Annotated in this window: 57 protein-coding genes (2 of these 57 only partly in view); 31 read left to right on the forward strand and 26 right to left on the reverse strand. The window is 38.1% G+C overall.

Features of this window, described 5'->3' with window-relative positions:
* Positions 1-2,136, reverse strand: the 5' portion of a protein-coding gene (gene uvrA / locus CORI_RS08425) for an excinuclease ABC subunit UvrA (protein ID WP_173031605.1). It extends 705 nt beyond the left edge of the window; only the first 2,136 of its 2,841 coding nucleotides appear in the window; it begins with the start codon at positions 2,134-2,136; its stop codon lies off the left edge, out of view.
* 109 nt (positions 2,137-2,245) lie between these two features.
* On the opposite strand from uvrA, the gene CORI_RS08430 reads away from it, so the two are divergent.
* From CORI_RS08430 to CORI_RS08440, 3 genes are all read left to right on the forward strand, one after another.
* Positions 2,246-3,841 (forward strand): class I SAM-dependent methyltransferase, encoded by a 1,596-nt coding sequence (locus tag CORI_RS08430; RefSeq protein ID WP_173031606.1) that lies wholly within the window; start codon positions 2,246-2,248, stop codon positions 3,839-3,841.
* A gap of 165 nt (positions 3,842-4,006) precedes the next feature.
* Entirely contained in the window at positions 4,007-4,174 is a 168-nt protein-coding gene (locus CORI_RS08435) for a dihydroneopterin aldolase (RefSeq protein ID WP_173031607.1), read from the forward strand.
* Positions 4,175-4,183: 9 nt separating this feature from the next.
* Positions 4,184-5,698 carry a disulfide bond formation protein B gene (locus CORI_RS08440; RefSeq protein ID WP_173031608.1) on the forward strand — a complete coding sequence of 505 codons (1,515 nt, stop codon included), beginning with the start codon at positions 4,184-4,186 and terminating at the stop codon, positions 5,696-5,698.
* A 6-nt stretch (positions 5,699-5,704) separates the two neighbouring features.
* Here the strand turns inward: CORI_RS08440 and CORI_RS08445 are convergent, their stop codons facing one another.
* A complete protein-coding gene (locus CORI_RS08445) occupies positions 5,705-6,469 on the reverse strand; it encodes a sulfite exporter TauE/SafE family protein (RefSeq protein ID WP_254064914.1) in 765 nt (254 codons plus the stop codon).
* 60 nt (positions 6,470-6,529) lie between these two features.
* Here CORI_RS08445 and CORI_RS08450 point away from each other — a divergent pair, with 60 nt between their 5' ends.
* The 9 genes from CORI_RS08450 (at position 6,530) to CORI_RS08490 (ending at position 14,181) form a co-directional block, all read left to right on the forward strand.
* Positions 6,530-6,967: a DUF302 domain-containing protein gene (locus tag CORI_RS08450; RefSeq protein ID WP_173031609.1), complete on the forward strand. Its 438-nt coding sequence runs from the start codon at positions 6,530-6,532 to the stop codon at positions 6,965-6,967.
* Positions 6,968-7,112: 145 nt separating this feature from the next.
* Positions 7,113-8,381 (forward strand): anthranilate synthase component I family protein, encoded by a 1,269-nt coding sequence (locus CORI_RS08455; RefSeq protein ID WP_173031610.1) that lies wholly within the window; start codon positions 7,113-7,115, stop codon positions 8,379-8,381.
* Entirely contained in the window at positions 8,378-9,982 is a 1,605-nt protein-coding gene (gene trpD / locus CORI_RS08460) for an anthranilate phosphoribosyltransferase (protein ID WP_173031611.1), read from the forward strand. Before CORI_RS08455 ends, trpD begins: the two co-directional genes overlap by 4 nt.
* Positions 9,979-10,632, forward strand: coding sequence for a phosphoribosylanthranilate isomerase (locus CORI_RS08465; RefSeq protein ID WP_173031612.1), 654 nt, complete (start codon positions 9,979-9,981; stop codon positions 10,630-10,632). Before trpD ends, CORI_RS08465 begins: the two co-directional genes overlap by 4 nt.
* Positions 10,622-11,803, forward strand: coding sequence for a tryptophan synthase subunit beta (gene trpB, locus CORI_RS08470; RefSeq protein WP_172129296.1), 1,182 nt, complete (start codon positions 10,622-10,624; stop codon positions 11,801-11,803). Before CORI_RS08465 ends, trpB begins: the two co-directional genes overlap by 11 nt.
* The gene (trpA, locus tag CORI_RS08475) at positions 11,796-12,545 is read left to right on the forward strand and encodes a tryptophan synthase subunit alpha (RefSeq protein WP_173031613.1); all 750 of its coding nucleotides are present in this window, start codon (positions 11,796-11,798) and stop codon (positions 12,543-12,545) included. Before trpB ends, trpA begins: the two co-directional genes overlap by 8 nt.
* 63 nt (positions 12,546-12,608) lie before the next feature.
* Positions 12,609-13,028 (forward strand): chemotaxis protein CheX, encoded by a 420-nt coding sequence (locus tag CORI_RS08480; RefSeq protein WP_173031614.1) that lies wholly within the window; start codon positions 12,609-12,611, stop codon positions 13,026-13,028.
* Positions 13,025-13,339 (forward strand): flagellar motor switch protein FliN, encoded by a 315-nt coding sequence (gene fliN, locus CORI_RS08485; RefSeq protein ID WP_173031615.1) that lies wholly within the window; start codon positions 13,025-13,027, stop codon positions 13,337-13,339. The genes CORI_RS08480 and fliN overlap by 4 nt, the downstream gene beginning before the upstream one ends.
* A complete protein-coding gene (locus CORI_RS08490; protein ID WP_173031616.1) occupies positions 13,336-14,181 on the forward strand; it encodes an excinuclease ABC subunit A in 846 nt (281 codons plus the stop codon). Before fliN ends, CORI_RS08490 begins: the two co-directional genes overlap by 4 nt.
* Positions 14,182-14,332: 151 nt before the next feature.
* On the opposite strand, the gene CORI_RS08495 is transcribed toward CORI_RS08490, so the two are convergent.
* The 9 genes from CORI_RS08495 to CORI_RS08535 form a co-directional block, all read right to left on the reverse strand.
* Complete coding sequence (locus CORI_RS08495) at positions 14,333-15,781, reverse strand: Ppx/GppA phosphatase family protein (protein ID WP_173031617.1); 1,449 nt, start codon at positions 15,779-15,781, stop codon at positions 14,333-14,335.
* A gap of 29 nt (positions 15,782-15,810) precedes the next feature.
* Positions 15,811-17,088: a sensor histidine kinase KdpD gene (locus tag CORI_RS08500; protein WP_173031618.1), complete on the reverse strand. Its 1,278-nt coding sequence runs from the start codon at positions 17,086-17,088 to the stop codon at positions 15,811-15,813.
* A gap of 38 nt (positions 17,089-17,126) precedes the next feature.
* Positions 17,127-17,798, reverse strand: coding sequence for a homeostatic response regulator transcription factor HsrA (gene hsrA / locus CORI_RS08505; RefSeq protein WP_169942216.1), 672 nt, complete (start codon positions 17,796-17,798; stop codon positions 17,127-17,129).
* A gap of 78 nt (positions 17,799-17,876) precedes the next feature.
* Complete coding sequence (locus CORI_RS08510; RefSeq protein WP_254064915.1) at positions 17,877-18,194, reverse strand: dihydroneopterin aldolase; 318 nt, start codon at positions 18,192-18,194, stop codon at positions 17,877-17,879.
* The gene (gene plsY / locus CORI_RS08515) at positions 18,191-18,805 is read right to left on the reverse strand and encodes a glycerol-3-phosphate 1-O-acyltransferase PlsY (RefSeq protein WP_172201001.1); all 615 of its coding nucleotides are present in this window, start codon (positions 18,803-18,805) and stop codon (positions 18,191-18,193) included. Before plsY ends, CORI_RS08510 begins: the two co-directional genes overlap by 4 nt.
* A 94-nt stretch (positions 18,806-18,899) precedes the next feature.
* Positions 18,900-19,595, reverse strand: coding sequence for a hypothetical protein (locus tag CORI_RS08520; RefSeq protein WP_173031619.1), 696 nt, complete (start codon positions 19,593-19,595; stop codon positions 18,900-18,902).
* Positions 19,596-19,675: 80 nt separating this feature from the next.
* Positions 19,676-21,964, reverse strand: coding sequence for an ATP-binding protein (locus CORI_RS08525; protein WP_173031620.1), 2,289 nt, complete (start codon positions 21,962-21,964; stop codon positions 19,676-19,678).
* A 9-nt stretch (positions 21,965-21,973) separates the two neighbouring features.
* Positions 21,974-22,687, reverse strand: coding sequence for a PilZ domain-containing protein (locus CORI_RS08530; RefSeq protein WP_173031621.1), 714 nt, complete (start codon positions 22,685-22,687; stop codon positions 21,974-21,976).
* Positions 22,688-22,913: 226 nt separating this feature from the next.
* Entirely contained in the window at positions 22,914-23,513 is a 600-nt protein-coding gene (locus CORI_RS08535) for a peroxiredoxin (protein WP_169942208.1), read from the reverse strand.
* A gap of 203 nt (positions 23,514-23,716) precedes the next feature.
* Between CORI_RS08535 and CORI_RS08540 the strand changes: the two genes are divergently transcribed.
* The 6 genes from CORI_RS08540 (at position 23,717) to CORI_RS08565 (ending at position 27,024) form a co-directional block, all read left to right on the forward strand.
* On the forward strand, positions 23,717-24,001 hold the full coding sequence (locus CORI_RS08540; RefSeq protein ID WP_172201024.1) for a DUF362 domain-containing protein: 285 nt from the start codon (positions 23,717-23,719) through the stop codon (positions 23,999-24,001).
* A 100-nt stretch (positions 24,002-24,101) separates the two neighbouring features.
* Positions 24,102-24,515: a nucleoside-diphosphate kinase gene (gene ndk / locus CORI_RS08545; protein WP_173031622.1), complete on the forward strand. Its 414-nt coding sequence runs from the start codon at positions 24,102-24,104 to the stop codon at positions 24,513-24,515.
* An 8-nt stretch (positions 24,516-24,523) separates the two neighbouring features.
* Positions 24,524-24,880 carry a hypothetical protein gene (locus CORI_RS08550; protein ID WP_173031623.1) on the forward strand — a complete coding sequence of 119 codons (357 nt, stop codon included), beginning with the start codon at positions 24,524-24,526 and terminating at the stop codon, positions 24,878-24,880.
* A gap of 11 nt (positions 24,881-24,891) precedes the next feature.
* The gene (rpmF, locus tag CORI_RS08555; protein ID WP_169942201.1) at positions 24,892-25,038 is read left to right on the forward strand and encodes a 50S ribosomal protein L32; all 147 of its coding nucleotides are present in this window, start codon (positions 24,892-24,894) and stop codon (positions 25,036-25,038) included.
* A gap of 5 nt (positions 25,039-25,043) precedes the next feature.
* Positions 25,044-26,033 carry a phosphate acyltransferase PlsX gene (gene plsX, locus CORI_RS08560; RefSeq protein WP_173031624.1) on the forward strand — a complete coding sequence of 330 codons (990 nt, stop codon included), beginning with the start codon at positions 25,044-25,046 and terminating at the stop codon, positions 26,031-26,033.
* Positions 26,034-26,037: 4 nt separating this feature from the next.
* Positions 26,038-27,024: a beta-ketoacyl-ACP synthase III gene (locus CORI_RS08565; RefSeq protein ID WP_173031625.1), complete on the forward strand. Its 987-nt coding sequence runs from the start codon at positions 26,038-26,040 to the stop codon at positions 27,022-27,024.
* Positions 27,025-27,547: 523 nt separating this feature from the next.
* On the opposite strand, the gene CORI_RS08570 is transcribed toward CORI_RS08565, so the two are convergent.
* Positions 27,548-28,186 (reverse strand): Crp/Fnr family transcriptional regulator, encoded by a 639-nt coding sequence (locus CORI_RS08570; protein ID WP_173031626.1) that lies wholly within the window; start codon positions 28,184-28,186, stop codon positions 27,548-27,550.
* A 202-nt stretch (positions 28,187-28,388) separates the two neighbouring features.
* Positions 28,389-29,468: a phosphoserine transaminase gene (serC, locus tag CORI_RS08575; protein ID WP_173031627.1), complete on the reverse strand. Its 1,080-nt coding sequence runs from the start codon at positions 29,466-29,468 to the stop codon at positions 28,389-28,391.
* A gap of 143 nt (positions 29,469-29,611) precedes the next feature.
* Between serC and CORI_RS08580 the strand changes: the two genes are divergently transcribed.
* The 9 genes from CORI_RS08580 to CORI_RS08620 all read left to right on the forward strand — a co-directional run bounded on the left by CORI_RS08580 (position 29,612) and on the right by CORI_RS08620 (position 38,265).
* The gene (locus CORI_RS08580) at positions 29,612-31,039 is read left to right on the forward strand and encodes a CHAD domain-containing protein (RefSeq protein WP_173031628.1); all 1,428 of its coding nucleotides are present in this window, start codon (positions 29,612-29,614) and stop codon (positions 31,037-31,039) included.
* 10 nt (positions 31,040-31,049) lie between these two features.
* Positions 31,050-31,766 carry a bifunctional demethylmenaquinone methyltransferase/2-methoxy-6-polyprenyl-1,4-benzoquinol methylase UbiE gene (gene ubiE / locus CORI_RS08585; protein WP_173031629.1) on the forward strand — a complete coding sequence of 239 codons (717 nt, stop codon included), beginning with the start codon at positions 31,050-31,052 and terminating at the stop codon, positions 31,764-31,766.
* Entirely contained in the window at positions 31,760-32,923 is a 1,164-nt protein-coding gene (gene xseA, locus CORI_RS08590; protein WP_173031630.1) for an exodeoxyribonuclease VII large subunit, read from the forward strand. The genes ubiE and xseA overlap by 7 nt, the downstream gene beginning before the upstream one ends.
* Positions 32,924-32,932: 9 nt before the next feature.
* The gene (locus CORI_RS08595; protein WP_173031631.1) at positions 32,933-34,435 is read left to right on the forward strand and encodes a DUF1266 domain-containing protein; all 1,503 of its coding nucleotides are present in this window, start codon (positions 32,933-32,935) and stop codon (positions 34,433-34,435) included.
* Positions 34,432-35,919: a DUF1266 domain-containing protein gene (locus tag CORI_RS08600; protein WP_173031632.1), complete on the forward strand. Its 1,488-nt coding sequence runs from the start codon at positions 34,432-34,434 to the stop codon at positions 35,917-35,919. Before CORI_RS08595 ends, CORI_RS08600 begins: the two co-directional genes overlap by 4 nt.
* 81 nt (positions 35,920-36,000) lie before the next feature.
* Positions 36,001-36,672, forward strand: coding sequence for a CsgG/HfaB family protein (locus CORI_RS08605; RefSeq protein WP_169942181.1), 672 nt, complete (start codon positions 36,001-36,003; stop codon positions 36,670-36,672).
* Positions 36,673-36,681: 9 nt separating this feature from the next.
* On the forward strand, positions 36,682-37,053 hold the full coding sequence (locus CORI_RS08610; protein WP_169942179.1) for a DUF4810 domain-containing protein: 372 nt from the start codon (positions 36,682-36,684) through the stop codon (positions 37,051-37,053).
* Positions 37,043-37,714 (forward strand): GNA1162 family protein, encoded by a 672-nt coding sequence (locus CORI_RS08615; RefSeq protein WP_173031633.1) that lies wholly within the window; start codon positions 37,043-37,045, stop codon positions 37,712-37,714. The genes CORI_RS08610 and CORI_RS08615 overlap by 11 nt, the downstream gene beginning before the upstream one ends.
* Before the next feature lie 2 nt (positions 37,715-37,716).
* On the forward strand, positions 37,717-38,265 hold the full coding sequence (locus tag CORI_RS08620) for a hypothetical protein (RefSeq protein ID WP_173031634.1): 549 nt from the start codon (positions 37,717-37,719) through the stop codon (positions 38,263-38,265).
* A 60-nt stretch (positions 38,266-38,325) separates the two neighbouring features.
* On the opposite strand, the gene CORI_RS08625 is transcribed toward CORI_RS08620, so the two are convergent.
* The gene (locus tag CORI_RS08625; RefSeq protein WP_173031635.1) at positions 38,326-39,048 is read right to left on the reverse strand and encodes an ankyrin repeat domain-containing protein; all 723 of its coding nucleotides are present in this window, start codon (positions 39,046-39,048) and stop codon (positions 38,326-38,328) included.
* 93 nt (positions 39,049-39,141) lie between these two features.
* Here CORI_RS08625 and CORI_RS08630 point away from each other — a divergent pair, with 93 nt between their 5' ends.
* From CORI_RS08630 to CORI_RS08645, 4 genes are all read left to right on the forward strand, one after another.
* Positions 39,142-40,173 carry a hypothetical protein gene (locus CORI_RS08630; protein ID WP_173031636.1) on the forward strand — a complete coding sequence of 344 codons (1,032 nt, stop codon included), beginning with the start codon at positions 39,142-39,144 and terminating at the stop codon, positions 40,171-40,173.
* A gap of 2 nt (positions 40,174-40,175) precedes the next feature.
* Entirely contained in the window at positions 40,176-41,243 is a 1,068-nt protein-coding gene (locus CORI_RS08635) for a hypothetical protein (protein WP_173031637.1), read from the forward strand.
* A gap of 83 nt (positions 41,244-41,326) precedes the next feature.
* Entirely contained in the window at positions 41,327-41,779 is a 453-nt protein-coding gene (locus tag CORI_RS08640; protein ID WP_173031638.1) for a DIP1984 family protein, read from the forward strand.
* Positions 41,780-42,027: 248 nt separating this feature from the next.
* The gene (locus CORI_RS08645; protein ID WP_173031639.1) at positions 42,028-42,594 is read left to right on the forward strand and encodes a hypothetical protein; all 567 of its coding nucleotides are present in this window, start codon (positions 42,028-42,030) and stop codon (positions 42,592-42,594) included.
* 156 nt (positions 42,595-42,750) lie between these two features.
* Here CORI_RS08645 and CORI_RS08650 read toward each other — a convergent pair whose 3' ends face one another.
* From CORI_RS08650 to CORI_RS08705, 12 genes are all read right to left on the reverse strand, one after another.
* Positions 42,751-43,161, reverse strand: coding sequence for a Fur family transcriptional regulator (locus tag CORI_RS08650; RefSeq protein WP_169942163.1), 411 nt, complete (start codon positions 43,159-43,161; stop codon positions 42,751-42,753).
* A gap of 63 nt (positions 43,162-43,224) precedes the next feature.
* Positions 43,225-45,054 carry a 1-deoxy-D-xylulose-5-phosphate synthase gene (gene dxs, locus CORI_RS08655; RefSeq protein WP_173031982.1) on the reverse strand — a complete coding sequence of 610 codons (1,830 nt, stop codon included), beginning with the start codon at positions 45,052-45,054 and terminating at the stop codon, positions 43,225-43,227.
* An 11-nt stretch (positions 45,055-45,065) separates the two neighbouring features.
* Positions 45,066-45,917, reverse strand: a complete 852-nt coding sequence (fliH, locus tag CORI_RS08660) for a flagellar assembly protein FliH (RefSeq protein ID WP_173031640.1) — start codon at positions 45,915-45,917, stop codon at positions 45,066-45,068.
* Positions 45,914-46,945, reverse strand: a complete 1,032-nt coding sequence (gene fliG, locus CORI_RS08665) for a flagellar motor switch protein FliG (protein WP_169942160.1) — start codon at positions 46,943-46,945, stop codon at positions 45,914-45,916. The genes fliH and fliG overlap by 4 nt, the downstream gene beginning before the upstream one ends.
* Positions 46,945-48,642: a flagellar basal-body MS-ring/collar protein FliF gene (fliF, locus tag CORI_RS08670; protein WP_173031641.1), complete on the reverse strand. Its 1,698-nt coding sequence runs from the start codon at positions 48,640-48,642 to the stop codon at positions 46,945-46,947. Before fliF ends, fliG begins: the two co-directional genes overlap by 1 nt.
* Positions 48,643-48,645: 3 nt before the next feature.
* Positions 48,646-49,746 carry a histidinol-phosphate transaminase gene (gene hisC / locus CORI_RS08675; RefSeq protein ID WP_173031642.1) on the reverse strand — a complete coding sequence of 367 codons (1,101 nt, stop codon included), beginning with the start codon at positions 49,744-49,746 and terminating at the stop codon, positions 48,646-48,648.
* Positions 49,743-50,822: a prephenate dehydratase gene (gene pheA, locus CORI_RS08680; RefSeq protein WP_169942154.1), complete on the reverse strand. Its 1,080-nt coding sequence runs from the start codon at positions 50,820-50,822 to the stop codon at positions 49,743-49,745. Before pheA ends, hisC begins: the two co-directional genes overlap by 4 nt.
* Positions 50,806-51,588: an HAD-IIA family hydrolase gene (locus tag CORI_RS08685; RefSeq protein WP_173031643.1), complete on the reverse strand. Its 783-nt coding sequence runs from the start codon at positions 51,586-51,588 to the stop codon at positions 50,806-50,808. Before CORI_RS08685 ends, pheA begins: the two co-directional genes overlap by 17 nt.
* Complete coding sequence (gene lysA, locus CORI_RS08690) at positions 51,585-52,838, reverse strand: diaminopimelate decarboxylase (RefSeq protein ID WP_301952216.1); 1,254 nt, start codon at positions 52,836-52,838, stop codon at positions 51,585-51,587. Before lysA ends, CORI_RS08685 begins: the two co-directional genes overlap by 4 nt.
* A 41-nt stretch (positions 52,839-52,879) precedes the next feature.
* Positions 52,880-53,941 (reverse strand): LptF/LptG family permease, encoded by a 1,062-nt coding sequence (locus CORI_RS08695; RefSeq protein WP_173031645.1) that lies wholly within the window; start codon positions 53,939-53,941, stop codon positions 52,880-52,882.
* A gap of 453 nt (positions 53,942-54,394) precedes the next feature.
* The gene (locus CORI_RS08700) at positions 54,395-55,672 is read right to left on the reverse strand and encodes a thioredoxin reductase (protein WP_254064916.1); all 1,278 of its coding nucleotides are present in this window, start codon (positions 55,670-55,672) and stop codon (positions 54,395-54,397) included.
* An 80-nt stretch (positions 55,673-55,752) separates the two neighbouring features.
* On the reverse strand, positions 55,753-57,671 hold the 3' portion of the coding sequence (locus CORI_RS08705; protein WP_173031646.1) for a hypothetical protein. 1,768 nt of this gene lie beyond the right edge of the window; 1,919 of the gene's 3,687 nt are visible here — the last part of the coding sequence; its start codon lies beyond the right edge, outside the window; it ends in the stop codon at positions 55,753-55,755.

Consider the following 57,671-nt stretch of genomic DNA (forward strand, 5'->3'; position numbering starts at 1 on the left):
CTTAGTCTGTGCAAAGAGATTTCTTATCTCGTCCATCACGCCCGTATATGTCGCAGGATTTGAGCGTGGCGTGCGGCCTATCGGGCTTTGGTCAAGGTAGATAACTTTATCTAAATTTTCAAGTCCGCTTAAATTCACGCCCGCTATCTTTTTAACTTTTCTAGCTCTATTTAGCTGCTCTTGTGCTTCAGGAAGCAGGGTTTGAAGTATGAGCGAGCTTTTGCCCGACCCCGAAACGCCCGTAATACCGACTAAATTTCTAAGCGGAAATTTGGCGCTTAAATTTGAGATATTGTTGATATTTACGTTTGAAATTTCTATCCACTTCTCTTGCTTTCTATTTTTTTGATAATTGATATTTTTCTCGCCGCTTAGATATAAAGCTGTTGAGGTGTTGGTTTGCATAAGGCTTTTTACATCACCACTAAATATAATCTCGCCTCCGAATTTACCCGCTGCAGGACCGATATCAACTACAAAATCAGCCTCCTCTATCGTCTTTTTATCATGCTCTACCACGATTACGGAGTTGCCTTTTGACTGCAAATTTCTAAGAGTTTTGATAAGCTTTAATGTATCTCTTTCATGAAGTCCGATACTTGGCTCATCAAGCACGTACATAACGCCGCTTAGTCCGCTTCCTATCTGGCTTGCGATACGAATTCTTTGCGCTTCTCCGCCACTAATAGTGCGCGCGTCCCGCCCAAGCGAGAGATAGCCAAGCCCCACGTCGTAAAGAAAATAAAGTCGCTCGTTTATCTCTTTTAAGATAGGCGAAGCTATCATGCCATCTTGCTCGCTTAGGTAGTCAAATTTGCTAGAGTCTGAGAAAAACGCAACGCAATTTTCTATACTCATATCCAAAATTTCACCGATCCCAAGTCCCGCTACACGCACGGCTAAAGATTGCGGTCTAAGCCTGTGTCCGCCGCACTCGGAGCAGCCTCTTTCGCTCATATACTCGCCAAAATCCTTGGAGTCTTTTAATAAATCGTAGCTAATCTTTACTGCACCTTCAAATTTACGCGCTATCTTGTGTCTTTTCCAGAAAAACTCAACCTCTTTTGCGTTGCCGTAAAGCACAAGTCGCTTTTCATCTTCGTTTAGCTCAAAATATGGCTTTTTCACGTCAATGCCGTTTTGTTCGCAAAATGCAAGCAGAAATTTATAATAATAGCTCATATTGTAACCGTAAAGTAGCTTGATAGCGCCGGTTTCTACGCTTTTTTCCTCGTCTATTATCTTATTCATATCAAGGCTGTAGCGAATTCCAAGCCCGTCGCAATGCTCGCAAGCTCCTTTTGGAGAGTTGAAACTAAAACTAAGCGGCTCTAGCGGAGTAAATGAAATTTTGCAATCAAAACAAGCCATATGCTCGCTGTAATGTATAAATTTCTCTTTTAAATTTAACTCGTCGGCATTAGTTATCTCGATCTCGACTTCGCCGTAACTCTCGCTCAAAGCCTTCTCTACGTCTTGAGCCAGACGCTGAAGGTTTTCATCATCGATAACCAAGCGATCAACTATGACTTTTATGGTGTGCTTTTTAGTTTTAGCTAGCTCGATTTCCTCATCAAGCCTTACCATCACACCGTCTATTTGAGCTCTTACGAAGCCTTTTGCGCGCAAATTTTCGATTAAGTCCGCCCAAGTTCCCTTTTTTTCTCGCACAAGCGGAGCGTAAATCACTACTTTAGCGCCCTTAGGAAGCTTTGAAATTTCGTTTATGATATCGCTTGCACTCATCTTTGAGATCGGCTTGCCGCACTGATGACAATGCTGAATGCCAACGCGTGCATAAAGCAACCTTAGATAGTCGTAAATTTCGGTTATCGTGCCGACCGTAGAGCGAGGGTTTTTGCTTGTGGTCTTTTGATCGATTGCGATTGCAGGCGTTAGCCCTTCGATCTTATCCACATCAGGCTTTCCGACCTTATCCAAAAACTGCCTTGCATAAGCAGAAAGACTCTCGATATAACGCCTTTGTCCCTCGGCATAAAGCGTATCAAAGGCCAGAGTGCTCTTGCCCGAGCCCGAAAGCCCCGTAAAAACTACTAATTTGTTCTTTGGAATTTCTAAATTTATATTTTTTAAGTTGTGCTCGCGGGCACCTGTGATTTTTATTGTATCGTTCATGATTATCGCCTAAATTTTAAGTTATTTATTTTAATCAAAGCGGTATAAATATCTAATTAATTTTGAAAATTTAAGATATAATCAATAAAAATATTTTAAGGTGGTTTTAATGAAAGAAATTCAAAATTCATATGACAATCTCCCCTATTTTTCAAGCGCATTTGCGGAATGCTCTCCACTAAGGATGGAAGCTGTAGCTTCGTTTTTATCATTTGCTCCGCCAAGCAGCAAAAGCGCAAAAGTCCTAGAGATAGGGTGTAGCTATGGCGGGAATTTGTTTCCTTTTGCTATAGCAAATCCGGACGCTAAAGTTGTCGGCATAGATCTAAGCGAAGTTCAGATAAATAAAGCAAAAGAGCTTGCAAAACAGATGCGTGTGGATAATATAAAATTTATCCAAAAGGATATCTGCGAGTTAAGCGATGAGGATGTAAAAGAATTTGGCGAATTTGACTATATCATCTGCCATGGAGTTTACAGCTGGGTTCCTGATGCGGTAAAAGACGCGATACTAAAAAGCATCAAGAGGCTTCTTAGTAAAAACGGTATCGCCTATGTAAGCTATAACGTCTATCCGGGCTGGAAGATAAAAGATATCATCAGGGATTTTTTGATATTTGGCACAAAGGACTTAAAAGATGAAAGCGAGATAGTAAAGGCAAACAAGGCAAAGGAGCTTTTAACGGTTTTTAAAGAGTATATGAAATTTTGCTCTCAAGACGGTGTGAAAGCGGATTTTATGAATGCAAAGCTGCTGCTTGAGCACATTGAAGGAATAGAGAAAGTAAAATCAGACTCCTACATAGTGCATGAATACTTAGAAATTTTTAACAACCCTATATATTTTAAAGATTTTGCAAAAAATCTTGACGATAATAAGCTTGCTTACCTAACGGATATAAATCTTGATGACGTGTTTAAGGCTGATCTTGGACTGGAAGGCTTTGATGAGTATATCAATGCAAATTTCAGAAACAGGATAGATAAAGAGCAGGCTATTGATTTTTTCACGAATAAGGTATTTAGAAAAAGTCTCATCGTGCACAAAGAGCTAATAGGAGAGGATTTTCACGTAGATATAGGTCCTAGCGAACTTAGTAAACTGCATCTGGTTGCAAGATTTACCAAAGACAAAGACGGCAATTACGTAAGTATCACAAATCAACAGATGAAATCAAACTACAACTGGTTATATCAAGTATTTAGCGAAGTATTTCCGGCAAGTATAAATTTCGCTCAAGTTGCCGAGCTTTTAAAAGACAATGAAAACTCTCTTAAGTCCGCATATATGGGCTTTATGGAAATTTTATCCGCCGATTGCGCGTTATTTAGCCTTCATGAAAAGCCAAAGATAGTCTATGAGCACGGTAAAACCAGGCTAAAAGAGCGCATTAGAGGATATTTTGAATATTTTAGCGCAGAAGATAATCCTGTAATAATGAATGCCAATGAGTTTAACAATATGCTGGATTTATCAAATTTCGATGCATTTATAGCGCTTAAATTTAACGGCAAAAATACAATCGAAGATATTATAAACCAAACCGCAAAATTTGCCAAAGAAAAAAGATTGTCCTTTGCAGGAGTAAAAAACTCATCTGCTATTAAAGTAAACGATAAAAAAGAATTTGAAAAACTAGTCAATACTTACATAAGCGATCTGGAGCAAAAATTAATTAATTCTTATATGTTTGAAGAGTTTTAAATTTAACTTGACTGAGACTAAATTTCAGCCAAGTTAATCAAAATTATATAAATAAATTTGATTAAATTAAATATTTTTAAAATATAAAAATTATATTTTATTTTAAAGTTTACTTTGATAAAATTTTATCGTTTAAAAACCAAAATAATATAGCAAGGAGAAAAGATGGAATTTTTACAACTTTTGTTGGTTTTAATCGCGATGATAATCATCATTAAAAAACCAGAAAAAGAAAATCTAGCTTTCGGTCTTGTCGTCGCCTCATGGCTATTTATGATCATTATGTATATAGGTGCAAAATCAAGCAACCTACTTACACATATGAACTTATAAGGAGCAATCATGTATGAGTTAAAAAAGACGAAATTTTTCTATGCGTTGATGTGCCTTGCGGGTTTTTTAATTATTTTGCTTCCTGTAGGAATTGCAAATTTGTACTTTGGCTATGTACTTAAAGATAGCCCTTGCGTACTTTGCTGGGGCCAAAGAGAGGCAATGATATTTATAGGCGTTATAGCGCTATTTATTGTTCGCTACGGAATAAAAGCAAGATATATGGCTATGCTTTTAATTATGACTGCATTTGGTCTGTGGCAATCTCTTGCACACTTTGGCAATCATGCCCACAGAGATCTTGATCAAGGATTTGGACTAGCAGTATTTGGCATACATACATATTTTTGGGCCGAAATAGTGTTTTGGGCAGTTGTGCTTTTGCTTGGTGTAATTTTCTTTTTTGCGCCTAAATTTAGTTCATTTGAACATGAATTAAGCAGTCAAAAAGTAAGAAAATTTACTAAACTTACCCAATGGGCATTTTTAATAGCAACTTTCATTATCGCCTCAAATGTATTTCAAGCCTTTGTAGGAACGGGTATACCTCCATACTACGGACAAGGCGATCCTGTCAGATTTACCTTAAATCCAAAATATATTATTTGGGACAGTAGTGGACTTAATAGCAATTGGGAAAAAATTTCGTTTTTAGGAAAAAGAGACGTCAAAGCACCTGATTACGCATTTGCTACTGCTAGCCAAAAGCTTGGCATAAAATTTGACAACGACTCAAACAATGCGCCTCTTAATATCGACGAAAATGTCCAAATAGCTTCCAAAAAAGAGCTTGAGTTTAGTAAGCCTATAAATTCGCTTGATTTCATTCGCGGTGAATTTGTGGCAAGTTCAAAATGGGAAGTATTCTTTATGGACGAAAATTTCAAAGTTACGAGCGATTTTGAGATAGATCCTTACTTCTCGGCAACAGTAGATCCTATCATAGGCGTGATACCTTTTATGGATGATAAGTTTATGCTAATGGGCTCAAACAAAACTCTTTTAAGATTTGCTAAAAATCCAAACGCAGACGAAGCGCTTCAGTATGCGGATTTCGTAAGAGGAAACGATAAATTTGAAGGTCAAGGCAAAGGCTTAGGACGCGGAAGAATTGATACTGTAAGAGCCAAATTTCATCACATCGCAAGTATGACAACGGACGGCAAATACGCATATCTTGCGACAGTTCCGAACAACAAAGATCAGAAGAAATTCGTTATATCAAAAGTTATGCTAAGCGATCGCACGCTTTCAGGGGAATTTACACCGAGTGCAAATTTAAAGGATGGCAAAACCCTTGGCGATCTTTACGTAACATCAATGACTTATAAAGACGGGCTAATCTACGCGATTAGCAAAAATCACAACGTTATCGCGGTAATCGATCCAAAAGCCGAAGAGGTGATAAAAACCATAGCCTTTCCAAGCGAGATCAAAAATGCAAGAAGCATATTCTTTAAAGACGGCGTGATGAATATCTTAAGCTATCAAGATGGTAAAAACACGCTGTTTACGCTAAATTAATAAAATTTAAGCGACTAGAAATTTTCTAATCGTAATTACAAGGATGGTCGTTATAAGAGCGATCATCCAGTATTTTTGTTTCTTTTTATCTATGGCGTGTGATGTCTTTACGCCAAAATACACCCCAAACAAAGAGCCAATTCCGATAGTAACACCTATATCGTAATGAACCAGCCCATGCGAAGCAAGGCTGATAAAGCCCGCAGTTGAGCTAAACACTACGAAAAATAGCCCGGTGCTGACTGCTTTTTTGATATCATAATTTAAAAAGCCGATAAGTGCTGGCATAACAAAAACCGATCCGCCGATACCAACGCTAATAGCAACCGCTCCCGTGATAAGCCCTATGGCAAACAGTAAAATTTGCGAGCTGTTTTGCTCTCCTTTTGGCTCAAGCGGGCTAGTTAAAAGCTTGGTTAAATTTATCATCTGAGCGGTAATAAGCGCTCCAAGTAGAAATTTAGACGAAAAGTGAGAGACTATAAATCCGCTGCTAAGCGCACCGCAAAATCCCCCGAGCCCAAGCACCAAAGCAGGCTTTAAATCAAGCATCTTGGAGCGTAAATTTACAAACGAACCAAAGATGGAGCTAAAAACCATCTGCATTATGCTAACACCGATTGCGTATTTGATATCGTATCCCAAAAGTATCATCGCAGGCACGACTACCGCACCGCCTCCGATACCGAAAAATCCCGAAACAAAACCGACTAAAACGCCCAAAAAAACATATCCGATAAACATCTTTAACCTTTTGGCAAATTTTAGCATTAAGCTTGTTAAAGTATAATTACGTTTTAATCTAAATCTAAAATTTATAAAGGAGAACAGGTGAAAAAACTGATCGTATCGGTAGTAGCGATAGCGTCGCTGGCATTTGGAGGTGAAAGTATGCTTATAAAAGGCACAAACAGTCTAAGCGTAGATGAAACGGTAGCTAAATTTAGCAATATTCTTAAAGAAAAAGGAGTTATGCTTTTTGACGTATTTAACCACTCAAAACTAGCCAAAGAGGCGGGTCTTGAGATGACTGAAACCAGCGTGGTGGTATTTGGCGCACCGAAAGTCGGAACGCTTTTAATGAAGTGCGAACCGCAAATAGCGCTTGAACTGCCGATGAAATTTTTAATCTACAAAGACGGAGACAAAACAACCGTAGCTTATGAGGATATCAAAAATATCGCTAAAAGATACGGCGCTCAAAACTGCGACATAGTCGAAAAAATAAGCGGAATACAAGCAAATTTCCACAAAGCTTTAACGGAATAATCTTAGACCTCTTTTGAGGTCTATCCCGCTTAAATTTTAATCTTTTTTACTCAGCGCACTCTACTTTAGCGACCTAAATTTAGCCCTTTATGCATATAAAAGCTCTTTTTGCATATAATATTTCACTTATTTTTTAGGATTTAATATGCTTTTACTAGAGCCTTTAATTTATTACGAAGTGATAAGACAAAAATTTAAAAACAGCTTTTTAGCAGAAGATACCGCTCAAGCCATCATCGGGATAGATTGCGAGTATATAAGTAGCGATGATGTTGATTTTGCAGGACTTAAGAGCTATTTTTTAACTCAAAAACATAGCGCGCCGTTTGCGGGGCTTTTTGGAGTTTTAGGCTATGAAAGCGTGAGATATTTTGAAAAAATTCCCGAATTTCAAAGCTCGCAGTATGAATTTCCAAATTTCTTATACGCAAACGCAAGAGCCTATCTGCATTTTGACAAGACAAGCAAAATTTACTCGTTTTACGGAGAAAAGAGCAGATATTACGACTTTTTAAAAGAGATCAAAGAGTCAAATTTAAAAGCCAAAGATAGCTTTTATCAAATTTGTACGGATTTAGATAAAGAGCGCGAGCATTTTTTAAGCATGACTCAAAAAGCAAAAGAGTATCTATACAGCGGCGATATCTTTCAAGTCGTGCTTAGCGAGCAGATGAAACTAATAAGCGACATGGACAGCCTTGAGTTTTATAAGTTATTAAGCGCGGCAAACCCAAGCCCTTATATGTTTCACTTCCCGACTCCGCACGGTGATATCGTAGGCTCAAGCCCGGAGCTGGTATGCGAAGTAAAAAACTCTCAAATTTTCGCAGCCCCGATCGCAGGTACAAGAGGGCGAGGCAAGGACGCCATAGAAGATGAAAGGCTTAAAAACGAGCTCATAAATGACGAAAAAGAGCTCGCCGAGCATAAAATGCTAATCGATCTAGCCAGAAACGACATCGGACGCGTGGCAAAAAGCTCGAGCGTAAGTGTGAAAAACCCGATGCACGTGGTCTTTTATGAAAGCGTTATGCACATGGCTAGCGATGTTTATGGCATGAAACGCGACGATATAAGCTCGTTTGAAGTAGTCTCTAGCGTATTTCCCGCAGGTACGCTCAGCGGAACGCCAAAAATTCGCGCCATGGAGATAATATCTGAGCTTGAAAGCTATAAGCGAAACGCGTACGGAGGCGGGATAGGATTTTTTCACTTTAACGGCGACGCTCAACAAGCTATCCTCATACGAAGTGCGGTTTTTGTGCCTAAAAACGGCGTTAGCGAGGTGTTTATCCAAGCCGGTGCAGGCATCGTCATAGACAGCGTGGGCGAGAACGAATACAAAGAAATTTGCAAAAAACGCGCCTCGGTGCTAAATGTATTTAAAAATAACGCAAGGGAAACTCATAAATGATACTTCTGATAGACAACTACGACAGCTTCGTCTTTAACGTCGAGCAATACATCAAAGAGCTAACCGACGAAGAGGTCATAAGCGTAAGAAACGACAAGATCACGCTTGAAGAAATTCGCAAGCTAAATCCAAGTAAGATCGTGCTGAGCCCCGGACCCAAACATCCAAAAGATAGCGGAATTTGTCTTGAAATTTTAAAAAGCGATCTAAACTTGCCTATTTTGGGAATTTGCCTTGGACATCAGGCGATCGGACTAGTCGGCGGTGCAGTCATAAAGCGTCTTAAAAAGCCGTTTCACGGCAAGACTTCATTTATCGATGTGCTTGAAGAAAGCCCGCTTTTTGAAGGATTGCCGGCCAAATTTGAGGTTATGCGCTACCACTCGCTTTATGTTGATGAATTGCCGTCAAATTTAAAACCGCTTGCGATCAGCGATGATGGGGTAATAATGGCGCTTCGCGAAGTTAATCGCCCGGTTTTTGGCATACAGTTTCACCCTGAAAGCTACTTCACGCAATACGGCAAAAAAATAATCGAAAATTTTCTAAACTTTAAAAGCGAAGCCAAAATACAAGAGAGCGAACCTGCAAATTTCAAGAGGTTTTTAATCAAGCTTCAAGATAACGTCGGGCTTGACGATAGGGATTTTGAGCAAATTTGCGCGCTGATAGCTTCAAAGGATTACGAGATAACGCAGCTTGCAGCGCTTTTAGTGCTAATTAGCGAAAAGAGTCTTTATCCAAAGAGTCTTGCAAGCCTCGTTAAAAACATCTTAAAATACTCCCAAACCTACCGCGACGCTTCGCCTATGATAGATCTGTGCGGAACTGGCGGTGACGGGCTTAAGACGATAAATATCTCAACTGCGGTGTCGTTTATCCTTGCAAGCCTTGGCGTTAAAGTCGCAAAGCACGGCAATAAGGCGATTTCAAGCAGATCTGGCAGCTCGGATGTGCTTGAAGGCATAAATTTAACCATGTCAAATTCACTAAGCACGCTAAGAGAGCTGCTTGATGAGAAAAATTTAGCCTTTTTCCATGCGCCGTTTTTTCATCCGCTAGTTGCCGAGGTCAAAGAAGTGCGAGCACGCCTTGGCATAAGGACGGTGTTTAACGTACTTGGGCCTATGCTAAATCCAAATTTAAGCCTTAAGAACCAACTTGTAGGCGTATATCACAAGCCTGTTTTAAAGCTTTATGCGCAGACTTTAAAGCTACTTGGGCGCGAGCATGCACTGGTGGTGCGCGGCGAGGACGGGCTTGATGAAATAAGTTTATGCGATGAGACAAAGATAATCGAGCTTAAAAACGGCGAAATTTACGAATACTCCGTAACTCCGGAGCAGTTTGGCTTTAAGCGAGCATTTCATAGCGAGATAGAGGGTGGGACTCCCGAAGAAAACGCACAAACTTTGGTTAAAATTTTAAAAGGCGAAGAAAGAGGAGCCAAATTTGACATAGTCGTGCTAAACGCGATGTTTGCGCTTTATACGGCAAATTTTGTCGCAAACCCGATGGACGCAAAGGACGTTATAGTCAAGGCGATTGATAGCGGGCAAGTTTATGAGTATTTTAAAGATTATATCGGGGTAAAATCATGAAAACAGAGCTTAAAATTTGCGGTATCAAAAGCGAAACTGAAGCCAAAAACGTGCTTGAACTCGGAGTAAAATTTATCGGCGTAATCCTTGCAAAAAGCCCAAGGCAAGTAGATATCAAAACCGCTAGGCAAATAGCGAATTTAGCTCATAAATTCGGTGCAAAATGCGTAGGGGTATTTGTCGGTGCAAGCGAGTGCTCTTTAACGTCAAGAGGCGAGCAAAGCAGTTGTGAGATAATGGAAATTTGCGAATTTGCAAGACTTGACGTGGCTCAAATTTACGGAGATATAAGCGAAAATTTATATGCGAATTTAAAGGATCTTGGCGTAAGTGTTTGGAAAGTTTTAAGCGTAAAAGACGAACTTATCGCCACAAACGAACCACATGATTTGGTGCTTTATGATTATAAAGGCGAAAATTTAGGCGGAAACGGAGTGAGCTTTGACTGGAAAATTTTAAAAGATTTAAAGCCTTTTAGTTTCGCATTAGCAGGCGGTATAGACGAAACAAACGCGTTTGAAGCGCTTAAATTTAAACCTAAAATTTTGGATATAAACTCACGAGTCGAAGATGAAAATATGATAAAAATTCCAAGCAAGATAAAAGAAATTTTAGACATCGTAAATAAGGAAGAAGGCAATGAACACTAAAGCATATTTTGGCAAATTTGGCGGGCAGTTCGTGCCTGAAACGGTTATGTTCGCGCTTGAAGAGCTTGAAGAGGCTTACGAAAAGATAGCCGGTACGCAGGAATTTAAAGACGAGCTTAACGATCTACTAAAGCACTATGTCGGTCGCCCTAGCCCGCTTTATCACGCAAAGCGACTAAGCGAGCATTACGGGCATGAAATTTATCTAAAACGCGAAGATCTAAACCACACCGGCGCTCACAAGATAAATAACGCCCTCGGTCAAGCCCTATTAGCTAAAAAAATGGGCAAAAAAAAGCTCTTAGCCGAAACGGGAGCGGGGCAGCACGGAGTGGCGACTGCGACTGCTGCGGCACTGCTTGGGCTAGAGTGCGATGTGTATATGGGTGCAACCGATGTGGCGCGCCAGCAACTAAATGCCTTTAGAATGGATCTGCTCGGCGCAAAAGTTGTAAGCATTCACGACGGCTTAAAAACGCTTAAAGAGGCTACAACAGCAGCGATTCAAGCATGGGTAAATGAGATAGAAAGCAGCTTTTACGTCATAGGCTCTGCCGTGGGTCCTCATCCATACCCAAAAATCGTGCGAGAGCTTCAAAGCGTCATCGGTAGCGAGACAAAAGAGCAGCTAAAAGAATACGGAGTAAAGGCCGATTACATCATAGCTTGCGTAGGTGGCGGAAGCAATGCGATAGGAATTTTTAGCGGATTTTTAGAAGATATTAGCGTAAATTTAGTGGGCATAGAAGCAGCCGGTCTTGGAGCGGATACTCCATATCACGCAGCCACACTTACAAAAGGGCGCGAAGGCATCATACACGGCATGAAGACTATCGTATTGCAAGATGACTTCGGCATGATAGCGCCCGTGCATAGTATCTCGGCGGGTCTTGACTATCCTGGAGTGGGTCCTGAGCATGCGCACCTGCACGATATAAAGCGCGTAAAGTATCAAGCCGTAAGCGATGATGAGTGCATAAACGCGCTTCGTCTTACAAGCCGCCTTGAAGGCATAATCCCTGCGATAGAAAGCTCGCATGCGCTTGCGTATTTAGAAAAACTATGTCCGAATTTAGATAAAAAAAGCGTTATCGTAGTAAACGTATCGGGCAGAGGCGATAAAGATATGAACACGGTAATGAGCTATGAGAAAGGAAAAATTTATGGCTAAGATATCCAAAGCCTTTGAGGGCAAAAAAGCAAACATCGGCTACATAGTAGCGGGCTATCCGAGCATTGAGCACACGCGCGAATTTTTACTAAATTTAGACGCTAGCTCGCTTGATCTGCTTGAGCTTGGAATTCCTTACTCAGACCCGCTAGCAGACGGCAAGCTTATAGCCGAAGCAAGCTTTGAAGCGGTAACAAACGGCGTAAATACCGAGAGAATTTTTAGCCTTCTTGAAGAGTGCAGGCAAAGCGTAAATAAGCCGCTTGTCTTTTTGGTTTATTACAATCTCATCTTCGCTTACGGAGTGGAAAAATTCATCGCGCGCTCAAGCGATGTCGGCATAAGCGGATTTATCATACCCGATCTGCCGTTTGAAGAGAGCGAAGAGGTAAGCGGGCTATGCTCTAAATTCGGGCTTGATCTGGTGCCATTAATAAGCGTTACCTCGGCTCACAGAACGGATAAAATTTTAAGCATTGGCTCAGGATTTATCTACGCTCTTGGTGCGGTAGGAGTAAGCGGATCGCAGCGAGCTAGCATAGATAGGCTTAAAAATTTGGTCTCGGATTTAAAGCAAAAGAGCAATTTGCCCGTAGCCGTAGGCTTTGGCGTGAAAAACAGCTCTGACGTTAGCGAAGTGAAAAGCTTTGCAGACGGAGCGATAATCGGCACTGAAATCGTCAAGCTAACGGCTAAATTTAAGGGCGAAGAGCTTATGCGCGAGATAGAAAAGCTTTTTTGATTTAGGCTAAATTCCATAAATTTTAAGTATAATTAGCACTATTTAGCACTTTAAGGATAGTAGATGTTGGAGGTTGTTGAGCTTGGCGTAAAGCATCTTTGTAATGAAATTTTGGGCTACGAAGTAAATTCGGCAAGCACCACAAAAGGTGAATTTTACGGTTCGGCGCTACCGATTTATAAGGGCAAAAACGAGTTTCATTTTTATCTTTATTTTAAAAAAGATACTTTAAATCACTTTGCAAAAATTTTATTAGGTAGCGATAAGCTTAATGAAGACGATCTAAGCGATCTTTGCAAAGAGGTTGCAAATTTGATCGTAGGATACTCTAAAAATTTGCTAAACGAGAAGGAAAACGGCGCTTATAAACTTGGAACACCTGAGTATTTGGGGCGCATAGAAAATTTTAAAATCAAACTTGAAGATAAGAGAATTTATAAGATAAAAAACAGAACTTTTCAGATAGGGTATAAAAAAGCATGAGTGCAGATATTGAGCAAATAGCCGATACCGGCGGACTTTTTAAAAGCTATGACGAGCTTATGGATATCAGTGTAGATTTTATATCCGAGCTTGGAACGACGACTATTAGCGTGCGTGAGCTGCTTAAGCTTGAAAACGGCTCGGTAATCGATCTTGAAAAGCCTGCGGGAGAGAGTGTTGAGCTTTTTATCAACAATAGAATTTTCGGAAAAGGCGAAGTAATGGTATATGAGAAAAATTTAGCCATCCGTATCAATGAAATTCTTGACTCCAAATCGGTAATTCAGTATTTCAAAAGAGAGCAGTTATGAGAATTTTAAGCGCGATTTTTGCCTTAGCTATCTCTTTATTTGCATCAAATTTACTCACTTACAACATCTACGAAAGAAGCGATAGAGTAGATATCATGCTTAGCTTTGACGCGCCTTATGAGGGAAATATCTTTCAAAAACACGAAAACGATATGACTATGCTGATATTTAATGCGCTAAATTTCGATCAGGTAGTCGATAAAAATATAAATTCTAAAATTTTGCAAGAAATTTACATAGAGCCAAAACAAAATAGCGTGGTCTTGAGCCTAAAAAGCAGCTCAAACGTCGCAGTTACAGCATCAAAGACAACTGATGGATTTGGACTTAGAGTAAGAGTAACCCAAACGGCTTTAGGCTCAGCCGAAAATGAAAACAGACTAAGTAGCGTTCAGATAAATGCTCCAAGCTCTATCCCGTCTCAAAGCGAAGAGAGCTTGGTCGGAGCAAGGTATTATATGGTGATCGGCGTACTCTTTGCGCTTCTTATAACTCTTTTTATCATCAAAAGAGCCATCAAGGCAAAAGGCGGCATGCCCTATGCAAAAACGCCGAAATTTGCAAATCTCTTTAGCAAAAATAAAAACGGCGGCGTTGAGGTGCTTTACGAAAAGCCGCTTGATAGGTTTAACAAAGTAATGCTTTTAAGTCATATGAATAAAAAATATCTCGTGCTTGTAGGAAATTCCAATGTCCTGCTTGATAAATTCGGCGAGGACAGAATAGAAAATGAAGATGATTTTGAAGCGTTTTTTGAAGAGAACAAACGAAAACTCGGGCAGTTTTTAGAAGAGCGCCAAAACTCGCTAAGTGCTTATAAGGATAAGGCTAGCAAGGATTAGGTCTGATGAGTGATTTAGAAATTTACAAAATTAAAAGCGATTTTTTGCAATCTCAATAACTCACAAAAACCAACTTAATCACAAAAAGAAAACTTTGCGCCACTAATCCGAAAAAGAAAATTAAAAAAACGCTTTAAATGACTTAAAAATCTTAAACAAAAATCAGCGCAAAGGTAGCAGGTTTTGCGATCTTTTTTAAGCTCTCTTTCGCCATAAAATTTTCTTTTGCGCCGCTAATTTGCAAAGTATGATTTACAAACTCAAATTTAAGCTTTTTATGCGTGCAGTTGATATCTAAATTTTTAGCCAAATTTAGCATAAAACTCAGCCATCTAACAGTATCTTCGCTAGGAAGCAGGCTCTTAAATTTTTCAAATTCGCCTAAATTTTTCTTGCCGTTCATACCGATAATAGTAGCTATAAGACTCTTTTGCTCGTGTGAAAATCCGTAGTTTAGAGCATTTATAACGAAATTTGACGAGTTTATATGCTCTCCGTAAAACCCAAGACATCCGCCTATATTATAAAGTTTAGCCGCCACTTCAAGTTCTCGCGCAAATTTATCATCAATCCCGTGCAGAGGCTTTAGCGCTTCAAATATATCTTTTGCATATTTTACTACAGCCTTATCTGAAGTGTCTAAAAATCGATCCTGCAAGCTTTTTACGCTTGGGTTGAAATTCGGCGGAAATTTCTTGCTTGGACGTAAAAGATCGCTTAGATAAACGCCTTCTCTAAGTCCGGCTCCGCTAGTATAAACGCGCTCGCAGTCAAGACGCGAAACGATACTTAAAAATATAAACGCACCCTCTCTAATCGTATCAAAACGATCCTTTTTGACGTAAAATTTAGCCAGATCAAGCACGCTAGCTTCGGTTAAATCCTTGATAAAGCCCTTGTAGTCGCTAAATTTGTAACTAAAGTTATGCACGCTTTTTAGCGCGTAGTTTTGCATCTGCATTATGCAGTTTGATATGGCTCTGAGGCTTCCGCCTATGGCTACGACGTTTTTAGACTTAAAGCTTTGCGGAAGTTGCTTTAAAACATCTTTCATGAAGCCATCAAGCCCTTTTAGATTTTTCTTATCGAAAAACAGCTCTTTAAGCCTAACTGTGCCCACATCAAGAGAGATGCTTTCAAGTATCTTTCCGTCTTTTACCAGCGCAAGCTCGGTTGAGCCACCACCGATATCGATAGTAACAAACTCATCAAGCGGCTCAAGCAAATTCAAAGCCGCTATCGCTCCGAAATTCGCCTCATCAACACCCTTTACCACCTTTAAATTTAGCCCCAAATTTCGCTTTACCAGCTTTATAAACTCATTTGCGTTAGGTGCGTCTCTAAGGGCTGAAGTGCCCATGCAAAAGACTTTATGACACTTATAGCTCTTGGCGATATTTTTAAACTCGCCAAGTGCGTCAAGAGCCTTTTTCATCGATTTTTCGCTTATCGCTCCACCGTCTTCATAAGCACCCTCTCCAAGCCTTACTTTCATCTTAAATTCGCCCGGTATATAAAAAGCGTACCTTGAAGTCTTTTCAAATATAGCCATTCTCATAGAGTTTGATCCAAGGTCTATAACGGCGGTTCTCTTAGCCATTGTTCGCCCTTTTTTGAGTTAAATTTAGGCTAAATTTTATCTTTTGATTTTTCATTTTTTGCTATCTTTTTAAATTTATTCTTTATATTTTTTCCGATCGGTAAAATAAGAGTAGAAACAGCTCCACTAATGCCATCTTTTCGGTTTTTGATACTAACGCTTCCACCAAGCGCTTGAGCCGCACCTTTGGCTAAAAATAGTCCAAGCCCTGCTCCGCCCTTGTCACCAAATCGTTTAAATGGAGCAAAAAGATCCTTACTTTCGTCAATGCCTATACCCTCATCAATAACTTCAATCACAAACTCGCTCTCTTTAAGCTTTGAGACAAGGGTTATGGTTGATTTTGGCGGTGAAAATTTAATAGCATTCTGGACAAAATTTTGCACAACGTGAATTAGTAGCGTAGGCTGAAGCGTCATATGAAGCGAGGCGGGAGAAAGATCGGTAGCCACGTCTTTATCATCGCCACGAGCTAAAATTTTAAAATTATTCGCCATTTCGTTTAAAAACTCGATGATATCAATGTTTGTTGCCTCTTCAAATTGCGCACCCTCTTGACGACCTATCTCAAGGATAGAACCTATCATCTTGTTCATCGAATTTATCGATTCGTTATTGTTTTTAAGCGCTTCTATGTAGCGCTCAGGCTCCCTTGGCTTAATAAGCGTAACTTCGTTTTTGGTTTTCATAACCGCAAGCGGAGTTTTAAGCTCGTGTGCAACCCCTATAAAAAGCTCTTTTTGATACATTACGAAAGTTTGGATTCGCTCTATTAGTCGGTTTATACTCTTGCCAAGCGGCTCAAATTCGGAGGGAATTTCATCTAGACTAACTTCTTTTAAAAACCGCTCGTTAAGTTGGCTTAGTTTAAAGCTTAAAATTTTAATAGGTACTAAAAGCATTCTGGATAAAAACAGGGCGTAAAAAAGCACCAGCAAGATAGAGGTAGCATTTACTATTAAAATATCAATCAAAATTTGATCTATCAATTTGCTTTGCTGAGTTGTCTCTTTAGTAAGCGTTATATGTGTATTTTCAACGTATGGATAATAAAGCTTAAGATAGGTTTTTTTGCCTATTTTTTCATTTACGAAGTAGGGATTTTTAGCCTTGAGCTCTTCGTTTATGATTTTTATTTGAGTTGAGTTGTCGTTTAGTGTCATGTACTCAAAGCCTTCTCTCATCTTAGCTAAATTTGAGCTTGTGGAGATAAGTTTGGCTTCATACATCAAAGATTGTGAGATGCTTTCATATATCGTTACTTTTATATAGTGATAAAGCATCACTGAAATGATAAGAATTAGCATCGTTGAAGCCGATGCTAATTGCAGTATAAATCTAGTTCTTAAGCTTTTTTTGGAAAGCAAAATCGATATCCGCGTCTTCTAACGGTTTCTATCGTGGAGATATTTAGCGGCTTATCCATTTTTTGGCGAATTTGGTTGATGGCAACTTCGATTACGTTTGGAGTAACTAGCTCAGGCTCTTCCCAGATAGCGTCTAATAGCTGCTCTTTAGATACGATTTGATCGGAGTGGCGAGCAAGGTGAGTTAAAACCTCAAACGGCTTGCCTTTTAGCTCGATATCTTGACCAAGATATGTGATTTTCTCCTCATCCGGATCAATTATAAGATCATCAATCTTGATTACATTGGTTCCGCCAAATCTAAGTCTTGCTTCGATTCTTGCCACAAGCACGTCAAAGTCAAACGGCTTTTTGATATAGTCATCAGCGCCTACTCTAAATGCCTTAACTTCGCTCTCTTTGTCATCTTTTGCAGAAAGCACAACTACAGCCGTGCGAGGCGATTTGCTCTTTATGATACTGATTAGATCTACGCCGTCGCCGTCAGGAAGCATCCAATCGGTAAGCACTAAGTCATAATTTCTAATTCCGATATAATACTCAGCGTCTTTAAAATTCTCAGAGCTATCCGTCTGATAGCCAAATTCCTGCAAACCTTCAGCAATCGTTTTATTTAACGTTACTTCATCTTCTACTATTAAGATTCTCATTTTATTAATCCTTGGGGGTGTAAATTTTGTAGATTGTAGCATAAATTAAGCGAGATTTCAAGATACTTTAAAAAAAATTTAATATTCAAGCTCTATCTTCGCTCCTACCAAGGCGTTTTTAAAAATTTCGGTTTTTAAAATTTCCATTTTTAGAAATTTTAAACCGCTAAATTTTTCTTTTAATTTTTGACTGCAAATTTCAAGAGAATTTTCAACGGTTTGAAATTTAAATTCCTCATAAACCGCCTCGACAAATTCAATCACTTCAACATAATCTATAAAATTTTCGCTTGCAAATTCGGCATTTATCCTAACCTTTTGCGGATTTGTTCGCTCAAATTCAAGCATACCGATAATAGTTTCAAACTCATAATCCTTAATAAGCGTAGTTATCATATCACTTTGCTCTCTTGGCCGCTAAATAGCCTTTTAATGTTTGGAATATGCTTGTAAAATACTACAAAAGCGATTATAAAAATCGGTGCGTGCGAGTTGATCTCAGGAATTTGAGGATGGATTATAAAAGATGAGATGATAAGCGCAAGTAGCGCGCTAAGCGAAGCAAGAGATGAAATTTTAAGCACGCGCCCCACTACAAACCAAACAGCAAGTGCGATACAAATTTCTATCGGTAAAAATAGTGCTAGCACTCCCGCTCCTGTAGCCACACCCTTGCCACCTTCAAATTTCAAAAACGGAGAGTAGCAATGTCCGATAACCGCAAGAACCGCCATAGCCCAAAGAGTAGCGTCGCTTAAGCCTGCAAATTTGGCTATAAGGATAGGTAAAACGCCCTTTAAGACATCAAGCACGACAGTTAAAACAGCTATTTTTTTGGCAAGTTTGGGATCTTTTTGCTTTAAAACGCGAAGCACATTAGTCGCTCCGATACTCTTGCTACCCTCATCTTTGATATTTACATTTGCAAAAATTTTAGCCAGTATAAGCCCGAAAGGAATTCCGCCAAGCAGATAAGCAAGTATATAAGCTATAATATTTTCATTCATTTTTTTTCCTGAGTTTATTTAAAAATATTATAGTAGTTAAATTTCTCTGATTTTCTTATAAATTTAAAACCGGCAGAGAGAATTCTCCGCCGTATTAACTAAAATCTGTTTGTATGTCGGTATCGATTTTTATGGATATCGTGCCTTTTTCACCAGCTGCGTCAAATTTCTCATACTTGACTTCGGTTGTAGCAGGCTCATCTTTTTTAAGTTCTTCTTTTGATAGAGTTACGCCACTTGTCGGTTCATCATCTATCTTAAGGACAGTTCCCTTATCCTTATCGCCAATATCAAGCAAATCTTGCTTGGATATACTTTTAAGATTTGAGCTGTCTTCTAGCTTTTCATTTTGATTGATACTCGTACTCTCAAGGCTTGCAACCTTGCTTAAATCAAGCGTAAAATCTGCCGAATAATCTTTAGAATCGTCCAAAGAAGCATTCTGCTCACTTAAAGCCGCCAATTCTTTATCGCTACCCCTATCCATATTTTCAAAATCACTTAAATTTAAATCAAGAATCGCAATTTGCACGGAAGCAACCTGCAAGCTTGTCTCTTCGCCAAAGCTTTCGTTTAATACGACGCTTTGATCAAGCTTTAGCGCATCACTTCCTATCAGAGTTATCTCTTTATCACCAAGTGCAATTACAACTTTATCGTTTATGGAATTTGTGATGATAGTATCGCCTATCGTTACGCTATCGCCAACAACAAGCCCTAGAAACACGCCGTTTTCATCTTTTACAAAAGCGCTTCCTAGAATTTCTTTTACAGTACCGACGCTTGACATAAAAATCCTTATTTTCTATTTTTGACGTTATTGTAGTAAAAAATAAGGCTTTAGTATATTGTACCTTGGTACGATAAGGGTTATCGCCAGAGGATAACTACCTTTTCATCGTATATATCGCTATTTTTTGGAGAAATTTCTATCTCGTTTATGTCGATATTTTTTACATCGTTTTTCTCTTTTAGCTTGCCGGCCTCTTCTTCAAATTTGGCCATTAAGGCTTCTATATCTGCGTTTATTTCAGCTACGGTCTGTTCGCTAAGTTTTACATCATCACGCTCTTTTAGGATTTTGTTTGCGCTTTTTGCAGAGCTCGCCACTTTGCCTAAATTTGTGCGACTTAGCAAATTTCTACCAAAGATTGCTCCTATTATGCTTGTCCCTACACTAATAGCAGCTTCAAGCCCCTTTGACTTAACCTCTTTTTGCTCTTTGTCTAATTTTAACAAGGCTTTATTTAGCTTATCTTCAAGCTTAGCCTTTTCTTTTTGAAATTTCTCGGTAAGTTTTGCCGTCTCATCTTCTAAAATTTCATTACACTTATCGCTTAATCTTAGATAAAATTCCTCCCTGCTCTCACTTGGAGACGAATTTAGTCCAAGAGCGCTAAAAAGACTAAGTTTTACATTTCTATAAACATAATCTTTAAAATTTTTACTTACCGCCTTAAAGTCTTTTGCGTTGGTTATCATAGCGGGCAACTGAGCAAAGGACACCTTACCGCTTGGCTCGCCGACAGTAGCTATGCGTATATCCTGCGCCGCCTCACTCCAATCAATCTCGTTTTGCTCCTCATCGAGCCTATAAAGAAAACTCACTTCCTTAGTATGATCAAGCCCCTTTTTAGCGTCATAAAACCTCACTCTGGCTTTAGCGTAAAGATAACCTTCAAGCTCATCGCTATTTGATGCGTAAATTTGCTCAATCTGCGGTGAGATTATAGGTTTAGCGCTAGTTTTTGAGCTTTTATTTTTTTGGTTTAAATTATCAGATTGAGCCTTTTTGTCTTGCATCAAATTTGAAATTTGCTCGCGGCTCAAAGGTCCCTTGAGGTAGCTTAATGCCCATCTGGTTGAGATAACGCTAAGCCCGTCTTCGTGAATGTTTTTAACTAAGAAATTTCGCTTGGCTAAATTTGAGATTAGATCCTCTATCTCTTTTTTATCCATGTCCGAGCCTGAAATTCCCGTCATGCCGTCAATGACGCGAGCTTTATCTTGGGCGGTTTGAAGTCTGCCGATAAACCATGTTCCGATATTACTAAGCCCTTTATAATCAAGATCGACAGGGTTTTGCGTGCTTAGGATAACGCCTAGTCCATGCGCGCGAGCCTGCTTTAAAAGCGTAAGCATCGGAGTTTTTGAAGGAGGATTGCCGTTTGGCGGAAAGAAGCCAAAAATTTCATCCATATATAAAATCGCCCTAAGCGAGCTTGTTCCCTCGGTCTTTCTCATCCAAGCGATGATCTCATTAAGCAAAAGTGTCACGAAAAACATGCGCTCGCTATCTTTAAGGTGTGAGATAGTAAAGACATTGCAACGCGCCTTGCCGTTTTTATCAAACAGCATCTTGCCTATATCTAGGCGCTCGCCGTTTAACCAAGCCTTAAAATCAGGGCTTGCAAGAAGAGTGTTTATCTTTATGGCAAGCTTCATGCGCTCGCTTGAAGGGTAAAATTTCTCCACGTCAAACACGCCTATTTTCGCAAACGGCGGAGTTGCGATAAAGCCTATGAGCTCTTCAAGCGTCACGTCTGAGTTTTCTTTAAATTTGTGAGTAAAGATATTTGATATGAGCAAATGCTCTTTAGAATTTACATCATTATCAACACCGATAAGCGATAAAATCGAGCTTGCAAGCGAGCTTACATACTCGCTAAATTCCTCCTCGTTATCCATATAAGGACAAGCAAAATCGCCAAGCAGAGCCACACCGACTCCCGCAGAGCTCTTTGGAGTGTGAATTTTAAGCTCTACGCTATCTTTGAAAGTTTTTACGCGCTCTAAACTTTGAAACGAATTCTCTACACCTTTTTTCCAAGTTTGGCTCTCATTTTGCGCAAATTCCTCTACACTTAATCCTTTATTTTGAGCCTCGCTTTCTTCTATATAAGGCAAAAAATCCTCAACCTTCATATCCTCAAAAGCAAGCGCTAAATTCGTCATATCACCTTTTGGATCGATGATGATAGACGGGATATTATCTATACAAGCCTCTTCTAAAATCGTTATACCAAGACCTGTTTTGCCGCTTCCAGTCATTCCGATAATCGCCGCATGTGTCGTTAAGTCTTTATTTTTATATAAAAACGGCTCTTTATCCTTAAGTCCTACATAAAACAGCTTTAAATTTTCTTGTATAGTTTTCATAAATTCACTTTAGTTGTATAAGCTAAGTTGCTCTTTTAGCTCCTCTATAGTCTCTTTAACTCGCTCTTTTGTAAATCTTGCGATATCAGCTTGTCTAGGCTGACCGCTTAATATCTGACAACAATACCTAACCGCTCCGCGATAAACCAGATCGGCAAGCAGCTTCATCTGAACTTCAATGCTTACAGTCTCTTTTGTCGAATTAAACTCAAGTTCAAATTGCGCTATGATAGGTTTTTTCTTATCAAACGGTGCACAATCGGCACTAACAACACCTATGCCGCCTTCTGAGATATCGTATAAATTTCCCTTAACTTGAATTTCGCCCTGTTCTAAAACGACTTTTGTGTAACGATTTGGATATACACGCTGAAACTGCCTTAAATTCGCATGCAAGTTGTTCATATAAATAAAATTTCCAAGCGTAACCGTTAAATTTGAGATATCAAAAGATATTATGTCAGCCTTTAAATTCTGAGCAAAAAAAAGATCGGTTACTATGTATGCGTTACGCTCTTCTTTCATGGCTAAAATTTGCAACAAAGTAGTTTCGCATACTACAGTATCGTTTTCAACGGATAAAATTTTGCCTAAACACTCAACTTTAACGCCATTGTATAAATTTAAAAAATGCACCGAATGTCCATCGTTTAGGGCTTTTTCAAAGACATCAATGGCTCTTTTTAAAATTATAGAGTTACTATTTTTTACATCTTTACTCATTTGGTCCGATCTCCTCTCTCTTGGCAAGTGAAATTATTGATCAAAAATTTCGCTAATTATAGTTAAATTTTTCTATTGATTTTATTAAATTAAAACTATTTTATCTAAATTTATAAAGCGTATTTTAAAAATTTAAACTATTTTTTGAATTTTATTTTAGAAGGCTGTTTTGTTTAATGAAGAAAGAGGGGCTAAATTTGCCCCCACTCAAATTTTATATCAAGTCCTATAACTTGTCGCAGTTATTAGCTAGGTAATCGGCAACTCCGGCGGTGTCAGCTTTCATACCTTTATCACCCTTGTTCCATCCAGCAGGGCAAACTTCTCCATGCTCGTTAGTAAATAGCATAGTATCAACCATTCTTATCATCTCGTCGATATTTCTTCCAAGTGGCAAGTCATTTATAACCGCATGGCGAACCTTACCGCATTTGTCGATCAAAAATGATCCGCGAAGAGCAACTCCAGCCTCTTCGATAAGCACGTCAAATCCTTTTGATATAGCGTGATTTGTATCAGCTACGATCGGGAAGCGAACTTTGCCTATGCCGCCTTTATTTACAGGTGTTTCTTTCCATGCAAAGTGTGAGAATTGATTGTCTGTTGAAACTGCTATAACCTCGATACCGCGAGCTTTAAATTCATCATATCTTTTATCAAACGCTATTATCTCGCTTGGACAAACAAAAGTAAAGTCCATCGGGTAGAAAAATACCACCGCGCCCTTATCTCCTATATTTTTATATAGGTTAAAATCATCTACGATCTCATTGTTTCCTAAAACCGCTGCAGCCGTAAAGTCAGGCGCTTGTTTTGTTACTAACATTATATGTCTCTCCTTGTAATAATTTTTATTAATGGCTAGATTGTATCATTTATTATTTAAATTACAGTTAAATTTTATATTTTAAATTTGCCATTAAACAGAATTTTATAAATTTAAACCCTTGAAATAAATTTTATTTTTTTATATCAAATTTACTAATATTTTGATATCGTTACAAAAATTTTTAAACCTAAGGAGAAAATATGTCAGTAAAAATTACAGATATTTGCATAAGCTGTGGCTCTTGCATAGACGAGTGTCCGGTAGAAGCCATAGTAGATGATAGCGATAACCCGACAGGAGAAGATATATACTACGTATATGCCGATAAATGCGTTGAGTGCGTAGGGCACAACGACGAACCGGCTTGCGCTTCAGCCTGTCCAACCGACGGTTGTATCGTATGGGATATGCCTTACGAAGGACAGCCGTCACGCGATGAGATAAGCTCTGATATGAGAAAAAGCGCAACTCCTGTTATAGCTTAAATTTCAATAAGCCTGTTTTAGCGGGCTTATTTTGTTTTTAATATTTTTTTTGATATAATCCCCAACTCTTGAAAAAAATCAACAACACAAGGAAATTTTGATGCAACAAACACTTTCTATCATTAAGCCTGATGCTGTAAAAAAAGGTGTGATCGGTAAGATAGTCGATAGATTTGAGAGTAGCGGACTAAGAATCGCAGCTATGAAAAAATTAAGACTTAGTAAATGCGACGCTAAGGCATTTTATGCGGTTCATAAAGAAAGACCTTTCTTTAACGATTTGGTTGAATTTATGACTAGCGGACCGGTTGTAGTTATGGTTCTTGAAGGTGAAAATGCAGTAGCTAAAAACCGCGAACTAATGGGAGCTACAAATCCTAAAGAAGCGGCACCCGGAACTATTAGAGCTGACTTTGCCGAAAATATCGATGCAAACGCGGTTCACGGAAGCGATAGCCTAGAAAACGCGAAAATTGAAATTAACTTTTTCTTTGCCGCAAGAGAAATCTGCTAAGGAAAAATTTGAAAATAGCATTTGCAAAGATTGCAAACAACGAAATTCCTTTTGAATTAAAAAAGGAAGATTTAAAATTTAGCGGAAATTTAAAAAGAACTAGCCATAGTTTAATTGATTGCAAAGCTAGTATAAACGGCTCTTTAGAGCATACCTGCGATAGATGCGGCGATGACATTGCGCTAAATTTGGATGAAAATTTAAAATTAATCATAAGCGATGGAATTTACAAAGGCTCGGAAGAAAATTTAGACGATGTAGTCGAATTTTTTGACGGATTTGTTGATTTAGATGAAGTTTTTATAAGTGAAATAGAAGCTTTTAAAAGCGATTATTTTTATTGCGAAAAATGTAAAAATTTATAAAGGAGAATGAAATGGCAGTACCTAAGCGAAGAGTTAGCCACGCACGTGCGGCAAAAAGAAGAACTCACTATAAAGTAACACTTCCTATGCCGGTTAAAGATAAAGACGGCTCATGGAAAATGCCTCACCGCGCAAACAAAACAACCGGTGAGTATTAAAATATATGACAAGCATTTGCATTGATGCAATGGGCGGGGATTTTGGTCCCAAACCCATAATAGAAGGTGTAATAGAGGCTTTAAAAATAACTAAATTTAACGCAGTTTTAGCGGGCGAATCTAAAATTTTAAAACCTCTTATCCCTCCACACTTAGAAAAATACATTAGCTACCTAGAAGCCTCTGAAACAGTATCCATGGAAGACGGCGCAACGGACGCTCTTAAGAAAAAAGAAAGCACAATCTATAAAGCTATCGAGCTACTTAAAGCAAAAGAAGTTAAAGCAGTCGTATCTGCAGGCCACAGTGGTGCTACGATGAGTTTAGCCACATTACGAGTAGGTAGACTTAAAAATGTCTCAAGACCTGCGATAGCTACACTTATGCCAAATGTTTTAGGTAAAAAAACTCTTGTTTTGGACGTCGGAGCAAATGTTGACTGCAAAGCCGAACATCTATTTCAGTTTGCCGTAATGGGCGAAGCTTACGCAAAAGAGATTTTAAAAATCAAAAATCCCAAAATAGGGCTTTTGTCAAACGGCGAAGAAAAAAGCAAAGGCAATGAAGTTACAAAAGAAGCTTACGCTTTACTTTCCAAACTAGATAGCTTTGTCGGAAATGCCGAAGGCAATCAAGTATTTGACGGAAGCGTAGATGTGATAATCTGCGACGGCTTTGTCGGAAATATCTTGCTTAAAACCAGCGAAGGCGTAGCCGATGCTATAACTAAAATCATCAAAAAGCACGTTAAAAAGTCCCCTATCGCGATAGCCGGCTCACTACTAATGAAAAAAGTTTTCAAGACGCTTAAGCAACAGGTTGATTACGACGAATACGGCGGCGCACCGCTTCTTGGAGTGGATGGTTGTGTTATTATAAGTCATGGCAAAAGCAATGCAAAAGCCATTAAAAACGCTATATTTCAAGCTTTAAATTTTGCAGATTCAAACATCAACGAAGTCATCAAAGACGAACTTTCACATTTTGCAAGGTAGATTTATGCCAAAAGCCTCTCTTATCTCAATCGGCGCTTACGTTCCAAAGGATACTCTTACTAACTTTGATCTTGAAAAAATGGTAGAAACAAGCGACGAGTGGATAGTAAAACGAACAGGAATTCACACTAGACACATAGCCACAGGCGAGATAACAAGCGAAATAGGCGCAAAGGCGGCGCAAGTTGCAATTAAAAGAGCGGGTATATCCACAAACGACATCGACGCAGTGATCTGCGCAACAATAAGCCCGGATCATCTTTGTATGCCTTCCACCGCTTGCAAGATAGCTAAAATTTTAGGCATAGATAATGTAACCGCTTTTGACATAAGTGCGGCATGCACGGGTTTCATCTACCTGCTTGAGCTTGCAAAATCACTTATAGAAAGCGGTGCGAAAAAAAATATACTTATCGTAGGTGCAGAAAAACTTAGCTCAATAGTTGATTACAAAGACCGAAGCACTTGCATACTATTTGGCGATGGGGCAGGTGCGGCTATCGTTACGGCAAGTGAAAAAAACGAGATCATCGACGTGCATACTGCAAGTGATGGAAATTTCGCCGACTTACTCATAACTCCAGGGTGTGGAAGCGTACATCCTTGCTCGCCTCAGATGCTTGAAGAGAGGCTAAATTTTATACAAATGGCAGGTAACGAGGTCTTTAAAATAGCGGTTCAAACACTAACTAAAGATGTAATTGACATACTTGAAAAAAACGGCATTGCAAGCGATGAAATAGATCTTTTTATACCGCATCAAGCGAATCTACGCATAATAGATGCAGTAAAACAAAGGCTAAATTTCAGCAACTCCCAATGCGTAGTAACTGTCGGCAAATACGGCAATACAAGCTCCGCATCAATTCCTATGGCGATGAATGAAGCTTATGAGGAAGGCAGGCTTAAAAATGGAGATTTGATGCTTCTTGACGCATTTGGCGGCGGATTTACTTGGGGAAGTGCTCTACTTAAATTTGGCGGCAAATAAAATTCATTAAATCAAAACTAATTCTTTTACAGCCTATTTTTAAATCTTTTTAATGTAGTTTATCGACTTCGATAAGTTTAAGAATTTTATATCAAAAAAACTAATTCTATATTTTAAAATTTTCAGATTTTACATAACACAAGCTCTCAAACTAAACAAATGAGCTGTTGATAACTTTACACGAATTAAAAAGTATATGAAAAAGGTGTATGTAGCAATATTACGCCCTTAAACTATACTTAACTTTGGTATGCATATCCGTAGAGTAACTTCACAAATAATTTATGGATAAATTTCTCACTAAATTTAAAAAAGTATTCTAATCAATATTCGCAAATATCAATAATAAAATTAAAATTTTAACTCTCTAAATTTGCCAAAGTTGCTTTGACTAAAGCTCTTGCAAAAAGATCCGCTATAGCTCTTAGGGTATATCAAAATCTCTTATTAATTATAGTAAATCTACAAAAGATACAAGACTAAGCCACGCAAGGATAGTTTATGAAGCAAAACGGTCGGATATTTAAGCCTCATAAAGCTCTTTGAGCTTGTCATGTTCAAGTATGGTTATATTCTTCTTAGCGTCTATTGCTATGTAGCCGTTTTTCTTAAATTTAGTAATAACACGAGAAAAAGTTTCAGGCGTAGTATTTAGCATTTGAGCGATTTGCGAGTACTTTTGCATCGGCAATTTATTTTGATATTCGCTGATAAAAAGAGCTATCTTACCCTCCACGCCAAGGGCTATTTCTCGGTGTAAAAGTCCTTGTATCATCCTAAAATTTTGCGAAAGCGACCTTATGATCTCCATACAGACATTAACATCATTCATAAAATTTTTCTTAAATTTAGCAAAGTCTATCATCAAAACTTCCGAATCCTCGACAAAAACAGCCGAAGCAGGAAAAGGAGTGTCGTCAAAATTTGCAAATTTAGCCACGGGCGAACCCGGCAAAAACTCATGCAAAAACAGCTCTTTACCGTTTGGCAAGGTTTTGTAAATTTTAACTCGCCCTTTTAAAAGTATATAAAACCACTTTGGCGTTTCGCCTTCGATAAATAGTATTTCGTCGCGTTTATAGGCTCTGATTATGCTTATATCGGCAAGTTTTTGCAACCGTTCGTCATCAAGCGAACTAAATATCTGAATATCTTTAAGCATTATTTTCCGCCTTTTTCTTGCTTTTTTGGGATTTTATAAAATCTAAAATAAATTTTCAATATTTAACTAAAGTGTCAAATTTATAATAATATAAATTTAAGCTAATTTAACGCCAAAGATAGCTCGTTTGGTCATTTAAAATCAAATTCGCCCGCTAAAGCTCTTTTAAATAATACATAAAGCCATAGCGGGCGGATAATCTCTAGCCGAATTTCTTAGCGAATTCACCCATAAACGAAACTAAAGTTTTAACGTTTTCAAGGCTTACGGCATTATAGATAGAGGCGCGAATTCCGCCAAGATGACGGTGTCCTTTTAGACCTATCATGCCCGCTTTTTCGGCTTCCGCTACAAACAAAGGCTCAAGCTCGGAATTTGCGGCGATATTGTAGCTTACGTTCATTATGGAGCGATATTTTTTGATGGAGTGCCCTTTGTAAAAACCGCCCGAATTATCAATGGCTTCATATAAAATCGAAGCTTTTTGCTCGTTTATGCCTTTTATCACGTCAAGTCCGCCTTGAGACTCGATCCAGCCAAGAGTTAAATTTAGTAGATAAATTCCAAATGTCGGAGGCGTATTAAAAAGCGATTTTGCGTCGGTGTGAGTTTTATATTTAAGCATCGTAGGCACATTTTCGCCGGCTCTATCAAGCAGGTCTTTTCTGATTATCACTACGGTAACGCCGCTTGGACCCGCATTTTTCTGAGCTCCGCCATAGAGCACGCCGATATTTGAAAAATCCATTTTATAAGAGAAAAAGTCGCTTGAAGCGTCAATCACAAGTGGCGCTTTTGTATTTGGTAAGCTCTTATACTGAGTGCCGTAGATTGTATTGTTCGTGCAGATATAGGCATAATCCGCATCGTCGCTGAAATTTATATTTTCGGGAATTCTGTCGAAATTCGTATCTTTTGAGCTTGCGATCACTTCGTAGTTTATGCCTTGTATCTTAGCTTCCTTGATCGCCTTGCTCGTCCAAACTCCCGTATCTACATACTCGGCTTTGCCGCCTTTACATAAATTCATAGGGATCATTGCAAACTGCAAGCTTGCACCGCCTTGCAAAAACAAAATTTCATAATCATCGTTTATACCGTAAAGCCTTTTTATCTTATCCATCGCACCGAAATGAATCTCTTCAAAAACCTTGCTTCTATGGCTTATTTCCATTATAGAATATCCCTTGCTTTGATAGCTGGTCAGCTCTTTTTGAGCATGCTCCAGCACGCTTAAAGGCAATCCGCTAGGTCCTGCGCTGAAATTTATTTTTCTATCCACGAAAGCTCCTTTAAAAATTTTTTAAAATTTAGCACAATTTGAGTTAAAAATTAATTTTAATCCCGTTTTTTAAACTAAATTTTCAAAATTTACACTTTAAGCTATGTTTTGATACAATCTATTACTTTCCAAAGGGGCGAATTTTGGTTTTAGAGATTGAACGTAAATTTATATTAGACGGAATTTCAGCTATACAAACCCTCGAAAAAGACGGTATCTTAGCAACTTCTAACGAGATAATTCAGTTTTATACGAAAATCACACAGCTTGAAGAGGTACGGTTTCGTAAATCGGGCGACAAATTCACCGTAACACAAAAGATCGGCAGGGGACTCGTCCGCAAAGAGAGCGAAATTCCAAGCGATAAAAAAAGCTACAAAGACGCTCTTAAAGAGATCGTAGGAATGCCTATAAAAAAGACTCGTTTTGAGTTTAAGATCAACAATCTTCCATGTAATATCGATATCTATCACGAATTTCTTGAGGGGCTTGCTACGCTTGAGATTGAATTTTTAACAGTAAATGACGCTCAAAATTTTGTCATACCTGAATTTTTAGCAAGATATATAACATCAGAAATTACCGAAGATGAGCGCTATAAAAACAAATCATTGGCGCTTTTTGGCGTGCCTGAAATCAAATTTGACATACAATCAACTCTTAAAATAATAGATCAAAATCACGATTTAAAACTTGCCTTTCCAAGCTCTTTGCGCTCTTTTGACGCCGCTAGGGTTATGTTTTTTCAAATTTACAAACAGATACGAAAATATCGGCAAATCTATCTGGAAACAAAAGATGAAGAAGCGCTTCATCAGTTTCGTGTAAATTTACGCAAAACCCGCTCAATGCTTAAGCTTTTAAGCTCGGTTTTTGATAAAAAAACAGCAGATCACTTCAATAAAAATTTCAAAACCATAGCCAACTCAACAAATAAAAAACGTGATATAGACGTGTTTTTAGAGTTTTTAAAAGAAGAAAAAAGAACCAAACCGCTAATTTTAATCGCCCAAGAAGTAAAAGAGGTCGAAAATACAAAAATCACGGCTATGCTAAATGCACCAAAAAGCGAAGAAGTCTTTAAAGACTGGGAGATATTTTTAAAAGAGCAAAGCGACTTTTATCAAGGAAAAGACTATGATAAGCCTATCAAAAAAGTCGTCGCATACGCACTTAGACTACAGATATTAAGACTTCAAAAATCCCTTGCGCTTCTAGACAACGAATGTGAAAATTTACATTTTCACAACACCAGAATTCAGATAAAAAGATTAAGGTATCTTCTTGAAATTTTCATAGATATGTTTGCGATAAAATCGCTTGAAAAGTGCAAACAAAGAGCAAAAGAGATACAAGAAATATTTGGCGATCTGCAAGATAGGGATATCTGGCTTGAAATTTTAAAAGATTTAGAACAAAACAGCAAAGATTCGATTGAAATTTCATCAAAATTAAAAACTAAAATTTACAAACAGATGTTTAAACTAAGAGATAAAATTTTAGATAAAAAACCGAAATTTATGAGAAATTTAGGCAAAATTTCAAAAAATTTAAAAATTTATTACATGTAAAGAAAGATATATGCAAAAACAAGAAAAAATAGTTCAGATGTTTAACGAGATAGCTCCGACTTACGACCTTGCAAACAGGGTTTTAAGCGCGGGGATTGATATCAGATGGCGCAAGATAGCTTGCAAAAACGTGCTTGAAAAATTTAAAAATCAAAGCGTAGATATAGCCGATGTAGCTTGCGGCACGGGCGACATGATGGGATTTTGGAACAATATCGCAAAAGATTTTAACGTAAATATAAACAGCCTAACGGGCATTGATCCGTCAAGCGGCATGCTAAAAGTAGCAAAGCAGAAATTTCCAAGCTTTAAATTCATAGAAGCGAGCGCTACGGACACTACGCTACAAAGTGCCGGCATAAATGTGCTAAGCATCAGTTACGGCATAAGAAATGTCGTTGAAAGAGAGCTTGCGCTAAAGGAATTTAACCGCGTGCTAAAAAATGGCGGCTATTTGGTGGTTTTAGAATTTACCAAACGCAATAAAAAAGGCATGACGACACAGGTAAGAGACTTTTATCTAAGCAAAATTTTACCTAAAATAGGCGGATTTATCTCAAAAAACAAAGAGGCCTATGAGTATCTGCCAAGCTCGATAGAAAATTTCCTTGACAAGCAAAGCTTCGTTGATGAACTGCGCGCGGCAGGCTTTGAGATGGAGGTCTGCAAGGGCTTTTCGATGGATATCTCGACACTTTTTATAGCTAGGAAATTTAAAGATTGCTAAGTGTCAGCGAGCTAAACGAACAGGCAAAAACTCTACTTGAGACTACATTTTCTTACGTGGAGGTTGAGGGTGAAATTTCGCGCCTTACCAAGCACAATTCAGGGCACTGGTACTTCACGCTTAAAGACGAAAAAGCCTCGATCTCGGCGGTAATTTATAAATTTAACAACGCAAAGCTAAAATTTGAAATCAAAGACGGCATGAAGGTCGTTCTTTACGGCAAAATTTCACTCTACAGCCCAAGCGGAAGCTATCAGTTTATCGCAACTTCCATCAAGCCAAGCGGTGAAGGAGAGCTTGAACTTGCATTTAAGCAGCTTAAAGAAAAGCTTGAACAAGAGGGTCTATTTGAAATTTCGCGCAAAAAATCGCTTCCTAAATTTCCGCGCAAAGTAGGCATCATCACTTCGCGCACCTCAGCAGCGCTTCAAGATATGCTTAGGCTCATAAACGAGCGCTGGCACCTTAGCGAAATTTATATATTTGACTCGCTCACACAAGGCGAAAATGCTCCCTCGTCCCTTATAAAAGCTTTAAAAAGAGCCGAAGCAAGCGCGCTTGATGTGATTATTTTGGCTAGAGGCGGAGGCAGCAGAGAGGACTTGTGGTGCTTTAACGATGAAAATTTAGCGCGTGAAATTTATGCCGCGACAACCCCTATCATAAGCGCAATCGGACACGAGATAGACTACGTTATAAGCGATTTTGCGGCTGATTTTAGAGCGCCTACTCCAAGCGCTGCGATAAATTCGCTAATGCCAAATAAAGAAGAAATTTTTCAAACGATCGATATGATGAACCAAAGCCTTCAAAGAGCGTTTGAACTGGCACTTGAGCGTAAAGAAAATCTATTAAAAAATTTGCAAACTAAATTTTCTCAAGCAAGTTTAGAGCAAAAAATCGTCCACAAAGAGCAAATTTTAATTAATTTTAGATCAAATTTAAAAAATGCGATCGGCACAAAATTTCTTAAATTCGAAAACAAAATTTTAACCTTACAAAAAAGCTACGCCCAACAAGAGGCGTTTTTCGAGCAAATTTCATCGTTTGTCAGAGTTCAAAAAGACGGAAAAACAGTAAGTCTAGCCAATCTGCAATCAGGCGATGAGGTCGTTTTAAGCTCGGTTCAAACGACTAAAAAAGCAAAAATTTTATAAACTATAAAAATGAATCTAAAATTTATCCCTCAAAACGTCTTTCAGGCTACACAAAGAACAAATCACCTCGATAGAGCCTTCTTGTCTAAAGAGCTTTTTGTAGATCAGTTTTTTAGTTTCACAAGCTCAAACCACCCGTCTTTCTTGCAAGAACTAAGACAAAACCTAAAAGAAACTCACAAAGTAACGAGCAAAGATAGCGTCTATACCGCTATAGATGAAGTCGTCAGCTATGCTTGTTACTACAATATCATCTTAGATCTTTTGTATAAAGCTTACGAGGAGCTTGGTGAGAGACTTGAAAGTATGACTTGCGAAGAGTTTATGGGCACGTATCTTACGGACGAGTATCTAAAAAACGCTTTAAAAGCGGTTCAAACTAACTTTTCTTATAGAAAATTTGAGCTTTATAAAGAGAATTTTGCTTATTTTGCAAAGTCGTTTTTTGGCGTTAGCGGCGAAGAGGACGACGAAAACGACGTGCCTAAATTTGTGAAATTTTGCAAGCAGACAAGTGAAATTTATGCGCTTTGTAAAAACGTGGGCAACAGAGGCTATGAACTCTCAAAAATTTTTGAAATCATATCTGATAGCTTTGCGGTGGGTTACATCAACAAGAGCGAATTTTGTGAGCTGATGAACTTTTACGCAGAAAAAGTGCAAAAGATATTTAGCGGTTGGGACGAGTTTATCGCTAGCTGCGTTCTTGGAGGCGCGTTTAGATTTTTTGACGAGGGCGAGATTGATTACATCAAAGAAAGCTACGATCAGATAAACGCCTTTCATAGGTTATTAAACTCGGCTTACGACGTCTTTAGCACAAGCGGAATTTGGACGCAGAATTTTGACAAAGCAAAGATAAACATTTTAAATCTGCTTGATAAATACGCCGATTTCAAAGAAGAGAAAAACGATAAGGAATACACCCAAAATATCCTAAATTGGCTTGAAAAAGAAACACAAAAATGCGGTTTAGAATTTAAACACTTGCAACAAGCGACGGAAATTTATTACAAGTGTTTTTACGGCACTCTTAAAAACTCTCGTATCGAATTTATGCTTGAATCAAAAAATAACGGCGTAATAACACCCAGAAAAACGCTTGAGCTGGAGCATTCCTTATACAAAGAAGTTAAAATTTTCATGGATGAAACGGGCTTTAAATTTAGCGACAAAGAGTTTCCCGTCCTTCTTATCTTAGCTCCTAAAAAGACGCTAATAACCAACCAAGCCGTCTATATTTACAGCGGAGTACTCTTTAAAAAGCTTAAAAAATTTAACTTACAAGAGATAAGTTGCGAGGTGAAATTCGCCTATCCTGATGAAATTCACTGCTATTTAAACGACAAAGAGTATTTTTGTATAAGTATCAAAGAATATTTAAATTTAACGGGTAAAAAGCCACTTAAAGTCGTAAGTCATAAAGACTTTTTTGACAATGAAATTTCATCGCTAAATTTAGCAATAAACGAGCTTAAAAAAACTGCGGAAACTTTAGGGGAGAATTTGTGAAAAAAGATTTTATAGCGGGCAATATATTTCAAGTTATTTACAAAGTAAGCGAACTAGACAGGATTTTCATCTCAAAAGAGCTTGCAAAGGAGCGGATTTTTAGTCTTGTGGATTTTAACCACCCCGAAAATTTACAAACTATCGCGCAAGATTTGCAAGAATTTTACGGAGTAACCGATAAAAACAGCATGTATCAGGCGATCATGCACTATGACAGCTTGGAATTTGAAGGGGTTTTAGTCAATCTACTTTATATGGCGTATAAAGAATTTAGCGATAAGCTTACGGATATGACTTGGGCTGAATTTGCGCCTAGATACCTAAGCGAGAGCAGCTTAAAAGAGGCTCTTAAAATTTATCTTATAAACTTTAGCGATGAGGATTTTAAAGCTTACAAAGAGAGATTTGAAAGCTTTAGCAAGGGCTTTTTCGGTTTGGGTGAAAGTGAGCGAAATTTAGTTCCAAATTTTGTAAATTTCTGCAATCAAACAAGCGAGCTTTTTACTCTTTGTGAGCGCACGAGCGTTAGCGCATTTGATTATGCCAGAGTGCTTCAAATCCTAAGTTACAGCTACGCGGCAAATTACATAGACGAGAAAGAATACTTCGAGCAATATAATTTTTATATGAATTTAATAACTCAAATTTTTAGCGGATTTGGCGAATTTATGGCAAGCTTTTTACTCGGTTCGGCGTTTATGAATTTAAGCTATAGCGATGATAAAACGGACTTCATAAAAGATATAAACGAGCGCATAAAAGCTCTTTACGTCGCGCTAAATTCGCCTTACGATATGTTTAAAGAAAGCGGAATTTGGGCTGATAGCTTAAAAGCCGAGCGAGCTAAACTGAACGAAATTTTAATCAAGCATATAGACAAAAATGAAAATCAAAAGAAGCTTGATGAGATGAACTCGCTTCTTGATAATCTAAAGCAAGATATCAAAAAACACGGCTTTAGCTTTGAAATTTTTACTCAAACGCTTGATCTGTTTTACGAGAACTTCTATAGTATCCTAAAAGAGTATAAGGTGGAGACTCTTATATCAATCCCCGATCAAAATTTAATATTCACTCCGCGAGACGAGCTTGAGCTTAACTTCTACGCTAGCGCAGATACATTCATAAAAAAGGCTAAAATTTTATTGCAAAGCGACGAATTTCCGATTATGGTAAATTTAAGCAGCAAAAGCTGGCTTATCACAAATAAAGCCGTTTATATACTAAGCGGAATGCTGATGTTTAAAAAGCTTAAAAGAGTTGCGCTAAACGAGGCTGATTTTAAGATCAAGACGCATTTTACTAGAGAAATTCGCTGCTTCGTTAATCAAAATGACTATTTTGAGATATGCACTAACGAGTATGAAAAACTAACAGGCAAAAAACTAGGAGTAGAAGATGACAAGAACGATTTAATCCTTAAAGATGAAATAACCGCGCTTTCGCTTGCGTTTAACAAGTTAAAGAGTATTGCAAAATCTTAAAGATAAAATACGGTTGTAAATTTATCTGTTTGTTATCTTAATTAGTTATCATTATAAAAATTTACAAACAAAAGGAAAAACATGCTAAAAACAGGCTTGAAATTTATAGCTGCAGGAGCTATGATAGCGCTGCTGGCTGGTTGTGCAAAAGAGAGCTCAAGAGTAGTTGAAACCCCAAAAGTAAATACCGTAAATACATACTATGGCGGCACAAAAGTAGCGATATCAATAGGCAGGTTTAACAACCAATCCTCTTATCAAAACGGAATTTTCGGCGACGGAGAAGATAGATTAGGCAATCAAGCCCAAACTATTTTAGTGAGCAACCTGCAACAAACCGGTAGATTTTCCGTGATGGATAGAACAAATATGAAGGCTATCAAACAAGAGAGCAACATAAACAAAAAAGCGCAAAATTTAAAAGGAGCTAAATACGTTATCACGGGCGACGTAACCGAATTTGGCAGAAAAACTACGGGCGATCATCAGCTATTTGGAATCCTTGGCAAAGGTAAGACTCAAACCGCATACGCAAAGGTAAATTTAAACGTAGTTGAGGTTGAAACTTCCGAGGTTGTCTATTCGTCTCAGGGTGCCGGAGAATACGCGCTATCAAACAGAGAGGTTATAGGATTTGGCGGAACGGCGGGATATGACTCTACGCTAAACGGCAAAGTTTTAAGTCTAGCCATAATAGAAGCGGTAAATAACCTTGTCGCAGGGCTTGAAAGCGGCGCCTGGACAGCAAAATAAGGCTAAAATTTGAACACTAAAATCATATTGCCCGTGCTTTTTGCGTTGCTTTTTGCAGGCTGCGCATCTAGCACCCCAAGGCAAATTTATTATTGGAACGGCTCTTATACGGCTTCGACGTATGATTATTTAAACGAAACGAGCGATTTTTATAAGCATATAGACGAGCTTGAAGAAACGGTTGAGTACGCATACGCTTCAGGGCGCAAGATACCGCCCGGACTGCTAGCTCACATAGGTCTTTTATACTCAAACATAGGCAACGATCAAAAAGCAAGTATGTATCTTGAAAAAGAGGCTGAAATTTTCCCGGAATCAAGAGCTTATATCGAGTTTTTAAAACAACAAAAGCTAAAAAAAGGTCGCAAAAATGGTAAATAAATTTAGATCAACTCTTATTTTGGGTTTATTTGCGATTCTTTTTTCGGCATGCGCGAGTGATCCTAGACCGCAGTATGACTACTCCGCATTTTTACAAACCAAGCCAAGATCGATACTGGTATTAATGCCCACAAACGAATCAACCGAGATAAAAGCATCCTCGGCAGTGCTTGCAAATGCGATATTTCCGCTAAGCGAGGCCGGGTATTACGTATTTGACCCCTCTTTGGTAAATGACACGTTTAAATTTAACGGAGTTTACGAGCCAAGCGAAATTCATCAAATTTCAGTAAATAAGCTAAAGCAAATTTTCGGTGCCGATAGTGTTCTTTATATAAATATCAAAGAGTATGGCTCAACTTATATGGTGCTTGATAGTGTTACTAAAGTATCCGTTGAAGCAAAGCTGATTGATACAAATACGGGCAATATCATGTGGCAAAAAACAGCATCGGCGACAAACAGCTCCCAAGGCAGTAGCGATATAGCAAGCATGCTCTTAAACGCGCTGATAAAACAGGTAGCCGACACTTTAAGCGATGTTAGCTATGAGTTATCGGCTAGGGCGGATAGAATTTTATTTGCTCAAGACTGCTACGACTGCTTGCTTTATGGACCGTATTCGCCCTATTACGGCAAAGATAGCCAGCTTACAAAGTAGCCATGGAAGTTAAAAATTTTATAAAGATAGAGGAGCACTTGCTAAAAAATCACTTAGCAAGTCTCTATTTTGAAAATTCGCCTTTAAAAACCGATATAGCTTTAAGATACTACTACTATCCTCACGACGCAAAAGAGGCTACTAACGACACCATAGAAGCCTCTTTGAAACAAGCCGGCTATCAAAAGCTCTACATACCGCTTAGAGATATGATGAAAACGGCAAATATAACGCCTCCGCCCGAACATGAGATGGATAGTGAAAACAACTGGGTATTTTGCTTTATAAATTTAAAAGTATCTCCGCCGATAAAAGAGAGTTTTAAAAAATATTTTAATGAAGAAAAGATAACCTTTATCTGCGTGCCTTTTATAAATAGCCAAAATCAAAGAGATTTTAGTCTCCTCATCTCATCGCCATCAACCGGAAGGCTGTTTTTGGAGATGAAGTCTTGTAGGCTGCTAAAAAATAGCGATGAAACAGATAAAAAATATTTTGAAATTTTTAACGAGGCTGCAAATTTTATCTGCGAAGAATTAGAAATTCACTAAAAAGATGACGCAAATTTGTCTTAAAACATAAATCAAAAGGAGCGCTTGCTCCTTTTAAAATTATTTGCAGCTTGGCTTGCCTGTGCGGTGATTTATCGCTCCGTTTTCTATAAGAAGCTTAACCATCTCGGGATGATTATTATCGCAAGCAAAGGATAGTGCGCTTTGATCCTTTGGAGTTGCCACCAAATTTACGTTTGCGCCCTGAGATATGAGATATTTTGCTATCTCTATGCGGTTATTGCTTGCGGCTACGATTAAAAGCGTCTCTGCGTCACTTTCTACGGTCTGATCGTTAAAATCAACCTTCTTGCCTGTCTTTTCCTCTATCTTGGCTTGAATTTTACGAACGATGTTAAGATTTTTACCTAAAACGGCTGACTTTAAAGAGTTATAAACATCACCCCTATCGGTTGCAAAGACATCAGCGCCTTGTGCTATGAGATAATCAACCATATCTTCATATCCGATAAAAGCAGCCCAGCCAAGTGCCGTTTGATCAAGACTTGCGCTATCTTTCGCCTCGATATCCTGACCGCTAGCAACCATCTGCTTAACTTTTTGCAAATTTCCTTGCTTTACGGCATCAAACCACTCGGCATCTTTCCCGCTTGAAGCCTCTTTGTAAAATATCCTCCACTTTAGCTTGGTAGGACTTGCGATGTCTTGCATCTCTTCTAAACTAAAGCGAAATTTACTCAGATCCGCATCCTTTGCATTAGCCACACCAAAAACCGAACAAACAGCCAAAATAGCGGCTAAAATTTTAAAATTTTTTTGCATTTTTACTCCTTGAAGTGCGAATTTTATCAAAGAATTTATGATTTATTATTAACGCTATTTCAATAAAATAGTTAAAATTTTAAAAAGGTCGTTATGAAAGAGTTACAATATATACCCGATATCATAGATTTAATCCAAGAAGAGCTTTCGGGAGGTCATTTTGCAAACCCTCCTTTTGGCGGCAGCTATATGAAAGTTTGGCAGTTTTTCTATCCTTTTAGCATATCTTACGCAACCAAAGGGCTTACAAATCACTTCTTATCAAAAGCGGGTTATACCGACACTTATACACCGCTTAAGGAATTTATGAGTAAAGCAGGCTTTAGCGCGATACCAAAAGAGGAATTAAACGACGACTACAACGATGTATTTTTAATGATTAGCTTTTATCATTATCCGGCTATATCAAATAAATTAAAAAAGCTATACGCTAATGAAAAGCTGCTATTTTTCGTTATCCCCTATGGAGAAAGCGAAGAGGATTATAAAATTTTACTCAAATCAGAGCCAAACGAAAATATATTTTTAGATATGAAAGAGAGTAGAATTTTAAATCCAAATAGCGAGGATAAAGAGGATCAAATCTACCTTAATACACTTAGCAAAGCGATTAAATTTATCTGCAAAAGGCTTGGCATAGTAATTGATGATGAGCTTTTAAATTTAACTACCGATGAGGCTTTGAGCGAATTTATGAATTTATGCGAAGTAAAAGACAAAGAGGAGTTTAAAAAGCGCTTTTATAAAGTGCTTCTTGAGCCTGAAATTTGTAGCGCCGAGCTTGCCGAGCAGGGTTATGCCGATCCCGATGAAACTCTTAGTAGAAAAGAGTTATTTTATAGTTTTTTACTTGCACCGATGCTTGAGGCTCATGAGGATGACTGGAAATTTGACACGAAGGATTTAAGCGCTTATATATTTAAATTTACGGGTAAAAGGTTGCGCTTAAGTGAGGATATGGAGCTTTTTGATGTTGCAGATAGGCTTGAAAAAAGGTCGGAATTTTCGCTGATTGAGATTGATACGCAGATGGATAGCATCTGTGTTTTTGTATGTAAAAAAGAGCACAAAGAAAAGATCGTAGATCTTGGACGAATGCTTGGATTTGACATTAAGGGGTTTTAAAATTGAAAAACGCAGTTGAGAAATTTAAAGACATAGAGAGATATTTAAACGAGAACGAGGCTACGACTATAAGCTTTGACAAATCGCCTTTTGCTGCAGACGTAACGGTTGATTATTACCTCTATCCGCAGGAATTTTTAAATGATGACGAGGCGCAAAACGCGTTAAAAAGAGCTAAATTTAACAACCTATACGAACCGCTTGCAAAACTTATGCAAAACGCCAAGCTAATTCCGCCTTCAAAAGAGCGAATTGATAGCGGTGAAGGCTGTTTTTTTACCGTTATAGGCGTGTGCGTAAAGCCGGTGATAAAGCTTGATATGAAAAAATATCTGCACTTAGAAGATATCGCCTTCATCTGCTTGCCGTTTGAAGATGATGAGGGCAAAGAGGGCTTTAAGATACTCATCAAGTCGCCTACTACGGGAGATTTGTTTTTTGAGATGAGAGACTGCAGGCTCTTGGGCGAAGATTTAAAGGACGAGCAAGAGAAAAAATACATAGAAGTGTTCATAAAAGCTGTAAATTTCATCCACAAAAGGCTAAATTTAAGTACAGATGAAACCGAGGATATAAATTTAAGCACCCAAGACGCTCTTAGCGAATTTGCAAATCTAACCCAGATGAGCGCTAAAAACGAAGCGGAATTTGTAAAAAGATTTTTCTTGGCTCAAAATGAACCCCAAAAGTGTGCGAAAATTTTAATAGAAAAAGGAATTTTATGGCAAGGATACGAAAACCATACTCCAAGCCGGGAATTTCTAGTCTATAACTTTATCTTAAAAGACACGCTTAAAAGCTTTGAAAGCCATTGGGAGATAGATATTTCAGGGCTTAAAAGATACATAAAGAAAACAACGGGCGATGAGCTTAAAATCAGCAAAAGCGATATCCTAGAGCCTTACAAGATAGCTTTAAAGCTGGAAGAAATTTCAGACTACACGATACTAAACGTAAATCCGAGTAAAGATAGCTTAGAGGGGTATTGCTTCTTTGTTTGCAAAAAAGAGGATAAAGATAGGATTTTAAAGCTGGCGGAGTTTTTAAATTTAAATATCCACGAATTTTGATTTTTCAAGATAAATCAAGAAATTTTAACGCCGTCTTAAAAATTAAAGGTATAATTTTTACAAAACAAATTTTAGGAGCAGCTATGAAACTGGCAGAGGCCCTTATCCTGCGTGCGGATTTACAAAAACGCATCGAACAGCTTCGTGTGCGACTTAACAACAATGCAAAAGTCCAAGAAAACGACGAAGTTGCGGAGCAACCAAGCGAACTTTTAAAAGAGCTTGACGGCTGTATAAACGAGCTAAATTCTCTCATATCAAAGATCAATAAAACCAACTGCGCTTCTCAAATCGAAGGGCAAAATTTGGTCGATCTTATAGCTAAGCGCGATACTATGACGATGAAAGCCGGAATTTTGAGGGGTTTTATAGAAAACGCCAGCAGAAAAGTCGAGATGTATTCAAGCAAAGAGATTCGAATCTTAAGCACGGTGGACGTAGCAAGCCTGCAAAAAGAGCTTGACGGAATTTCAAAAGAGATTCGCCAGACCGATACGCTGCTTCAAAGAGCAAATTGGCAGGTTGATCTGATTTAAATTTTGGTTAAATATCATCAAAAGCGAGTATAAATCCGTTTAAAACTAGGCTACACCCGCGATTAGGAGAGATCGCAAACAAGCAGATTTATCTCAGTAATCTTACAAGGGCAAAGTTAGCGAGTAATGTTACTACCATATACTGATTTGATGATACAGGGTGGGTTTGGGGGCAGATAAACCTAGCGGTTAATTCAAAATTCGGTTTAAATTTGATCCGCTAAAATTTAAAACAAAAAGGAAGATAAATGTCGGGATATATTAAATTTTTAGGCCTAGCGATAACCGCGGCTTTGTTTTCAGGTTGCTTTGAAACTAAAAAAGAGTTAGCTTGCGATGATAGAAATGTTCAAGAGACCATTAAAAAACTTATCAAACCTCATCTTGGCGATCTTTTTGCTGCAAGTGTTTATAAAGACGAGCTTAACTCAAACAAGGCAGTAAAAGACGTAGTATCCAATCTATCCTCGGGCTTTTCGCTCAAAAAAGTTCTACAAACAAGCCATGTCGCTCAAAAATTTGACCCCTCAAAAGAGTGTGATAAAGACGATCTGCTTTGTAAAATCATTAAAGTATCGGATAAATTTAATGAAAAAGCCACTTTGGATATGATTGTGCTTAACGGCTTTAATACCACAGACAAAAGTAGCGACGGAAACGCTATCGCTTGTAGTGCGGATATCGGCATTAAAGATACTCAAAAGATAATTCCCGATATAAATGCGACAAATTTTCCTAAAATTTCTACGCTTGATTATGAAGCGAAGCTAACCGAAGATAAAAAGCAAATCAGAGTCGAGATAAAAAGACTTTAAAGACTTTTTAGGCGCTATTCTTTGTAGCAAGATAAAAATAAACTGAAATCAAAAATGAAAATTTGAGTAAATTTATAAAATAAGATTTGGTTATTTTATCTTTAAATTTATGAATTGACTAAAATAAAAAGAAACGGCAAGGGCTAAATTTAGCCCTTATCTGCAATGTTTGCAATCCTTAACTGTGGCTAGAACATTCATCCTCTCAACTATGTTTCCAAGCCTTTTTTCAAGCTTCTGCTTACAATCATCAAGCGATATATCACTATGGGCTACGTCGCTGACTTTACCGCATTTTTCGCATACCACGTGTATATGAGGCTCTTCAAAGATATCATATCTTGCCTTTTGGTTTGGCATATTTACTTCAACTACCAAACCTTCGTCTTTTAGCATATTTAGGTTTTTATATACCGTGGCAAGCGATACTGAAGGATTTTCGATACAAATTTCTTCATAAAGCTCATCGATAGTCGGGTGCATATGACGATTTAAAATTTTTAGCACGCTGATGCGCTGCGGAGTTGCTTTTAGTCCGTGTTCTTTCAATAAATTCATATAGTTCATGCTTCTCTCCCAATTTTTTTAGCTAACTATACAAAAAATTTATTTAAAAGTTTATTATAGTTGTTAATATAAATTATCTTTTAGTATTTTTTCAGAAATACTTTTAACGTCCACTCCAAGATATCGCTCAACGGCTTGGGTTTTACCGTGGCTTATAAATTTATCCTCATACTCAAAACTGGTAATTTTAACGTCATAAATTTTTTCATCCTGTAAAAATGCTGCGAGAATTTCACCTACGCCGCCCTTTTTGGCTCCATCCGAAAATACATACCATATCTTTTTTTCTTGAGCTAAATTTAAAAGAAGCTCCCTATCAAGCGGCTTTACAAAGACTAAATCAACAAGAGTTGCATCAAGCTTACCGATAAGCTCTTTTCTAACCAAATTTGCTTTTCCAACCGCGTTTCCGTATCCTATAAATGCTATTTTTCCTTCTGCAGGAGCTAAAATTTCGCCTTTACCAAGCTTAAATTCACGAGCTTCAAATTCGCCCTCTTCAAGCAGAAAATTTCCGCGAGGATATCTAAAAGCACAGGCTCCGATGTGCATATATGCATACTCCATAGCGAATTTAAAATTTGCCGCGCACCTTGGAGCAAAAAGCGTGATATTTGGAACTAAATTTAGATAACTGATATCAAAAGCTCCCTGATGAGTCTCTCCGTCTTCACCCACGATACCTGCTCTATCCATAGCAAAGACGACGTTTAAATTCATAATGCAAGCATCGTGAATAACCTGATCGTAAGCTCGCTGCAAGAAAGTTGAGTATATAGTGATAAAAGGCTTAAAACCCTCTTTTGCCATCGCAGCCATCGAAGTTACGGCGTGCTGCTCGGCGATTGCTACATCCCAAAATCTATGCGGAAACTTCTCTATAAGTGCGTCAAGACCTGTTCCTGTAGGCATCGCAGCAGTAACGCCTACTATATTTTCATGCTTGCTTGCAAGCTCTGTAAGATACTCGCTATAAAGAGCGGTCGCCGATTTTGCGACGGATTTTTTGATACTCTCTCCACTTTTAAGATCAAACGGACCAACTCCATGCCAGTTTGCGTAGTGCCCTTCGGCCTTTTCGTAGCCTTTGCCTTTTAAGGTTTGAGCATGCACTATAACGGGTTTTTTCATAGCTTTTGCAACTTCAAGTGCGTCTATGAGGGCTTTGATGTCGTGTCCGTCGACAGGACCTATATACTCAAGTCCAAGCTCTTCAAAAAACATGCCCGGAGTTATAAGTCTAATCCCCTCTTCCATCCTGCGCGCCATGTAAGCGGCAGAATCAGGCATGTAGCTTAAAAATTTCTCGACCCTGCTTTTAAATTTCTGATAAGGCTGTCCCGCCATCATCTGGCTTAGGTATTTACTAAGCGCGCCTATGGGCTTACTTATACTCATCTCGTTGTCGTTTAAGATGATGACACAAGGGTATTTGCGGTCTCCAAGCTCATTTAGTGCCTCGTAAGCCATGCCCGCACTCATCGAGCCGTCACCTATCATAGCTACGGGCAAGCGATCTTCGCCTTTAAGTCTTATCGCCTTAGCGGCTCCTACGGCAAGAGAGATAGAAGTAGAGCTGTGTCCCGCTACAAAATAATCAAATTCGCTTTCGCTTGGCTTGGTGTAGCCGCTTATGCCGCCAAATTGCCTTAGCGAGTCAAATTTATCCCAACGACCCGTTAAGAGCTTATGCGCATAGCTTTGGTGGCTCACGTCAAATATAAACGGGTCTTTACTCACGTCAAACACATAATGCATAGCAACTATAAGCTCTACCGCACCGATGTTTGAACTAAGATGCCCGCCGTTTTTACTCACGGTTTGTAAAATTTTATCTCTAAGTTTTTGAGCAAGCTCTTCTAGCTCGCTCACACTCATCGCTTTTAAATTTATCTCATCCATTTTCATTCGCTAATTATCTTTTTGATCTTTTCAAATCTTGATTCTATAGTGCCGTCAAGATTTCCGATATCGCTCATCACGATCACGCCGCCTACATTGATGGCTTCATCAGGCACAACTTGTATATTGTCGCTTGCGCCAAACTGCTCTTTTAAAAACTCAAAATCCTTTTGACTAACGCGAATTTGCACATCTTTAGCCTCGCTTAAATCCTTCATCAAGGCTTTTGCCAGTGCGTAAGCCACGCTTGAAGAGCTTGTTGAAATTTCTTTTTTAACTATCTGCCTTGCGATATCAATAGCGGTATTTGAGAGCTCCTCTTCGCTTGAAACCAAAAAACGCTCAAATTTAGCAGACTCGTTATCAAGCCTTGAAACAGAAGAGCTATATCTACTTTCAAGCTCTTTTAATTTCTCTTCAAATTTCGCTTTAGCCTCGGTATTGCCTTGCTGTAAGCCTTCGTCTTTAGCTCTTGCAACTTCGTTTTCAAGACGTCTGGCAAATTCGCTCTCTTGATTTTCTATCTGCATTTGAAGCTTTATGATACTGCCTGAGAGCTCATCGATTCGCTTTAAAAGCTCCTCTACGAAATTTGACTGAGCAGCATTATCTTGCGAAAGAGAAATTTTGGGCGAATTTTGAGAGTCATCTTTAGTAGGAGTAAAATTAGAATCAAAAATTTTTACATCATCGGTTGAGCCTATGTCTTTTTCGTATTTTAAATTTTGCCCTACAAAGCCGTTGTCATGAGTGTGGCTCTCTTCGACTTTTTTTTCCTGACCCAAAACCTTAAACCGATAATTTTCAACAAAGTGCTTTTTAGCATCTTCGTTGGATATAACGCTACTTCTCATTCTATCATCTCATCAGCTTCACCGACCTGGAAGACCCCCTGATCGGCTAAGGCTTGGACTTGCTCTACTATTCTGCGCTGCGCCTCTTCGACGTCTTTTACGCGAACGGCGCCAAGATACTGCATCTCCTCTTTAAACGCTTCGCTTGCACGCTGTGACATACTGGACATAAATTTCTCTTTAAGTGCGTCGCCTGAGCCCTTAAGTGCAACCATAAGATCTTTTTTATCGACATTTTTAAGAATTTCTCTAATGGCGATTTGATTAAGCGTGTTAATATCTTCAAATGTAAACATAAGCTCTTTGATAACGGTAGCAAGCTTTTCATCACTGTCTTCAATATGCTCAAGCGTTGATTTTGAGGCTTTTTGTCCAAGTCTATTAAGAACTTCGGCAACCGCTCTTGGACCGCCGACCTCAACTTTATATGAAGTGAGACTTTCAAGCTTGCCTTCAAGCACGGTTGAAACTCTTTTGATAACAGAAGGGCTGATATCGCCTAAATTCGCCATTCTCATCACGACTTCGCCTCTAAGATCGTCGCTAAAATAAGAAAGCGTCTCCGCAGCGCTCGTTGAGTCCATATGAGCAAGTATCAAGGCTATGGTTTGAGGGTGTTCTTTGGTGATGAAGTCCGCTAACTGCTGAGGCTTGATCTTGGTTAGATAGCCAAAGCTCTTAGTGCTTTCCATGCTTTTAGCAAGTTTATCAAGAATTTTTTGCGCGGTTTCAGGACCAAAAGTGCGGTATAAAATTTCTTTAGCATATTCAAGACCGCCACTTCTCATGTATTGATTTGACTGCATAAGTGCGTAAAATTCTTCCAAAACCGCAGCCGCAACCTGTCTATCTACGCTTTTTGCCGTAGCGATGTAGCGTGAAATTTCAGTTATCACATCAACTTCCATATGAGAAAATAAAAGCGTAGTGGCATCTTCTCCAAGCTGGATTAGAAGTATCGCGACCTTTTCGGGCATTGAAAGATCGTCGTAAATTAACTTTTGTTGTTCGTTTAACTTAGTAGCCATCAAAAATCCTTGCGGTTGCTAAAATCAACGTCATTTTTAATCATATCCTGAAGCAATACCGATATCTCTTCGCTTCGCTCCTGCACGATAAGCTTAGTCTTTTCAAGCAAGACATCGTATCTTAACTCGTCCTCGTTGAAATTTTCACCGATTCCAAGTTGCTCTTCGACTTTTTTCTTAGCGGCTTTAAATTTCTCCAAAGCATCTTCGCTATCGTCAAGATCTATCATATCAGGTAACTCTTCAGGCTCTTCTTCTTTGATATTTTCAACCATTTTTTCCATGAACGGCACGATGATTTTCTTATAAAATATAAATAATAAAAGCGCGACAAAAAGATACTTCAGTATCGGCAAAAACGGCGTTACGTAAGCATCAAAAAACGAATTCACCTTACTTGCGGGCGTTTCGTTGCTAGGGCGCTGGAATTCAAAATTGCTAAGCGTAACTTCATCGCCTCTATTTGCATCAAAGCCTACGGACTGCTTGATAAGTGCGTTTATCTGATCAAGCTGTTCTTTGTTAAGCGGTATGTATTCGATCTCTTTTGTTAAATTTCCGCTCTCATCTTTTTTATTTTCGTATCTTCCGTCAACCACCACCGCAGCGCTTAAACGCTTGATAGTAGCGAACTGATCCTTGATACGCATAACTTTCTTTGAAATTTCATAATTCGTAGTTGCCGAGCTTTTGGTATAAAGCTCCTCAAGCTTTTTATCTTCAAGACCCTCAACAGGACCTATATTGCTAACCGCACCAGGCACGCCCTGTACCTCCGGAGCTTTAGAGCCTTGGCGTTTTTCTTCAATATTTTGCTCGCTTCTGGCGACCGAATTTGGATCAAAAGTCTCGCTTTCGCTATCTTTGCGCGAAAAATCAAAATCAATCGTAACCTTAGCCACGACCTTATGCATGCCGCCTACGATTGGCGAAAGCACATTCAGTATCTTTTGCTCGAGCGCATTTTCGGCTTCGCGTTTATACCTTATCTGCTGAGCGATCATATCGCTATCATAGTCGCCATCCTCTTCGCCTAAAGGAATTCCGTCTTGATTTACGATTTTTACGTTTTGAGGAGTGAGATTTGCAACCGCCGAAGAGACTAAATTTTTAATTCCCGTAATCTGCTTTAAATTAAGACTCTGTCCGTCTTTTAGATTCAATACTATCGAGGCTGAAGGAGGAGTCGTTCGCTCCGTAAATAACGTCTCTTTTGGGATTGCTATTCGCACAAGAGCCTTATCTATCGGCGCTAGGCTTTCTATCGTGCGGGCTAACTCACCTTCAAGAGCTCTTTGAAATTTGACCTTTTGCTCGGCATCCGTAGCTCCAAATTCCTGCTTGTCAAAAATTTCAAAACCGACTTTATTGTCCTTTAAAATTCCCATAGAAGCTACGGAAATTCGCTCTTTATAAACGTCGGCAGTCGGCACTAAGATGGTGCCTTCGTTGTAAATTTTATATTTTACGCCGTTTTTTTCAAGCTGCTGAACGATAAGCGCGGAATCACTCGGAGAGATGTTTTCAAAAAGTACGCTATATCCGTCATAGCTTTGAGCTTGAGAGCTTTTATAAATACTAAGAAAGACCAAAAAACCCACGACAAACACAACCGAGCTTGCCGCGATTATACGCTGTTTTAAAGAGAGATTTTGATAAATTTGTCCAATCTGCTGAAATATCGCTTTAAAATCCATTTCCTATCTTATAGTCCCCTCTAATTCGCTTAAAACTCTATCATTTTGCCACTGTAGTCCTATCGTGATACGAACGGCATTTAGTCCATAACTTTTTAAATCACGTAAAATTATACCTTTTTTTAGCAGAATTTGCGCGATATTGCCTGCATTTAGCTCATTAAATTTATAAGTTATGAAATTTGTATAGCTATTTATGAACTCGATTTGGTTTTTCTTTGCAAATTCTTCATACCTTATCATCTCTTTAAAATTCGCTTCTATCGAGCGCCTTACGAACTCCTCATCCTTTAGAGCTTCAATCGCCGCTTTAAGACTTAAATTCGTGATATTAAAAGGCGCTCTAAGCTTGCCAAGCTCGCCTATGACGCTAGCGTCTGCGATACCGTATCCCACTCGCATACCGCCAAGCCCGTAAGCCTTAGAAAAGGTACCAAGATAAACGGCGTTTTTAAATTTCGCTATAAGCTCGTTTGGTTTTATCTCTTTTTTAGCGTCTTTAAATTTTGCAAATTCCTGATACGCGCCGTCGATCACCACAAGCACGTTTTCATCAACTTCGCCAAGAAATTTATATACTTCATCCGCATCTACGCACTCGCCAAGCGGGTTGTTCGGCAAGCAAAGAAATATGATAGCAATCTCGTCTTTATGTGCGTTATAAATTTCTCTAAATTCGTTTAAATCATGTTCTTTGGCTTTGGTTTTATAAATTTTAGTGCCGGTTTGTTTGGCGTAAATTTCATACATAGCAAAGGTTACTCCCGCCATCAGCACGGCGTTTTTAGCATTTGCCTTTGCATGAACGGCAAACTCTATCACCTGATCGCTTCCCGAGCCTATTATAAGGCACTTTTCATCTACGCCAAATTTCTTTGCAAGTGCAGCTTTTAGCTCAAAATAGCTATCATCAGGATATAAGCTCATCTTGCTTGCATACTCTCTTATGGCTTCAACGACGGCTTTGCTCGTGCCAAACGGATTTTCGTTACTAGCTAGCTTGATCACGTCATTTGCTGCTATGCCAAACTCCCTAACCACAAGTTCAATCGGCTTACCCGCTTCATAGTTTATCAAATTTGCCAAATTCTCGTTAAATTTCATCTCTCATCTCCTGAAATGTAGCTTCCAAGCCAGGTTATCTCATCACCGAATGTCTTTACCTTTTCAATGGCTCTAACGACGTTTTCATCGTCTATATGACCTTCAAAATCTATATAAAAGACAGTCCTAAACTCGCGCTCTTTTATAGGACGGCTTTCAAGCTTGGTTAAATTTATCCCCTCGTCCCTAAAGGCTCCAAGCAGGTCGGCAAGCCCACCGGGACGGTGATCGGTGCGAGCCAAAATAGATGTTTTATTTCTCTGAGCGCGTTCGTTTTTAAAATCACTCAATATAAAAAATCTCGTGCGATTTGCCATATTATCCTCAATCGTCTCAAACAAAATCGGCACATTATAAAGCTTAGCAGCAATCTTTGAGCAGATCGCCGCCGAATTTGGCTCTGTTGAAGCAAATTTCGCAGCCTCTGCAGTTGATTTTGTAGGGATAAACTCGGCACTTGAAAGCAGATGATCATCTAAAAATTTAAGGCACTGGTTGTATCCTTGCGGATGCGAATAAATACGCTTAATGTCGCCTAAATTCTCGCAAGTACTTGCAAAGCTGTGGTGTATATCCATGTAAATTTCAGCCACTACTTTAACGCCCTCAAACCTACCAAGACAATCAAGCGTCGCACCAACTGCGCCTTCGGTATTGTTTTCGATAGGCACTACACCGTATTTTGCCTCTTTGTGCTTAAGCTTAGTAAAAACCGACTCAATCGTAGCAAGCGGCAGATACGAGCTCATCGCGCCAAATCTACTCTCGGCAGCTTGATGAGTGTAAGTGCCTTCAGGCCCTAAGTAGGCGACTTTCTCGGGCATTTCAAGATTTCTGCTAACTGCGAAAATTTCAAGATATATCGCTTCGATTGCCGATTTGTTTAAGATATTTGAGCCGCTACTTTCAAGGCGGTTTAGTATCGCTCTTTCTCGCTCGGGACGATATATCGAAGTGCCGCTGGTCTGTTTTAGTTCGCCGATTTTTTTGACAAACTTCATGCGTTCGTTTAATTTTTTTAAAATTTCATCATCAATCTTGTCGATTTCACTTCGCAAATCATTTATATTTTGCATTTAGCTCCTTTAAAAACTCGGAAACATCGACGTAAATTTTATCTACTACGTGTGGCTTAACGCCTGAATTTTTAGTATCCTTTACCTTGCCGCTTAAAACAAGAGCCGTTTTCATGCCAAGCTCTTTTGCACCCACCAAATCGCCCTTAGCGTCATCGCTGATTATCAAAATATCGTTAAATTTAGCCTTTGTATTTTGTAAATTTAATAATTCCAAAGCGGCTTTATAAAACTCTTTGCTTGGCTTTCCGATGACTTCATATTCGCGTCCCGTAGCGTAATTTAGCATCTTGGCTATCGCTCCTACGCCGGGATAACTTCGATTATTTTTTTTATATACGCTAGTTTCGCTCATTGCAATTAGTTTTGCACCGTTTTGCAAAATTTCTATCATTGAAGCAAATTCATCAAATTTAAAGTCATCTCCGCTAGCCACTATCACGGCTTTAGCGAAATTTTCATCAAGCTCATAGCCTAAATTTCTCATTGTTTGTTTGAATTTATCAGCTCCAAAGGCTGCGATTTTACAAGGCGGCAAGATACTTTCAAGCACGCAAAAAGGATCTATATAAGCACCCTCTTTTATCGATAGCCCCTTGTTTCTAAGCTCTGCTAAAAACTCATCGCTTTTAAATTTCGTGTTATTTGTTATGACGACATACGGAATGCTTTGCAAATTTAAAAACTCAATCAGCTCACAAGCGCCGTTTATGGGGCTTTTGTCACTATCGCTTATCAAAGTGCCCTGAACGTCGATAAATATCACAAAAGATCCTTTTCAAGAGCGATCAGATCTTCAAAACTTTCGCGACGCCTAATCAAAAAATCCTTACCGTCTTTTACGCCAACTTCTGCAGCTCTTAAGCGCGTGTTGTAGTTGCTACTCATGCTAAAGCCGTAGGCTCCTGCTGATTTTACTACGAGCAGATCCTTGCTATCGCAAGTCGGTAAATTTACATTTTTAGCTAAAAAATCGCCGCTTTCGCATACGGGGCCTACCACATCGCAAAGACTAAAGTCAAATTTGTCCAAATCCTCTTGCTTGCAGTTGCAGACTACTTGTCCGTCTTTAACTGCAAAAATTTTATGCTCCGCTCCGTAAAGGCTTGGGCGAAGCAAGTCGTTCATCGCTCCGTCAACCACGACAAAGCGCTTTTGTTTATTAAATTTCTCATACAAAACGCTAGTTAAAAAATACCCACTATTGCCTACGATAAATCTACCCGGCTCACAAACGATCGTTACGTCAAGACTGCTTAAATTGCTCAAAATTCCCTGCGCGTACTCATATAAATTCGGCTCTTTTTCATCACCATATACGATACCAAGTCCGCCGCCAACGTCAAAAAATTTGATATCGATCTCAATTGATTTTAATTCTCTAAGCAGATTTGAAACGACCTTTGAAGCCTGCACTATAGGCTCTATATCGGTGATTTGCGAGCCGATATGGGAGTGTATGCCGACAGGCTCAAAGAAGGCTGAATTTTTAGCGTGTAAGTACATTTTTTTAGCAGTTTTAATATCAACGCCAAATTTATTTTCATTAAGTCCCGTTGAGATGTAAGGGTGAGTTTTGGCGTCTATATCAGGGTTTACTCTTATACTTATGCGAGCCGTTTTACCAAGTTCTTTTGCAACCTTCTCAAGACTATACATCTCGGCTTCACTCTCTAAATTTATCATCAAAATTTCATTTTCAAGAGCGAATTTGAGCTCATCATCGCTCTTACCCACACCGCTAAAAATGATCTGGTATTTTTTAGCTCCCGCCGTCAAAGCTCGCCTTACTTCGCCTTGACTTACGCAATCAAACCCTGCGCCTAAATTTGCAAGATGCTTCAAAACGCTTAAGTTTGAATTTGCCTTAACGGCATAACAAACCAAAGATTTTCTAGCGTGAAAAGCCTGCTTTAAAGCCTCATATCTAGCGGCTATATAATCAAAATCATAAACATAAAGAGGGGTGCCGTAAGTTTTGGCTAAATTTGTAAAATCCATAAAACTAACCTTGATAGAAATGATTAGATTTTACTGAATTTTCGCCTAAATTTGACTTAACGGTGCTTAAAATAAAGATATAAAGCAACCCCAAATATACAAACTATTGGCAACAAGACTCCAAGCTCCGGCAGTATAACACCGTTATGAGCAAATCTCATGAGTACAAATAGAGCACCCCAAACACAAAGTGTTACTATAATAAACACAAAACTGGCAAGTGCGAGATTAAAAAATCTACCCGTAACAGGCAAGAAATAATAGATTATAAAAACCATTAGAGGCGCAAAAAACGGAGAAAAGACTAGATTGTACAAAGTAGTTTTGGCTGCATTTAGCCCAACGCCTTCTTTTTCAAATGCAAATATAAAATCAAGCGCGTCTAAAATAGATATGGAAGAGCTTGCCTGATAGGCGTTTTCTATGGTTTTTGGCTTAAAACCTTCTAAACTCTCAAGAGTGTCAAAGTGCCTTATATCAAGCCCTTTTGCGCCAAGCTTTACGATTTCCGGCATAGTAGTTACATTTACATCTTTAAGTAACCATTTGTTATCGCTAAAGCTTGCTTCGTTACCAAAAGTAGCGCTTAGCAGCTTTCCGTTAGACACATCAAATATCCTTATGTCTTTTACCGTAGCCGTTACGGGATTAAGCTCTTTGATGTAGATAAATTTGCCCTCGAATTTCAAAAATATATCAGAACTAACACGCGAAATTTGAGAAGTTTTCATCAAATTTCTTTGAAATTCGTAGGAGTAGGCAAAGGGGGTAAAATTTAAGCCGACATACATAAGAGTAATCACAAGAGCAATGATAAAAGGCGGCTTAATAAGCGTGTTTTTGCTAATACCAAGAGCGTAAAAGCTAACAAGCTCGTTGTTTCTAATCATGCTAAATTTGCTAACAATCAAGGCGAAAATCAAAGATAGCGGAAGCACGTAATTAACGGCAGTAAGCGATGTCAGCGAGAAATAAAGCAGTCTTAAGTTCGCACTTGTAGGCATGTCTTTTAGATTTGTAAGTATATCGATACCCACGTAAAAAAATATGAGGGCTAAAAATATCACAAAAAACGATTTAAAATATAGCCAGCCGACATATCTTGCGTACAAATTCACTAAAACACCTTCATTAAATTTGTCGAATTCTATCTAATTTAAATTAAATCCAGCCTATTTAAGGATAAATTTTAAGTTTTAATTTGACAAATAAGATATCCAATCTTCATTTAAAGCACTTTATTTGCAATATGAAATTTAAGCTTATTTTTACAGCTTTTAAGCAATTGGCTTTACAACAAAGCCAAAAAACAAATAAAAGAAATTTTATCTTGTCTAAATTGATTACTAAAATCTATTAAAAATTTTAGACAAAAGCGGCGACAATAAATTTAGCCTTAGACTAGCAACTTTCAGTATGAAATCATTAAAAATTTAACTAATTACTATTTGTACACACTCACTTTCGCAATACCCAACTTCTCTTTTTTATAAATGACAATTGATTGTTTTGTTTAAAATAGTGTTTTGCAATGATTTTATAACCGTCTTTCAGGTATTGATTTTGCAACACTAATCCCTTATATTATGCTTTAAAGCATAATCTTCTATCTTTTCTTTTAAGTCTTTAGGGAAATACTCTCTATACATTGCAGGTATAGTAGGATTTAGTTTTTTATCCAGTGTTCCTGCTTCATACATTCTTTTTAACTCTTCGGGGGTATTGTAGTATGGTGCATTAGGATAGCCTTCGGGAGGAGTTAAGGATATTATTTTAGATTCTAGTAGGGTTGAGTCTATGTAAAGAGAGATGTCTTTGTCGCTCCAATCATCAGGAAATGCAGCATTATACCTCTCAGGATTTTCTTGAAAATCTTTCTTAACATACTCCATAAATTCCTCTCTTGATCTTTCATCGGCATCCATATCCCTAGGATCAAGTAGTTCTCCTTTTTCTTCAACTAGTTCTCTTAGCCCTCTATGAAGACCGCCGGCAGGATCTAAAGCCAACCCTCCCCTATTAAAATCCATTATCCAATCCACTCCTATTATCTCGTCCAGATAAGGTATCATACCGTATTCATCTAAAGGCGGGTTGTTGTATATAAGTTCTAATTCTTTTGATCTGATTAAGTCTTTTTGTGATCCTGATGTAGTAGATGATGAGGAAAAATATCTGGCTAATACTTTTAAAGCATCTACTTCTCCCAATTGGGCAGATAAGAATACGGCTTGCCTAGCTCTTGTCTTAAATCCTGAATAGTTAAGTATGGTTGCCCTTGCAAATGATCTTTTATCTCCCAGCATTCCTGCACATATTCTCCATTCCCCTGAAAACAGTCTTGATTTTAAACTGTCTACATTAGCACTTACCCTATCATATATATCTTCATATTCGGGTTTAGTAAGAACTCCTTTACTGTCTACTCTAAGCATAGCGTCTTCAGGAATTTCTATCATAGTACATTTTAAGTTACTTCTTTTAATTAAATATATAAACCTTTCTCTTTTATCTTTTAAGCTTTCATAGTAAGCTTTTTCTTTTTTAGTCCAAGGAGCTATACTTCCTTTTTGAGGTCTTTTATAACTCATATCAAGCCATGCTTGAAATGAGAGATAATCTGTTTGTCCGTATGAGTCGGGTTTAGGGTTATAGTAGTTTGGTTTATAGTTTATATAAGCAGATGAGTCTAGGATGGCTCTGGAGTCTAGGAGCATTTGGGATTTTTCTTTTATTCCTTGAGTTCGGCTTTTAAATTTTTCTGCAGGTATTAGTAAATTAGTTTTACTATCAAACTGTATCTCTCTTCCATTAGGAGCTATAACCGTATAAGTCTCATTACCGTTCACTGAATTTCCTTTTAGATATATTGCTATGATTATTGTTAGAATTATAAATATTAAAGATATTATTGTAAGTTTATTAAATTTCATCCTATATAAAGTCCATCTTCCATTATGATTGTAGTGGCCAGTCTTCCGATTAGACGAGGGGGGATTTCTTCCAAAGAATTTTTATCTTCTTTCTTACACCCCACATACATACCTTTAAGATTATTCTGTCCTATTACGTTAAGAGCCTTAAGAAGCCTTCTTGCCTTATCATCCTGTTTGGTTTCTTCGTCAGTGTTATAAATTCCTCTGCTAAAGTCGTTTAGGATTTCCATTGATTCGTTGTATTTGTCTATAGGAATATCAACTTCATCTTCAGAGCCTTGCTGGTAAACTCTATACATCTCATTCCTGTGCTCTATAGGTATAGGGTTTAGTTTGGATATATTAAGCTCTCTATTAAACCCTGCTATCTTTAACTCTTCAGGCATAAAGCCGAATTCTTTACCTTTTAGATGTCTAAAGTATTTATGATCGCTTTTATCGCTTGTGGTCCTAAGCTCATCTAAACATAAGTATGCAAGCAGTTTGTTTAAAGGTAGTTGCTTAGAAAGATTATTTGACGTTTTAAGATTTGAGTTATCCATCTCGTAATATATAAAGGAGTTATAATCAAGTCCTCCGCTTGATAGTCTTCCTCCTATAAACATATCTTTTAGATCAATACTCATAAAAGATGAGTATATATTCATAGGGTAGTATAGATATGAACTTTTTTCATTTGAGGACGCCTTGTGTGTTAAAGGACATAAGGATATGTTTTCGACTGCATAAGGGTCGTTATACTTATGAAGAAATCTTTTATAGTTTATATCTTGGTATTCTTTTTTACGCTGTTCGTATTCTGTTGATACGATTGTTTTTATCAGGCTGCTTAAGCCGCTTTTAATAATCATACTTTTAAGCTCACTAAAAGATTGATTAATGATATCCTTGCCTATATTCCATCTAATATCTTGCAATATACCTTTTTTTCTTAGCTCTTTAAAAAATAATTTCTCTTTGTAGCTAAGAGGTTTATATGTTTTCACATACCATGCAAGATAACGTTTTTTTGAAATTTGCATTTGATTTACAAAAGATTTTTTGCCTATATTTCTTTCAACAAATTTTTGAGCTTTATATTTACTAATCAGTCCTTTGACTCTTAATTGTCCGTCAAGCCAAGGGAACTCCTGCAACATAAAAGCTATCATTCCAAATTCTTTTATCAATATGTCACGTAAATTTTTAGATTCAAACATAACTTTTAAAAAAACTTTTAAGATATAACTATAATCCTTGTTATTAATTATTTCAGATATAGGAAAAAGCTCTGTTAAAATTTTATCCGCAAAAGACATCATAAATTCATCTAAAAATTTCTTTTCTCTTTTGATATGATTTTCTTTTTCAATTAAATGGCTATAGCTTTGTTTCAAACGCTCATACTCTTGCTTATTTTTCGAGATTTCTTGATCTAGGCATTCATTTATTTTTTCTTCTTCATAAAAATCTTCATTTGTATTATTTTTATCTTCAAGAGTTTGAATAAATTCATAAAAACTATCATCAAATAAATACTCATCATCCATAGAAAAATTTTTATAAAATTTCTCCGTAATCTCTTCCACACATAAAGCATCTTCGTCTTTTGCTTCTATTTTGTTTTGCTTAAAAAAGTAAATTCGTCTTTTATTTTCATCGTATTGTATAAAGGCATCTTTGTTTAGTACTTTAAATTTGTTTCCATATATAGATATGTATTCGTCTTTATCTATTTTTAATGCTCTTATCGCATTTGAACTATATGTATGCTTCATAGTATAAAATATAATAGAGAGCAAAAATACCTCTAAAACAGAATGGGGATTAGTCATATACACATTGCCCATCCTTGTGTTGATAAAATGGCTTTTATCGTGAGTAAGGGGGCTACAATACTCCACTAAATCATCCGAATAGGAATCTATTTTTC

The organism is Campylobacter sp. CCUG 57310 (assembly GCF_013201975.1).
Lineage (GTDB): Bacteria > Campylobacterota > Campylobacteria > Campylobacterales > Campylobacteraceae > Campylobacter_A > Campylobacter_A canis.

What these genes read in the sequence shown, in the direction of transcription:
- plsX (WP_173031624.1), top strand. Translation starts at nt 25,044, where the DNA reads ATGACAAGCATTTGCATTGATGCAATGGGCGGGGATTTTGGTCCCAAA.
- trpB (WP_172129296.1), top strand. Translation starts at nt 10,622, where the DNA reads ATGAACACTAAAGCATATTTTGGCAAATTTGGCGGGCAGTTCGTGCCT.
- CORI_RS08615 (WP_173031633.1), top strand. Translation starts at nt 37,043, where the DNA reads ATGGTAAATAAATTTAGATCAACTCTTATTTTGGGTTTATTTGCGATT.
- CORI_RS08540 (WP_172201024.1), top strand. Translation starts at nt 23,717, where the DNA reads ATGTCAGTAAAAATTACAGATATTTGCATAAGCTGTGGCTCTTGCATA.
- CORI_RS08430 (WP_173031606.1), top strand. Translation starts at nt 2,246, where the DNA reads ATGAAAGAAATTCAAAATTCATATGACAATCTCCCCTATTTTTCAAGC.
- CORI_RS08455 (WP_173031610.1), top strand. Translation starts at nt 7,113, where the DNA reads ATGCTTTTACTAGAGCCTTTAATTTATTACGAAGTGATAAGACAAAAA.
- CORI_RS08650 (WP_169942163.1), bottom strand. Translation starts at nt 43,161, where the DNA reads ATGAACTATATGAATTTATTGAAAGAACACGGACTAAAAGCAACTCCG.
- plsY (WP_172201001.1), bottom strand. Translation starts at nt 18,805, where the DNA reads ATGAATGAAAATATTATAGCTTATATACTTGCTTATCTGCTTGGCGGA.
- fliF (WP_173031641.1), bottom strand. Translation starts at nt 48,642, where the DNA reads ATGGATTTTAAAGCGATATTTCAGCAGATTGGACAAATTTATCAAAAT.
- CORI_RS08570 (WP_173031626.1), bottom strand. Translation starts at nt 28,186, where the DNA reads ATGCTTAAAGATATTCAGATATTTAGTTCGCTTGATGACGAACGGTTG.
- CORI_RS08490 (WP_173031616.1), top strand. Translation starts at nt 13,336, where the DNA reads ATGAGAATTTTAAGCGCGATTTTTGCCTTAGCTATCTCTTTATTTGCA.
- CORI_RS08645 (WP_173031639.1), top strand. Translation starts at nt 42,028, where the DNA reads ATGTCGGGATATATTAAATTTTTAGGCCTAGCGATAACCGCGGCTTTG.
- hisC (WP_173031642.1), bottom strand. Translation starts at nt 49,746, where the DNA reads ATGAAATTTAACGAGAATTTGGCAAATTTGATAAACTATGAAGCGGGT.
- CORI_RS08465 (WP_173031612.1), top strand. Translation starts at nt 9,979, where the DNA reads ATGAAAACAGAGCTTAAAATTTGCGGTATCAAAAGCGAAACTGAAGCC.
- CORI_RS08625 (WP_173031635.1), bottom strand. Translation starts at nt 39,048, where the DNA reads ATGCAAAAAAATTTTAAAATTTTAGCCGCTATTTTGGCTGTTTGTTCG.
- fliH (WP_173031640.1), bottom strand. Translation starts at nt 45,917, where the DNA reads ATGAGAAGTAGCGTTATATCCAACGAAGATGCTAAAAAGCACTTTGTT.
- fliN (WP_173031615.1), top strand. Translation starts at nt 13,025, where the DNA reads ATGAGTGCAGATATTGAGCAAATAGCCGATACCGGCGGACTTTTTAAA.
- CORI_RS08530 (WP_173031621.1), bottom strand. Translation starts at nt 22,687, where the DNA reads ATGAGTAAAGATGTAAAAAATAGTAACTCTATAATTTTAAAAAGAGCC.
- pheA (WP_169942154.1), bottom strand. Translation starts at nt 50,822, where the DNA reads ATGCAAAATATAAATGATTTGCGAAGTGAAATCGACAAGATTGATGAT.
- CORI_RS08480 (WP_173031614.1), top strand. Translation starts at nt 12,609, where the DNA reads ATGTTGGAGGTTGTTGAGCTTGGCGTAAAGCATCTTTGTAATGAAATT.
- CORI_RS08510 (WP_254064915.1), bottom strand. Translation starts at nt 18,194, where the DNA reads ATGATAACTACGCTTATTAAGGATTATGAGTTTGAAACTATTATCGGT.
- CORI_RS08630 (WP_173031636.1), top strand. Translation starts at nt 39,142, where the DNA reads ATGAAAGAGTTACAATATATACCCGATATCATAGATTTAATCCAAGAA.
- CORI_RS08440 (WP_173031608.1), top strand. Translation starts at nt 4,184, where the DNA reads ATGTATGAGTTAAAAAAGACGAAATTTTTCTATGCGTTGATGTGCCTT.
- CORI_RS08500 (WP_173031618.1), bottom strand. Translation starts at nt 17,088, where the DNA reads ATGCTAATTCTTATCATTTCAGTGATGCTTTATCACTATATAAAAGTA.
- CORI_RS08595 (WP_173031631.1), top strand. Translation starts at nt 32,933, where the DNA reads ATGAATCTAAAATTTATCCCTCAAAACGTCTTTCAGGCTACACAAAGA.
- CORI_RS08565 (WP_173031625.1), top strand. Translation starts at nt 26,038, where the DNA reads ATGCCAAAAGCCTCTCTTATCTCAATCGGCGCTTACGTTCCAAAGGAT.
- CORI_RS08525 (WP_173031620.1), bottom strand. Translation starts at nt 21,964, where the DNA reads ATGAAAACTATACAAGAAAATTTAAAGCTGTTTTATGTAGGACTTAAG.
- CORI_RS08435 (WP_173031607.1), top strand. Translation starts at nt 4,007, where the DNA reads ATGGAATTTTTACAACTTTTGTTGGTTTTAATCGCGATGATAATCATC.
- trpA (WP_173031613.1), top strand. Translation starts at nt 11,796, where the DNA reads ATGGCTAAGATATCCAAAGCCTTTGAGGGCAAAAAAGCAAACATCGGC.
- ndk (WP_173031622.1), top strand. Translation starts at nt 24,102, where the DNA reads ATGCAACAAACACTTTCTATCATTAAGCCTGATGCTGTAAAAAAAGGT.
- hsrA (WP_169942216.1), bottom strand. Translation starts at nt 17,798, where the DNA reads ATGAGAATCTTAATAGTAGAAGATGAAGTAACGTTAAATAAAACGATT.
- CORI_RS08535 (WP_169942208.1), bottom strand. Translation starts at nt 23,513, where the DNA reads ATGTTAGTAACAAAACAAGCGCCTGACTTTACGGCTGCAGCGGTTTTA.
- rpmF (WP_169942201.1), top strand. Translation starts at nt 24,892, where the DNA reads ATGGCAGTACCTAAGCGAAGAGTTAGCCACGCACGTGCGGCAAAAAGA.
- CORI_RS08640 (WP_173031638.1), top strand. Translation starts at nt 41,327, where the DNA reads ATGAAACTGGCAGAGGCCCTTATCCTGCGTGCGGATTTACAAAAACGC.
- trpD (WP_173031611.1), top strand. Translation starts at nt 8,378, where the DNA reads ATGATACTTCTGATAGACAACTACGACAGCTTCGTCTTTAACGTCGAG.
- CORI_RS08520 (WP_173031619.1), bottom strand. Translation starts at nt 19,595, where the DNA reads ATGTCAAGCGTCGGTACTGTAAAAGAAATTCTAGGAAGCGCTTTTGTA.
- ubiE (WP_173031629.1), top strand. Translation starts at nt 31,050, where the DNA reads ATGCAAAAACAAGAAAAAATAGTTCAGATGTTTAACGAGATAGCTCCG.
- CORI_RS08495 (WP_173031617.1), bottom strand. Translation starts at nt 15,781, where the DNA reads ATGGCTAAGAGAACCGCCGTTATAGACCTTGGATCAAACTCTATGAGA.
- CORI_RS08445 (WP_254064914.1), bottom strand. Translation starts at nt 6,469, where the DNA reads ATGCTAAAATTTGCCAAAAGGTTAAAGATGTTTATCGGATATGTTTTT.
- CORI_RS08605 (WP_169942181.1), top strand. Translation starts at nt 36,001, where the DNA reads ATGCTAAAAACAGGCTTGAAATTTATAGCTGCAGGAGCTATGATAGCG.
- CORI_RS08620 (WP_173031634.1), top strand. Translation starts at nt 37,717, where the DNA reads ATGGAAGTTAAAAATTTTATAAAGATAGAGGAGCACTTGCTAAAAAAT.
- fliG (WP_169942160.1), bottom strand. Translation starts at nt 46,945, where the DNA reads ATGGCTACTAAGTTAAACGAACAACAAAAGTTAATTTACGACGATCTT.